Here is a 57,671-nt window from a genome sequence, read left to right as displayed (position 1 = left end):
CGCTAGCCGTTCGATGTGCTGGACGTGGAACGGGCTGTTGAATTTGAGTTCGATATCATAGCCGGCGATACCGTTCTGTTTGCTGGCAAACGGAATGTCGTGCCACGCCGACAGGTTCTCTAGCTGTATCCATGACTGCCATTGGCTGGTGAAGCCGCAGGTGGCGCCGGCCTTCATCAAGGTGCGGGCGGCCTGTTCCAATTCGGGCCATGTCTTGGGCGGGTTGTCGGGATCAAGGCCGACACGGGCGAAAGCCGCGCGGTCATAGAACAGAACCGGGGTCGAACTGTTCAGCGGCATGGACAGCAGGTGGCCGTCCTGGCTCGAGTAGTAAAGGGTCACCGCCGGCATGTAGGCATGTTCGTCGAACGGATGTTCCAGCGTCTCCATCACCTGGTGCACCGGGCGGATCACCCCCTTTGCCGCCATCATGGTGGCGGTCCCGACCTCGAACACCTGAAGCATGTGCGGCGGCTTGCCGGCACGGGCGGCGGCAAGTCCAGCTTCCATGGTGTCGGGATAGCTGCCCTTATAAACCGGCACGACCACATAATCGGTTTGACGGGCATTGAAGCCTTGGGCCAGATCCTCGATCCATCGTCCCAGCTTGCCGGGCATGGCGTGCCACAGGATCAATTCCGTCGCGGCGTGGGCCGGCACGGTCGCAACGATCCACGTCAGCATGGCGACAATCGCTGCGACGACCCGGCGCGACATTCGGTTTTCCTCCCCCGAGAAAACGCGGAAATCCGGCGGAACCGGTCCCCCTTTTCAATAGGATGGTACGGGGTCCCTCATCAATAGTTGAAAAGTATTATCCCTGTTCTGTCATATTTTGGAAACAGGGCGGCCGATCAGCCGGCGCAAGCGCTGCATGGCGTCGTCGGAACAGGTGACCGCCTGGGCGCAGCCCAATTGTCCCGCGCAACGCAGCATGGCCACCACCTGATCGTGGGCGCTTTCGGTGTCGCTTTCGCTTTCTTCCACTTGCGAGGTAAGACAGCGAGATTCCATCACCGTCATCGTGCCCCCCATCCTCGATTCTCGTTTTGATGAATGATACTAAACCTCAGCGCGAAATAATGTCAATGAAGCGCATTTATTGGTAATGCATACAAAAAAGTGACCGCTCGCCAAGGGGGGGAGGCGAGCGGTCGGGAGGTGTATCGATCTTAGAGAGGGAGGCTGACCTTAGGGGTAAGGTCAACATCTGGAGCCGATCATAGCGGCCAGCGCTGTCTTTGTCAAAACATTCTAAGATTGGTTCGCAGTTTTTTCAGAGGCCCTTTTCGTCGGCGATTCCCAAGACGCCGTCCAGCATTTCGCCGATCACCGCGCGGTCGAGGTCGCGGGTGATGAAGACGATGCGGGTGCTGTGATCGTCGTCGGGCCAGCCGGGCAACGGTGCCGGCGGATGGAAGACGTGCTGCACGCCGTGGATGGCCAAAGGCTGGGCGCTTTCCCGGGCGTTGACGATGCCCTTGATGCGCAACAGGTTCTCGCCGCGTTGGGAGATCAACAACTCCAGGGCGAAGGCCAGGGCCGGCCAACTGACGGCTTCGTCGCGGGTGAAGACAAAGGCCTGAACGCGGGAATCGTGGCGGTTGATGTCGTGGTGGTGGTGGCTATGGTCGTCGGGATCAAGCCCCATCTTGCGGTCGCGTTCGCGTCGCAGGTCGGCATAGGCTTCGGCATTCAGCCATTTGTGCACGTCGGGAATCTTGTCGGTGTCGTTGAACAGGCCGGCGTCCAGGATGTCCTTGGGTTCGACCGCGCCGTTCACCACCCGGATCAGCGGGGCGGCGGGATTCAAGCCGCGCAACCGGGCGTGCAGCACCTCGACCGCGGTATAGTCGGCGATGTCGGTCTTGGTCAGCAGCAAACGGTCGGCCATCGCGGCTTGCTTGACCGCCTCGTCGTGGTTGTCCAGGGTGGCCGCACCGTTGGCCGCGTCGATGGTGGTGACGATGCCGTCCAGGCGATAGCGGCTGGACAACAGCGGGTCGGTCATCAACGTGTGGATGATCGGCGCAGGATCGGCCAGACCGGTGGTTTCGATGACCACGCGGGTGAATTCCGGCACCTCGCCCTTGACCCGCTTCAGGAACAGGTCGCGCAGGGCGTTGACCATGTCGCCGCGCACGGTGCAGCACAGGCACCCCGATTGCAGCAGCACGATGTCTTCGGCCACATGCTGGACCAACAGATGGTCCAGGCCGACGGCGCCGAACTCGTTGATCAGCACCGCCGTCTCGCCCATGTCGGGATGGGAGAGCAGATGGTTCAAAAGCGTGGTCTTGCCCGAGCCAAGAAAGCCGGTCAACACGGTGACGGGAAGGGAATCGCTCATTTTCCGTACAAATCCTTGGGATCGACCTGGACCGTCGCGACCTCGACCAGCCCTTCGGGGCGGGCGGCGGTGTAGAAACAGGTGCGGCGGCCGGTGTGACAGGCGACCCCGTCCTGGTCCACTTTGACCAAGATGGTGTCGCCGTCACAATCGATCAGGAACTCTTTCAGGTGTTGTTGCTGGCCCGAGGTCTCGCCCTTGCGCCACAATCCCTTGCGTGAGCGGGAGTAATAGCACACCCGCCCGGTCGCCAGCGTCTCGGCTACCGCCTCGCGGTTCATCCACGCCATCATCAGCACCTCGCCGGTGTCGAATTGCTGGGCGATGGCGGGAACAAGCCCGTCGGCATTGAAGGAAATGGCGGCAAGCGCCGCCTGGGCGTCGGTCATGACCTGGGCTCCGCTTTGAAACGTCCTTACTCTATAGAACATTCATCCGGGCGTGCCCAGGCACGACACCAGATTGTCGGCCATGCGGCCCATCAGGGTGAAATACTGGTCAGGACCGGCGGCGATGTCGGCCCCCAGGGGATCGAGCACGCCTTGGCGGGCACCGGCGGAATCGGCCAGGGTCTTGACCACCGGGGCGGGGAATTGCGGTTCGCGGAACACACAGGCGGCCCCGGCGGCGCGCAGGCGGTCGCGCAGTTCGGCCAGACGGCGCGCCGATGGCGGACGGTCGGGATCGACGGTGACCGAACCGGCGGCACTCAGGCCGTAACGCTTCTCGAAATACTGGTAGGCGTCGTGAAAGACCACGAACGGCTTGTGCGTCACCGGCGCCAGCTTGGCCTTGATCTCGGCATCCAGCGCGTCAAGACGGGCGATGGTCGCCTTGGCGTTGCCTTGGTAGACATCGGCATGGGCGGCATCCACCTCGCTCAGCCGGTCGGCGACGGCAACCACCAGCAGGCGGGCGTTGGTCGGATCCAACCAGACATGGCCGTCGATCGGGCCATGGCTGTGGCCATGATGTTCATGCTCGTGCTCATGGTCGTGATCATCGTCACCGTGGTCGTCGTCCGTGTCTTCCTCCCACGCTCCGCCCTTGCGGGTGGCAAGGCTGACCGCGCCCGGCAGGTCGGCCATGGCGATGACGTCCAGACTGTCCTTGCGGCTCTTCAGCGGTTTGGCCAGGAAGGTTTCGAAGTTGTCGTCCACCAGTACGACCAGTTGCGCCGCCTTGAGGGCGCGGGCGTCCGACGGCTTCAGGGTATAGGTGTGCCCGGATTGGGGGCCAGAGACGATCAATCCCGGTTCGCCGACTCCTTTCATCACCGACGCCACCAGTGAATGCAATGGCTGGATCGAGGCGACCACCTTGGGTGTCTCGGCCCATGCCGGGGACACGGTGGCGCAAAGGGCGGCGACCGCGAACGCGGTGCGGGACAGCAACGGGGCGAGGGGCTTCCCCATGTCAGGGCTCCATGTCATGATGCGGGTCAAGAAGCAACGTTATAATATAACATTTCGGACCTGCCAAGCATGCCGACCGCGTTTCCATCCGCCGACCATGACCACCATGCCTGCGTAAGCCACGCCCTGGACGCGGCCGAGGCGGAATGTCGCCGTCGCGGGGCGCGTCTGACCGATGTGCGTCGCCGCGTGCTCGAATTGGTGTGGCAACAGGGGCATGCTCCGGTGGGGGCCTATGCCCTGTTGGACATGCTGGGGCGCGAAGGCTTCTGCGCCGCGCCGCCCACCGTTTACCGCGCGCTGGATTTCCTGTTGGCCCATGGTCTGATCCATCGGATCGAACGGTTGAACGCCTATACCGGTTGCAGCCGTCCGGGGGTGCCCCATGCCGGCCAGTTCCTGTTGTGCGAACGATGCGGCACGGCGGTCGAACTGGACGATCCGGCCATCGACAGCGTCATCGCCGCCGCCGCCGCCAGGCTGGGCTTCGCCGTCAGCCGCCAGACGGTCGAGGTGGACGGAATTTGTCCGGCCTGTCGGGCCCAGGGGGGCTTGGCATGACCGCCCCGGCGCTGGTGTCCATTGAGGGTGCGTCGCTGGTGCGTGGCGGTCAAACCGTGTTGTCCGGCGTGTCGCTGGCGGTGCGGCCGGGCCGCATCGTCACCATTGTCGGCCCCAACGGCGCCGGCAAGTCCACCTTGGTCAAGGTGGCGTTGGGATTGCTTGCCCCCGATTCCGGCAAGGTGACGCGGGCCGAGGGGATGGTGGTCGGCTATGTGCCGCAAAGTCTGAACGTCGAGCCGACCCTGCCGCTTTCGGTCCGCCGTTTCCTGTCCATGGCCGCGCCCCGTGCCTCGCGCCCGGAACAGGAAGCCGCGCTGGAACGGGTCGGCGCCGGCCATGTGTTGGGCCGTCAGGTGGTGCAATTGTCGGGGGGCGAGTTGCAGCGGGTGATGTTGGCTCGTGCCGTGCTGCGCCGGCCGCGTCTGCTGGTGCTGGACGAGCCGGTGGGCGGCGTCGACATGGCCGGACAGGCGGAAATCTACGATTTGATCGCCGATTTCGCCCGCACCCAGGGAACCGGCGTGTTGATGGTCAGCCATGATCTGCATGTGGTGATGGCCGCCACCGACGAGGTGGTGTGCCTGAACCGCCATGTCTGTTGCGCCGGCCATCCCGAAGCTGTCAGCCGTCACCCGGAATATCTGGCGCTGTTCGGTGCCCGTGTCGCCAACAGTCTGGCGGTCTATACCCACGTCCACGATCACCAGCATCTGGCCGACGGTTCGGTGGGCGGGACGGAACACGGACACGGACCAGGATGTTCCCATCATGGATGAGTTTCTTGCCCGTGCCCTGGCTGGCGGTCTGGCCTTGGCCGTGGTGGCCGGGCCGTTCGGCTGTTTCGTGGTGTGGCGGCGCATGGCCTATTTCGGCGACACCTTGGCCCATGCCGCGCTTTTGGGGGTGGTGCTGGGGGCGTTGCTGGATCTGGATTTCGGCATCGGCATCGCCGCCCTGTCGCTGACCTTGGCGCTTGCCGTCGGGTTGATGCAGCGTCGCCGCGACCTGGCGTCCGACACCGTTCTCGGCATCCTGTCCCACGGTGCGTTGGCTCTTGGATTGGTGGTGCTGTCGCTGATGCAGGATGCCCGGATCAACGTCATGGGCTGGCTGTTGGGCGACATCTTGTCGCTCGACTGGTTCGACGTGGCGGTGATGTGGGGCGGTGGCGCGGTGTTGCTGGCGGCATTGGCGGTGTTGTGGCGGTCGCTGGTGGCCATCACCATCGACGAGGATCTGGCCGCCGTCGAGGGGCACGCGGTGGAGCGCGCCCGGCTGGGCCTGATGGTGCTGGTGGCGTTGGTGGTTGCCGCCGCCATGAAGGTTGTGGGCATCTTGCTGGTCACCGCCTTGCTGGTGGTTCCCGCCGCCACCGCCCGCCGTTTCGCCCGCACCCCGGAACAGATGGCGGCGTTGGCCGTGCTGGTGGGGGCGGCGGCGGTGGTGTTGGGGCTGGGGGCGTCGTGGCGGTTCGACACGCCGTCGGGTCCGTCGGTGGTGGTGGCTGCGTTGGGGGTATTCCTGGCGTCGCGTGCCGTACCGGGGCGGGGCTGACCATGTGGCACCAGGCGGTGATCGACACCGAGTACACCCATGCCTTTTATCCCGAGATGGCGCCGGCCCACATGGCCTTCGCCTTGCTGGCACGGGGCCATGCTTCCCCCTTTGTCGCCGGAGACGGTTTTTCCTATGCCGAGTTGGGCTGCGGCCAGGGGTTGACCAGCATGGTGCTGGCGGCGCTGCATCCCCAGGCACGGTTCACCGCCATCGACCTGTTGCCGCGCCATATCGACGGGGCCAAGGCTTTGGCGGCGGCGGCGGGTGCCGACAACCTCGACCTTCGTTGTGAAAGCTTCGCCGACTTCGCCCGCCGCCAGGGCGGGGCCGATTTGGATGCCATCGTCCTGCACGGGGTATGGACCTGGGTGGACGCCGGGGTTCGCGCCACCTTGCAAGACATCGCCGCCCGCCGGCTGCGGCCCGGTGGGGTCTTGTACGTCAGTTACAATTGCCTGCCCGGCTGGGGGCCGGACATGCCGGTGCGGGCATTGTTGATGGATGCGGTGGAAAACGCCCAGGGGACGTTGTCCCAGCGCATCGACCATGCCCTGACGCGGTTGCGCCGCTTGGCCGACCAGGGCGGCTATTTCGCCGACAATCCCTCGGCCGCTGCCTTGGTCGAGGCGTTGCAAGCCAAATCCGACGGTTACATCGCCCACGAATACCTGAACCGCGCCTGGACGCCGTTCACCTCGGCCCAGGTGGCCCGTGACATGGCCAGGGCGGGTTTGTCGTTTTGCGCGTCGAGCACGCTGCTCGACCATCTGGACCATTGGCAGGTGGCGCCCGCGCATCTGCCCCTGCCCGATGGCGATGAAACCCTGCGCGACGTGTTGACCGCCCGCCGTTTCCGTCGCGACCTGTTCGTCAAGGCGCCGCGTCGTCTGGGGGCCGGCGAACGGCGCGCCGGGTTGGAAATGCTGCGTTTCGTGCTGACCGTGCCGGTGTCCGACATTCCCGATACCGTTACCGCGCCGGGTGGCGTCCAGGATTTTCCGCGCGCGATCTATCGTCCGTTGGCCGAGGCGCTGGCGGCGGGGCCATGTTCGCTGTCCGACCTGCCCGGCGATTTCGAAACGGTGGTCGAGGCGGTGCTGGCGCTGGTGGGGCTTGGTTTGGCGGCGCCGTCGCTGGAAGCGGGCGACAGCACGCGGTGCGCACGGCTGAACGCCGCCATTCTGGCCGCCAACCGGGGGGCGCCGGCGATCCGGCAATTGGCTGCGCCGGAATGGGGGACGGCGGTGGTGGTGGACTTCCTCGACCGTCTGTTCCTGGCGGTCGAGGCCGCCGGCGCCGCCGACGTGCCGATGGCGGTGTGGACGATCCTGAGCGGGCGGGGCAAACGGTTGCGCCGGGGGGGCCGCTGGCTCGAGGGCCAGGCCGAGAACCTGGCGGAGACGCGCCGCCTTTACGACGGGTTCATCGTGGAACGACGGCCGGGCCTGGTGGCCGCCGGGGCCGTTCAGTCCCGCCCGATCACCGCGTCGCCCACATAACGGAATTCGTCCACCACCAGATTGGCCCCCAATTCGCTGGCCGGGGTGCGTGAATAGCCGAAGCTGACGACGATGCAAGGCAGGCCGGCGCCCTTGGCGGCCAACACGTCGTTGACGGAATCGCCGACGAACACCGCCGCCTCGCGTGCGACGCCCAAGCGGTCGAGCACGGTGTCCACATGGACCGGGTTGGGTTTCAGCGCCGGGGTGTCGTCGCCCCCCACCACCACCGCGAAATATTGTTCGAGGTCCAGCGCCCGCAGAATCTCGCGGGTGGCGGCGGTGGGCTTGTTGGTGCATACCGCCAAGGCGACGCCGTGCTGCTTCAGACGGATCAGGGTGTCCACCACCTGGGGAAAGGGCCGGGTCAGCACGGTGGCGTTGGCTTCGTAGAAATCGAGGAAGCGCTTCAGCAGCGGTTCCACCGGGCCGGGCAGGCCACCCCGCGCGGCGAAGGCGCGCTCGACCAGGGTATGGGCGCCGTCGCCGACCATGGGGCCGACATCGGCTTCGGTGACGGCCGCGCGCCCCTCTTCGGCGAGGATGCGGTTGAGCGCCGCCGTCAGGTCGGGCAACGAGTGAATCAATGTGCCGTCAAGGTCGAACAAAACGGCGCGCCTGGCCTGATGCATTGAAACCTTCCGCAACAAAGATTGACTGGCTCACAAGCCGCCTTTGTGGCACCTTCCCGCCGCTACCGCAACCGCTTGGGTATGACCTTTCGGCATGGCCTCTTCTCAGCTCGCGATCATCGTTCTCGCCGCCGGCATGGGCACCCGCATGAAATCCGACCTGCCCAAGGTCATGCATCCCTTGGCCGGCCGTCCCATGGTCAGCCATTTGATGGATACCATTTCGGGCCTCAATCCCGACCGCGTGGTGGTGGTGGTCGGGCCCGGCATGGATCAGGTGGCCGAGGCGGTGGCCCCCGCCAAGACGGTGGTGCAGGGCGAACGCCAGGGAACCGGGCACGCGGTAAGGCAGGCGCGAGAGGCGCTGGCCGATTTCACCGGCGACGTTCTGGTGCTTTACGGCGACACCCCGCTGATCACCCGCGAGACGCTGGAGCGCATGCTGGCCGAACGGCGCGGCCCCAAGGACCCGGCGGTGGTGGTGCTGGGTTTCAAGCCTCGGGATGCGGGTCATTACGGCCGTCTGGTGGTCGGCGCCGAAGGGCTCAAGGCCATTGTCGAATGGAAGGACGCCAACCACGACCAGCGCGAGATTCCGCTGTGCAACTCCGGCGTCATGGCCATCGACGGCAACCGCCTATGGGGGCTGGTCGAGCGGATCGGCAACGACAACGCCAAGGGCGAGTATTACCTGACCGATCTGGTGTCTCTGGCCCGTGCCGACGGCGCCACCTGTTCCTTCGTGCTGGGCGAGGAAGAGGAGTTGCTGGGCGTCAATTCCCGTGTCGAACTGGCGGATGCCGAAGCCGTTGCCCAGGCCCGTCTGCGTGACCGCGCCATGGAAGACGGCGCCACCCTGATCGATCCGGCCAGCGTGTGGTTTGCCTGGGACACCAAGCTGGGCCGCGACGTGGTGGTGTGGCCGCATGTGGTGTTCGGTCCCGGCGTCACGGTCGGCGATGGCGTGGTCATCAAGGGTTTCTGTCATTTCGAGCAATGCTCGATCGCCGACGGCGCCGATGTCGGTCCCTATGCCCGTCTGCGTCCCGGCGCCGAGGTGGGGGCTAGGTGCCATGTGGGCAATTTCGTCGAGATCAAGAAGGCGGTGCTGGAAGACGGCGCCAAGGTCAACCACCTGACCTATGTGGGCGACGCCCGTGTCGGGGCCGGCGCCAATGTGGGCGCGGGGACTATCACCTGCAATTACGACGGCTTCAATAAGTCGTTCACCGATATCGGTGCCGGCGCCTTCATCGGTTCCAATTCGTCGCTGGTGGCGCCGATCAAGATCGGCGCCGGAGCCATCGTCGGCGCCGGGTCGGTGGTGACCCGCGACGTCAGTCCCGGCGCGCTGGCGGTGACCCGCGCCAACCAGATGGAACTTTCGGGCTGGGCCGACCGCTTCCGCGACAAGAAGCGCGCCGACAAACCCAACGGCAAGTAACGGGAGCAAACGCACATGTGCGGCATCGTCGGCATCATCGGCAAGGGCGACGTCGCGTCCTCGCTGGTCGAGGGACTGCGTCGGCTGGAATATCGCGGTTACGATTCGGCCGGCATCGCCACCTTGGTCGGCGGCCACATTGACCGCCGCCGGGCCGAAGGCAAGCTGGTCAACCTGGAAAACCTGCTGAAAACCAAGCCGCTGGCGGGCCATCTGGGCATCGGCCACACCCGCTGGGCGACCCACGGCGTGCCGAACGAGTGCAACGCCCATCCGCATGCCACCGCTCGTGTCGCGGTGGTGCACAACGGCATCATCGAGAACTATTCCGAGCTCAAGGCCGAACTGGTCGCCGCCGGCCAAGTCTTCGAAAGCGACACCGACACCGAGGTTGTGGCCCAGCTCATCGACTTCCATCTGGCTCAAGGCAAGCTACCTGAGGAGGCGACCGCCGCCGCGCTCAAGCGTCTGCACGGCGCCTTCGCCCTGGGCATCATCTTCGCCGGCCATGACGATCTGCTGATCGCCGCGCGCGAGGGCAGCCCGCTGGCGCTGGGTTACGGCGATGGCGAGATGTTCCTGGGCTCCGACGCCCTGGCCCTGGCGCCGCTCACCCAAAAGATCAGCTATCTCGCCGATGGCGATTGGGCGGTGATCCGCCCGGATTCGGTGCAGGTGTTCGACCGCGACGGCAAGGCGGTCGAGCGCGAGGTGCGGCTGACCCAATTGTCGGGGGCGCTGATCGGCAAGGGTCAGCACCGCCATTTCATGGTCAAGGAAATCTTCGAACAGCCTCAGGTGATCGGCGACACGCTGAACACCATGTTGAATCCGGCGACCCGCACGCTGACCCTGCCGGCGGTGCCGTTCGACCTGGGCGCGGTCTCCAAGGTAACCATCGTCGCCTGCGGCACCTCGTTCTACGCCGGTTCGGTGGCGCGCTATTGGATCGAAAAGCTGGCCCGCGTCGCGGTCGAGGTCGAGATCGCCTCGGAATTCCGCTATCGCGAACCGGTGCTCAGCCCCGGCGGTCTGGCCATCTTCATCTCGCAATCGGGTGAAACCGCCGACACCCTGGCGGCGCTGCGCTATTGCAAGGCGCACGGCCAGCACACTCTGGCCCTGGTCAACGTCGCCGAAAGCACCATCGCCCGCGAATCCGAGGTGGCGCTGCTGACCCAGGCGGGACCCGAGATCGGCGTCGCCTCGACCAAGGCGTTCACCACCCAACTGGTGGTGCTGGCCGGCATCGCCGTGTCCATGGCGCGGGCCAAGGGAAAGATGGATGCCGCCGAAGAAGCCCGGCTGTGCCAGGCTTTGGCCGAAGTTCCGGCCAACGTCTCGGCTGTCCTGCGTCAGGAACACCGTCTGCGCGAGATCGCCGAGACCATCGCCCCGGCTCGCGACGTCATCTATCTGGGCCGCGGCACCGGCTATCCCATCGCTCTTGAGGGGGCGCTCAAGCTCAAGGAAGTCAGCTACATCCACGCCGAGGGTTATGCCTCGGGCGAGTTGAAGCACGGCCCCATCGCGCTGATCGACGACCATGTGCCGATCATCGTCGTCTGCCCCACCGACGAGCTTTACGAGAAGACCGCCTCGAACGTCCAGGAAGTGGTGGCGCGGGGCGGCAAGGTGGTGTTCCTGTCGGACAAGCAAGGCATCGACCGTCTGGCGACCAAGGCGCTGGCGACGGTTGAGCTGCCGCAGGTCGATCCCTTCGTCGCGCCGATCCTTTACGCCATCCCGGTACAGCTACTGGCCTACCACGTCGCCATCGCCAAGGGCACCGACGTCGACCAGCCGCGCAATCTGGCCAAGTCGGTGACCGTGGAATAAGGCGCCAAGGATCACCGCACAGGTTGTGCGGTGACGAAATAGTTTCATACTCGACGAAATAGTCTCATACCGGACGAAATAGTTTCATACTGAATCACCTTGTCCTGAGGCTCTCCACGGGCGTAGGCTTTCCCGTGGATGGGCCGACAGGCCAGAGGTGCGCCCATGGCGCGACGGAAATATTCCGTGGATGAGGCGTTGATCGCCCGCTACCTGAAGGAAGGTCGCGGGGCAGGCTTCGGCGCCGATTACAAACCCTGGCTCAAAATCTACGATGTCCCTTCCTTGGGCCGCTCGCACCGCCTGCGAGGCATCAAGACCGGCCGGGTTCATCATTTCCTCTCCGACATCGAGGTCAGTCTTTTCTACCTGCTCGACTGGCACGACGCGGTCACCGATATCCGCGAGCAATTCCCGCTGGATCGCGAAGAAGCCCAAGCCATCGCCGACCGGGCGGGAATCCGCTATCCGGTCGATAGCCACACACGGGTGCCGTTGGTCCAGACCACGGACTTTCTCGTGGACTTCGTCGTGGACGGTGAGCATCGGCGTATGGCCTATGCCGTCAAACCCGTCGAGGCATTGTCCGAAAAGCGCAAGGCCGAGTTGCTGGAACTTGAGCGGCTGTATTGGCTGGCGCGGGGCGTTCCCTGGGGCATCGTGACCCGCGAAGAAATTCCCAAGGCTCTGGCCGGGAACATCGCCTGGGTTCACAACTACGTCTATGTGGACGATCTCAGACAACCACGCCCTGGTTTCTACGCTGAAAAAGCCGCCCTGGTCCTGAACGAGATCGCGTCATGGCGTGGTGTCTCGCTGAAACAAGCCTGTCAGGCGCTGGATGATCGTCTGGCCATGCCGCTGGGGACGGCGCTGTTGTTGGTGCGCCACCTGATCGCCTGCAAGCGGCTGCTCTGCGACATGTCCGAGCCGCAGGGCGAAGCCTCTCCGGTGGAAAACTTCCGTGCCGCGTCGCCGGCATCCCAACTGGGGAGGCTGGGATGACCGAACTGCTGACCAACCAACTGGTCGAGATCAAGTCGGAAGGCGTTATCTTTCGCGTCCTGTGGGTCGATCCGTTGGGGCGGGGATATTACGTCATCGACGTGCGCTCTCAGGCCGCCTTCCCCGAGTTTCGCGGGGCGCTGGAACTCCAGGAATTGATGGCTCACGACGAGGCCGCCCTTTTCCCCGACGACCAGTGGTTGGCGCCGCTCATGGATGCGGGATTGCCCGATAGCCACAAGGAACGGCGGGATCGGGCCTGGGACCTGATCCAGCCGCTTGCCCTGAACATGCCGGATATCTTCAAGACCAGGGTGCGCGGAGAAGCCGTCGCCGCTCTGGTCGATGCCGGCAAGGCGACCAAACAGACCGTGTACCGGCTGTTGCGGCGCTATTGGCAGCGAGGAATGGTGCCCAATGCCTTGCTGCCCGATTACACCCGAAGCGGTGCCCGTGGCCGCGAGAAGAGCATTTCCCCGGACAGACGGCGGAGCGGCGCCGAAGGCAACACCTACAGCGCCGTCATCGATGCCGATACAAGGCAACTCTTCCTGTCCTCGATCATGGCCTACAAACGCAACAAGCAGCTCGATTTGCGTGAGTGCCATGAGAAAATCGTCAAGCATCATTATTCCGAGCGGGTGCTGAACGAGCGCACTGGCCGATTCGAATACGTGGCCCGGCCGCCGTTTCCCACCCTGCGGCAGTTCCGCTACTGGTACGAAAAAGACAACGACATCTTCCACAACGAACGCATCCGCCGGACACCCCGCGTCTACGACAAGGACATGCGGGCCATCCTCGGTTCGTCCACGGCGGAAACCGTCGGTCCCGGCTTTCGCTATCAGATCGACGCCACCATCGGCGACGTCTACCTGGTGTCCCGCTTCGATCCCAACAAGATCGTCGGCCGCCCGGTGGTCTACATCGTCATCGACGTGTTCAGCCGGATGATTGCCGGGCTGTATATCGGCCTGGAAGGGCCGTCCTGGGTGGGGGCGATGATGGCCTTGGCCAATGCCGCCGAGCCCAAGGTCGAGTACTGTCGTCGCTTCGGGATCGAGATCGAGGACGCCGACTGGCCGTGCGAGGCCATGCCCGACAGGTTGCTCGGCGACCGTGGCGAAATGGCCGGGGCCATGGTGGAAACGCTGATCAAGACCTTGCGGGTCAACGTGGAAAACGCCGCCCCGTATCGGGCCGACTGGAAGGGGATCGTCGAGCAGCGCTTCAACATGATCCCGGCGAAGTTCAAAGCCTATGTCCCTGGCTATGTCGCCCCCGACTTCGGTGAACGCGGCGCACGCGATTACCGGCTGGACGGCAAGCTGGATCTGGCCGATTTCACGGAAATCTTCATCCGTTGCGTCCTCTACTACAACAACCATCACGTCCTGAAGGAGTACCGGCGGACTCCGGAAATGATCGCCGACGAGGCCCCGCCAGTGCCCATCGAACTGTGGCACTGGGGCATCGTCAATCGCAGCGGTTTCCTGCGGTCCTTTCCATCCGAGATCGTCCGGCTGGCCCTGATGCCCAGTGACGAAGCCACGGTGACGGCCAAGGGCATTCGCTTCTGGGGCGGCTTCTACAGCTGTGCCAAGGCGCTGGAGGAACATTGGTTCGAACGCGCCCGCCAGAAGGGCACTTGGAAAGTTCGCGTTTCCTATGATCCGCGTCTGATGGACGACATCTACGTACAGGAAGAGGGGGAGCGCGTCCGCTTCATTCCCTGCGCCTTGACGGATTCAAGCGCCGATTATCGCGGCAAATCCCTGTGGGAAATCGACCAGTTGCGCAAGGAAGACCGCCGCCAGGTGGCGGCCAGCCACCCCAATCAACTGAGCGGTCAGTTCAGCCTCAACGACGCCATTCAAGAGGTGATCGACAGGGCTGATAAGAAAACCCAGGCGGCACGGGCCTTCAATACCGAGAGCGACAGCCAGCGCACCAAGGGCGTTCGTAAGAACCGTGCGGCGGAAAAGGCGGCAAACCGGCCGGAAGAAGCCTTCCGCTTCGCCAAGCCGGAACAGCCATCGGCCACGGTGCTGCCGTTCCCAGGAAACCGGGCCGACGACACCAGCGAACCCGACATCACCGAGATCCTGCGCAGCTTGGGGGAGGACGGCGATGACGACAAATGAGCCCCAGGATCAGCAGTTACCCGAATACAGCGGCAACCCTTTCATCGCCAGTCTGCCGCCGATTCTGTCCATGGCCGAGGCGTTGAAGGCGCTCAACGCGCCACCGGCATTTCATGAACGGGAGCGCAGCTTCCCCGATGAATTGCGGGTGCACTGCATTCAACGCCTGAACAACTATTTCCTGCCGCTGGAGCAGCATCTGAAGCTGGAAATGGCGCTGTCCGTTCTGATCCGGCAGGGCTATGTCAGTCGGAACCCGCTTGATAAGACGTATTTTCAGCGCCTTCAGGACGGCCATGATCGGATAGTCCACAAGGATTTGCTCTTGGGGCGCCAACGATCGCCTTCAACCGCCTCCAGCATGGCCTTGGTTGGCTGTTCTGGCATGGGCAAGAGCAGGACGGTTGAGCGTCTCCTGAACCTTTACCCGAAGATTATTTACCACGAGGAACCGTACAGCTTTTACCAGATCGTCTGGCTGAAGCTGGATTGCCCCCTCCAGGGTTCGCCAAAGCAGTTGTGCATCAGCTTCTTCCAGGCCATCGATAACCTGTTGGGGACCGATTACATCCGGGAGTTTGCCGGTCCGCGCCGTGGTCTGGATGAAATGATCCGCCACATGTACCAGGTTGCCAATCTTCATGCCATCGGCGTGCTGGTCATCGATGAAATTCAGCATCTCAATCAGACACGTGGTGCTGGCCCGGACCTCCTGCTGAATTTTCTGGTCACTTTGGTCAACACCATCGGCATTCCCGTACTTACCGTGGGCACACATGGCGCAATGGCCGTCCTCCAGGGGAATTTCCGGCAGGCGCGTCGGGCCAGCGGCTTGGGGAGCCATGTTTGGAATAATCTGAAGCCTGATCGGACCTGGGACCATTTTGTCGATGCCATGTGGCGGTACCAATGGACCCAGGAATTCACGCCCCTAACCGACGACCTGCGGCAGGTTCTGTACGAAGAAAGCCAGGGCATCATCGATGTGGTGGTGAAGCTCTTCATGCTGGCCCAATTGCGTGCCATCCGCCTGCGGGCGGTGCGACGCCGCCCCGAACGCCTTGACCGCGAGCTATTGCTTCAGGTCGTGGCGCAGGATTTCAAGCTGATCGCTCCCATGCTCAATGCCTTGAAGCGCGGTGACGAGCGGGCGTTAGCAAAATACGACGACCTTAGGCCACTTCAGAAGCACGTTCAGCAGGTGTTCGCGGATTACGCTCCGCCCATGCCCGCTAGCGAGGAACCGCCGGCGGCAGAGGCGCCCCAAGTCTCGCCCCGCCAAGCGCTGGCCGCCATGGGCATTGCCGACGATCTCGTCGAAGTCCTGCTGGCCCGTGCACAACAGGACGGCGCCGACGAATTCGACCTCCTGGGGGCGGCTTTGGCGCAGCTCAAGGCCGGGAAGAAGTCGGCCATGCCGAAACGCAAGAAAGTCAACAAGCCGGAGGTCGATCCCCATTCCGTCCACGGCATCGTGCAAGCCAGTCTCGCCGCTGAACGTTCGCCCTATGAGGCGTTGAAGGAGGCTGGATACGTCCGCGATCCGCTCCAGGACTTGGCCGGATAGGTGCGGCCATGCTGCCCTATTTCCCGCCCGGCTATCCCGATGAACTGCTGTACAGCCTTCTGGCACGCTTTCATCGCCATGTGGGGGAAACCAGCCCCAAGCGGACACTGGATGTGCTGTTCGGTAACCGCTCAGTGCGGGCTGGCGTGCTGCTCCAGGGCCATCTCCAGGCGCTGAGCGAACGGCTGCCGCCACACCGGGAATTGACGCCGGGGCGTCTGCTGGCGGATTTCACCCTCTACCCATACCTGACGGCCTTCCAGCCTGCGGACGTGCGGCTGGCAGTCCGCGATGCCCTGTTCCTCGGCCATGCCGAATGGGTCACCGTGCGGCTTGGCTTGGCGGCCAGTCGGGTGCAGGGGGCGACGGGCTTGCGCTATTGTCCGGCATGCCGTTCCGACATGCTGAACCTGTACGGCGAACTCTATTGGCGCCGGGATCACCAGTTGCCCGGTGTAGCGGTTTGTCCAGACCATGGTGTGCGCCTGCAGGACAGCACCGTTTGTCCGGGCACCATCGGGCAGCACAGCTTTATCGCGGCTGACGAGGATAACTGCCCCAAGGTGTCGTCAGACGTTCAGGATGATGTCTCGATCCCATGGATGGTGGTGAAACGATGCGCCCGGCTGTTGCGGTCCCCGCCGGCGCCAATGTCGCTCCGTGAATGGGGCGCGCACTATCACAACGAACTGCGCCAGCGCGGGTTCGGCAAGGGCGATGACCGCATTGACCAGCGGCGGCTGAGCGCGGACTTCGCCTCGTGGTCTGGCGAACCGGAGATGGGTGGCACTGAAAACTGGCTGGCCGCCATGGCGCGCAAGCACCGCAAGGCCTTCCACCCGCTTGAGCATGTTCTGCTGGGCCTGTTCCTCGACGCCCATGCACCTGTGGCGGAAAACGCGCCCTTCGGCCTCGGCCCCTGGCCCTGTCGCAACCCCTTGTCCGAGCATTATGGGCAGCCGGTGGTCCAACTGGCCGGAACCCATCAGGAGGAAGGCAAGCTCATTGGCCAGTTTTCCTGTTCCTGCGGCTACGTGTTCAGTCTCGCCGCCGTTCCAGGCAGCAAGCCGCGCATCCTCGATCTGGGGCCGTTGTTCCGGCAACGCCTGCGGCAACTGGTTGCCGAAGGTGCCGGGCTGCGGGCGACGGCCAGGGCCTTGGGCGTGGATCCCGGAACTATTCGCCGTCATGCGGAACGCCTTGGCCTGGACGCGCCCTGGGCGCCGCTGAAATCTCGCCCGCACGTTCCACGATCACCCAGGGCTGCTTGCCCCCAGCCGCCCCCGCCAGACCCGGTGCCCAGGAGGGATTGGCCGGGGCTTGATGGTCAATTGTGCGGGGCGCTCCGGGCGGAGTCCGAGCGCATCAAAACGCTCTCGCCGCCCATCAGGGCCTCGGCGACGGTATTGCAGCGTCAGTTCGGTCGGCGGGATTGGCTGGCTTCGCGGTTATCCAAATTGCCGATGACCGCCTGTGCTTTGGCGGAGGAGGCCGAAAGCGTCGAGCAGTTTCGTCTGCGGCGAATCGTCTGGGCGGCGGAAGAGTTGAGACGTCGGAACCTGCCGCTGAAGCCTTGGCGATTGCGGCGTCTGGCCGGTCTGCCGGAACAGGCGTCGTCCCAGGTCGAAGCCGCACTGGAAGCGTACGAGGGGCTATGATCCGCTTCAAACCATGGGAGGAGGAGCCAGAGGATCTGGAACTACGCTGGCTGGGCGGCTTCCGCAACGCCGCCGATATGGGCTGGCAGGTGCGTGTGATCAGCCGCCGCCTGCGCTCCAAGACGCTGCGTGATGATTGGCTCCCTATCGGCCTGTTGCCGGTGCTGACGCCCGGCCATGTGGTCTCCGGCGGCGAGGTGCTGTCCACGGTGGCGACGGGTGTTCCCCTGCAATTCGATATCCCAGACCTCTCGAAGGGGATCGAGGAAGATGCTGCCAATGTGCCGCCCTCGTTGTACTTCTTTGATCGGCACTGGGGCTGGAAGCAGCGGGTGCTGCGCTACCTCGTCGGCGACGCGGTTTGCCTGATCCCCACAATAGAACTGGTCCGCCACCTGTTCCTTCTCAATAAGCGCCTTGCCTGGGCGATCATGGACACGGTCGGGCTGGGCCACCTGGCGGTGCCGGTCATGCCGGGTCTTTACACGGACCTGCATATCGATTTCACCGAGAACATGCCGCTGAAGTGCCTGGGAAAGCTGGAGGCGCAGGAATTCGCCTGGCTGGCCATTCATCCCGATGGTCGACGCTGCTGGGACAGTGTGCGCCGTCGCAGCCTGCATCGCCCCTATGTCTCGCTGGAGCCACCGCCCATCAGCACCCACATCGACTTTCGGGGCGTGAAGCTGGGGAAGCAATATCTGGTCCTGGAAATCGAAAAGCTTTTTGGCCGTTCATTGCCATGCGGCAGGCTGACCTATTCCCATCCCGCCGACCGGCATATCGTGCATGATGGCAGCGCTGATGATGCCGGGCGCACCCACAAGCGCACCACCAAGGCAGATGCGTCAGCGACCGGCGAGGGGACACCGGAGATTGATCCGCGGCTTGGCAGTCGCCGCAACCAGCATCAAAAGGCCTTGCCGCTGGTGGAGCGCTTCAGCACCTTCGACCGCGACATTCCGGTGGACCGCGTGAAAGTGCCCAAACTCGTTGCTGCCAGGGATACATCTGCCCAGGCTACCCATGATGGCGCTGCCAAATGCCGAACAGCGTCAACGGCTCCAGTCCGGTTTCCGGTAAGTCTCAATCCGGAGGCGTTGCAAGACGGACTGCCGCCCATTGACTTCAAGCATATGGAACGTGCAGACGATTACCTTGGGGAAACCGCCTGGCTGGCCGCCGTCGTGCGCCGGATCGCCGTTCTGCGCCCGCATATCCAAATTTCCATGTCTCATTTTTTCCTGAAGAAAGGTCGTGAGTTTTCCGAGACCGGCCGTGGTCGCCGGGCCTGCCTTGTCGCTCTGTTCCAGTTCCCCGACCGGCCGCCAGCGGTTCTAATAGACGTGGACCACACTGGCCTGAGGGGATTGGCTGCCATGATGTTGCGATACGCCGCCGAGTGCGCGTTCTCCGAGATGGAAGGCCACATCAAGACCCTGCTCGACGCCCTCGTGGACAACAGAGGGATATGGGACCGCAAGGGCGAGGGCAACCTCCCTTCGTTCGTAACCTGTAGGCGGCAGAAGAAGGTGTTGCGCCGACAGGGGGAGCGCACCCCAGACGAGATGCTGAGCGTGTGGACGGAGCGGTTGATCAATCGCTTGGTGGCTTAGGCTAGCGCTGGGGGCGCCTTCCGCCTACGAGCGGTGCAAGACACTCACTCGCGCATGTCAAATCAGCGATGGTGTTCAGAAACTTCGCTGTCGCACTGGCCGCCCTTCGGCCCATTCTCCTGCCATCCGTCAGCGGCCGCGGGCGCGTTCCCATTTACTGAGCTGGTGCAGATTCAGTCACCGCCCTCTTTCTCGGGCGTGGCTTAGGCCTGCGGCCGCGCCGGGCCTTTGAGGTCGGATCAACAGTTGGTGGGCCAGACAGTAGCGCGTCTAGCTGCTGAATGAAGCGAATTATCTCGCGGTGCCGCGCCGGGTGCCTCTCCAGTACCCGCCCCAGCGCAGCGCCAGCGACATGCCAACCGCGTTCCTTCTGGTTCTCCAGGAAATTCTTCAGTTTGAGCCCTTGGCGGGACTGTTCGGACACCTCGCCCTGCCGGAGCTTGGTGATATGCGGTTGGGACACACCGGATGCCCTGGCCAATCCCGTGAGGGTCCAGCCACTATCTATTGCATGGTCGATCAGCTCGGGGAGGGTGAGCTCGGATTGCGACAAAGAACTCAGCGTGGGTGTGGGCATGGCGCATTGACTTAAATGAATTATTAGGTGATCATGCCCTGATGTGCCGCGCCTTTCAATAGGCTATCGGGCGGGAGCGCCGAATGATCGTCAGTCAGATATCACCGGAAGGGCTTTCAAGGCGGGAGCGCCGGGCGGATGAGCGCCTCGATCCTCGCGGCGTTTGCAATATGATTCTGGACCATGTTCCGGACCGCGCCGTCACGAACGTCGCCCTGCAGAGGTTGCTCTACTTGGCGCACGGCCTTTCTCTGGCTCGCACAGGGCAGCCGCTGGTCTATGGGTACTTCGAGGCTTGGCGCCACGGGCCGGTCCATCCTGCGGCTCACGCCGCCTTCAAACTCGCGGCGCATCGCCCCATAACATTCCGAGCGCTCAAGCGACATCCGCTGACACATGTCCCATCAGCGATTTCGTGCTCCATCTCGGATGATCTGGCACAGATCATCCGGCAGGTAGCTCTCACCTATAGTTCGATGCCTGTCGAACACCTGGTTGAATTGTGCGTGGTTCCTCGCTCGCCCTGGGAGGCGGTGGTGGACGAAGCGAGAACAGGTGTGGTATTAGGGATGATCATTCCTGACGATCTGATTCTGGATCGGTACAAGTATCACAAGGTGCAGGTGGGGTTGGCATCTAGGGGGAAATGCCCGCGTGAGGACAGACCGTATTCATGAGATAGACTTGGCGTGTATCTGCCCCCTGCCCACGGAAATGAAGTGGGAGGCGCTGAGGCGGCTGAAGGTATTCGTTCCTCCACACACGTTTAGGCCTGTCCGAAGGACGCTGTTCGATATCTTTGGCGTGCAGCCGAACAGACACATTTCGCTTGCCCGCACCCCCTGGCCGTGCATCGACGCCAAAATAAGAAATTTATCGGCCAACGCCTCAGAGGAAGGCGCGAACCTTTGCGCGGCCGAGGGTCTTCACGCGTATGCGTCGGCACACTCAATCCACGGTGTCGCCAATCAGTTCACCCGAATGTCGCTTGGTCGGGGCGGCCTTTCGTACTGGTCCAACATGGTCTTGGACATCGGTGGGGTCACCGTTGTGCCGTTCCTTGATCCGAGGGTTTCGGGCGGTCTGACTGAAATCGGGATGCAGTTCGTATTTTCGGTTATGGATTTGCGGGTGCGCCAGTTGGACGTAGACTTCTACGACGCCTACATGGCCATACTCCGACTCTCTCCCCCGATCGACGGCCGGCGCCATGTCCAGCCGTATTTCGACACGGGGACCGAGCTGTTCTCGCAGGATCAGCTGAAGGCCATGGTTCGGGAAACCTACGACATCTGGAGGCTTGTCCTGCAGGAGCGCGCCGACGAGCGCCGAGAGAAGCCTCGGAAGGCAACCTCTCAAATAGAACTCCCCTTCGACGTTCGCAGCCCGGCACGGAAAGCGTCATAGCGACGTTAGGTTTGGCATCTGAGTGTCAGGATGGAGTTGTCCCACATGACATTTACGGCCTTCCCACCATGGACAGGAGGACACTCCATTCCTGCGTGCTCTTTACCGCCATGCGGCACGGAGCGGCTAATGCGAGGAAGCGGCCAGACTGAAGGTTTAGCTGGGTCGGGACGGATCATCCGTTGCTGCAGGCGGCGTTCCGATGCCCGGCTGACCTGTCACATCCCGCGCAGGTCCCGCACGAAATCGTCCAGCCGTGACGCCCCCGGCAGGTCGCGGGTTTCGAAGACCATGAAGTAGTGGAACATTTCCCCGGCCTTGGCTGCCCAGTCGCGGCCCAGGGCCAGTTTGGTGGCGGAATCGCTGTTGTCGCGGTCGTCGCCCTTGGTTTCCAGCACCACCACCCGGCCCGAGCGTAGTTGCAGGATGAAGTCGGGGTAGTGGTTGACGGCGCCGTTGATGCGAAAGCCGCTGCGCACCGGGTTGCGGTGCCAGAACAGCAGGTTGTCCAGGCCGCAGATGGTGCGGATGGCAAGATCCTCGAAGCCGTTGACGCTCCATTCCTCTTCGTAAAGGCGGCGTTCATAGGGCGTCGCCGTGGCGGTCGGGGTGATGGTGGTGGACAGGCGATAGCTGGGTTTGGCAATCACCTTGCCGGTGCGCAGCAGAACTTGAAACTGCTCGCCGGCATGGGTCTGCTCCAGTGCGCGGATCTTCTCCTGGATGCGTTTGGCATAGGCGCGGGGCCGCGCGATGCTGTCGTGCAGGGTCGCGTCGGGCATGGCCTCCAGGATGCGCAGGATGTATTTGCGGATGTCCTGGTCGGCGATGGGTGGCATGCGGCCGATCAATTGATACAGTCGGACGGCCATCTGCTGAATTTGCGACTCGCGTGACAGGCCGTGGATCAACGCGGCCACCTGCTGCTCGCGCCGGGTGTCCAGGGTGCGCACGCTGGGGCGGCCGGATTCCTCCACATCCACTTCGATGATGGGGTCTTCCAGCGATTCGAAGCTGATGGCGGAACTGCAGGTCAGCAGCCGGAAATCCTTGAGCAGGTTCTCGCGCTCCAGCAGCACCTCGGTACTGTCGGGCAGGAAGCCGATGGGCGGGATGGTCAGGAAGAATTGCGGCAGGTGCAGTGCCGTCGCCGCCTCCCGCAGCGAGGCGCGCATGGGCTTGCGGTTCATGGCGGCTTCCACCTCGGGGGCTTGCAGGTTTTGTTCGCGGCTGGCCGCCGCCAGATGCTCGAATTCTTCCGACTGGCGGGCGGCGGCATCCGCCCAATCGTCGCCGGCTTCAGCCGATTGGGCGGGCGGCGGCGGTGCGGGCTTGAACAAGGTCTCGCCGGCCTGCGGCGAGGGCGCGGCTTCTTCCTCTATCACGCGGTAGTCGCGCTCGCTGAAGCCGGCGTGCTTCAGGCCATCGACGATGTTGCCCAGGGTGCGGTGGAACTGGGCCGAGGCGGTCAGCACATAGGAGCAATTGAGCAGCCGGCTGGCGAATGGCCGGGCCTGGGGCTGCCGCAGGACGCGGCCCAGGATCTGCTCCACCTCGACCGGTGATTGGCGGTCGGCCAGGGATGCCAGCACATAGGCGAAGGGACAGTCCCAGCCTTCCTTCAGGGCGTTGACGGTGATGATGAAACGGATGGGGCAGTCGCGGGCCAACAGGTCGTGGCCCTTGATCTCGTCCAACTCGGCGGTCTTGATGGCGATGTGGTCGGCGGCGATGCCCATCTGCTCCAGCGTCTTGCGCACCCGCTGATGGGTATCGATCCCGATTTTGCTTTCCGCCTGGAACAGCACGATGGGGCGCAGATAGCGGCCGCAGCGGGTTTCCTCCGCGTTGGCCTCGGCCTCCAGCCGGCGTTGCAGGTCGACTGCATCCTGATAGACGGTCTCCTTGTCCGGTCGGTTGCGCACGATCACCGGCAGCTTGACCATGCCGGCATCGCGCAGTGCCAGGGCGTTCACGAACGAGATAATGTTGGCGTCCTTGCGCGGCGTGGCGGTCAGGTCCAGCACGAAGCTGGGGCCAAGGTCGGCGAGCATCTCGCGGCTGAGCTTCGATGTGGCGTTTTGGCTCTCATCCACTACCACCACCGGGGCGCAGGCGCGCAGCAGGTCGATGACGGAGGGAGCGCCCTTGTCGCCCATATCCAATTCGGGAAACCCGGTGAAGGCGAATAGACGGCCATTTTCGGTATGAAGGCGTCGGTTGTCCTTGTTGGCAGTGCGCAGAGAATCGTAGGACAGCACCACCACGGTCAATTGCTCACGCAGGGAATCCGGCGCCAACCCCGCGCCCTGCAACAGGCTTTCCTTGTCGTGGACGGCAATGCGGCCGGAAAAATCCTGGGCCAGACGGCGGCGATAGGGATGGGCGGGGTCCTTCAGCGCACGCAGGGTTTGCTCGACGATGGTCAGGGACGGCGCCAGCCATACGACCACGCGCGGCCGCAGTCGGATTTCCGGGCAGGCCCAGGCGAACAGAGGCTGCAGCGCCGCCGCCGCGATCAGGGTCTTGCCGCCGCCGGTCGGCACCTTGACGCAGACATGGGGCACGCCGGGCAGGGTGTTGCGATAGGCCGGCATGCCGCCGGCGCTCTTTGCCAGCCAATGGGCGCGAAAGGCCGAGGTGAGGCCGCCGCCGTTCAAATGGGACAGGAAGGCGCGCAGATCGGCCAGCACGCCATCCTGATGGGGCTTGAGGTCCATACCGGGGCTCCTTAGAGGCGGGTCAGATCGCGCGGGATCTTCTTGAAGACGATGCGGGCACGCGCCAGGAAGTCCTCGCCCAGCGTGCAGTAATCGGCATAGACCACCAGCCGCTCGGGCCGGGTCGCCGCGTCGAAATTCAGTCCCGCCAGGAAGTCGTAATCCAGGGTGGTGCCGGCATGGGGCTGGTAATGAAACAGCAGCGCCCGGCCGTCATGGCTGCCCACGTAGGCGGCGTTGATGGAATTGTCGCACCCGACCATGGCCTCGGCGGGCAGCCCCTCGGTATAGGCTAGGTAACGGCGCATGGTGTCCATGTCCACCGCCGGATTCAGGTGGCCGTCGTCGTCGAACAAAGCGTGCTGGCCGACGGCATAGAAGGCGAAGCCGCCGCCCAATCCCGGTACCCGCTTGTCGCCCTCGCCATAACCGTCCATCACCCGGCGCACCCGCTCGGCGGTGATGCTCTCGGCGTAATCCATCATCTCGACCAGGATGAAACGGCGGTTGCCGTTGTCGAGCCGGTTGGCCTCCAGGACTGCGTGGGCGGTGGTTCCCGATCCCGCATAGGAATCGAGAACTAAGCCATTTCTGGGGGCCGCGATTTGAACGATGCGCCGAATGAGGCGTTCAGGTTTCGGCGTGTCGAAGTGCCGTTCTTCGCCCAGGATGGCGAATATCTCCTTCTTGGACTCCTGATTGTGGCCGACTTCGTCGTTGGCCCACCACGTCCAAGCGCGCTTGCCTTCTGTTTCCGACAAATAAGTCTTAATGCGCGGTCTGGCGTTGCCGTCGTTGCCGAACCACATGCGGCCTTCACTCAGGAGACGCTGATATTCAGGCTCTACGCGTCCCCAGCACCGTTTCGGAGGAGGCTCATAGCTGGCTCCCCCGGGCGTCACGATGGTGTACATCTGATTGGGGCGGTATCCCTGAGCGGTGAAATCGGTGGAAACCCATGGTCCCCGCGGGTCATTGTCAGGGTTCTTAAATGCCTCGGCATTGATCGACGACGTGTCCAGTCGGTTCAGCCGACACCGGTTGATGTCTTTCGCGTAGGCGAGGATATAGTCGTGGGCCGCCCCGAGATTGACGCGGGCATCTGGAGATGTGCGCCGCTGCCAAACCACTGTGGCAATGAAATTTTTTGCCCCGAATATCTCATCCAAGAGCAATCGAAGATGGTGGGCTTCTGAGTCGTCGATACTGACGAAAACCGAACCTTCGTCAGCCAATAACCGATGCAGCAGCTTCAGCCGCGGATACATCATGCACAGCCACTTGTCGTGGCGGCTGAAATCCTCGCCTTCCTTGCCGACCACCTTATTCAGCCAGCGCAGGATGCGTGGGTCGTTGACCGCGTCGTTGTAGACCCAGTTCTCGTTCCCGGTGTTGTAGGGCGGGTCGATGTAAATGCAGTCGATACGGCCTTCGAATTCAGGGAGAAGCGCCTTCAGCGCCTCCAAATTATCGCCATTGATGATGCGATTTTCTGTTGACTTGGTGTGAGAATTTTGCGGGGGGGGGGGGGGGTAGTTGCCGAGCAAAATTCATAGCGCTTTTCAAGCGCCTTGAACGGGACGTCGTGGTGGTGAGCGACCACGCGGTCCTTTCCGATCCAGTTCAAGCTCGGCATTGCTGTGTGCTCGCAAAAGAGGAAACTCTTCTGAGTATGCGTATCCTAAGAGATTCGTGTCGTCAATCTCGCCGTGTTCTATCCGACAGAGGAACATTTTCAGGAGATGGCCGTGTTGCCGAGCAGCGTAAAATTTGGCAGCTTTTACGAAAGATGCCTTCTGAGGGTGTAGCGTGGACACATGGTCGTCATACGTGTTGGTGCCTGTTTGTCTGACAGAAGACGATTACGAGCGTATGAAGGTGCTCGGTTGGCGTGCCTGGGTCAGCAGGCTTAGCCACGACCGGCGCAACCACCTGCCTGACGACAGCGAATTTTTCATCCCCAGCGCGCGAAACTGGTACATGCCGACCGCTTCGGACCATTGGGCCTCGAAGCGATGGACATTCCCGCTCGAGACGTCTGACGAAACGCCGCGGCTACCCGGAAAAGATGGAATCCCCGTGGCCGAGGTCGCATGGGTGGACATCTTCAAGTTTCCGGAAACGGCGATGCTGGTCATCCACCTTGCCGCGTGCCGGCCGCTTAACGATGCGGATGTGCGCTGGGTTTCCAAGACGGCTTCCGAATGGTTGCCGAAGGACGAAGGGCACTGGCTTGCCACATGGCGTGCAGGGGGAGGCGATGTGGGAACCTTGCGGGATTGGGTCATGGCCCATTTGCTGGGGGTCAGCCACCAGCAAGACGTCCGCCGTGTCAACGGGGCGCTGCATTGGTTTGGGAACGTGGCGCCCACGCTGACCCTGCTGCGGCGCCAGGATGTTCCCAACTGGTCTGCGCCGGAGCTTACTTCTCTCATTACGCATATATGCCTCGGTGTTGAGGACGAGATAGAGCAGTACGGGCCGAGTGAAAACATTCGGAGGGCAATCGCAGGGCAGTTTGTCCAGGAATGGGAGAACTGGCGCCTTCACGAGTGGCGGAACCGGATGGTCATGGTTTACGGCGGCGAGGCGCGCGGGGGGCAGCCGGAGAATACCCGCCGCTATTACGTGCCGATCATCGCCTCGGTGCTGTATCAGCGCATTAGCATCACGTCCTACCTGGATCGCTTCATGGGCGGGGCTGAAGACGACCGTGTATTGCGCCGGGCATTTACTCGTTTTCGCCGCGAATTTCTCGCTCACCGCATCTCCAGCTACCCCATGGGCAATCGGGTGTACGAGTTTTTGCGCGAGGTGAACCGAATCCCCGAAACCTTCAAGGATGTGGAAGACGAACTTCAGGCTGCCGACCAACTCACCCGGCTGGAGCTTGAGCGTCAGGAAACAGGCCTGGTCCGCAACCTCACCATCCTTGCGGCCATCTTCGTGCCGGTATCCGCCATCAGCAGCATCTATGGCGCGGATCAGGATCAAATTTATAATGCCAATACTTGGTTCTGGAAGTTCTCCGGCGCTGCCACCGTGGCGGTCGTCGGCGTGCTGCTATATGCAATCCGCCAACTGAAAAAGGCGGGCGGCTGATCATGACCTCCGGCGACGAAAAGAAGCTTATTCCCGCCTCGGATCTGACCCGAGATGACCTTCTGGCCATGCTGGCCTGTGGCGAGACCCTGGAACTGGCCGACGGCACGGCCTTTACCATCGAGGATGAAACGGCACGCAAGGCGTTGTCTTGGTTTCTTGGCGATCCGGTCGGGAAGCGCTATCTGGAGAACGCCCCCACGCGAGGAAGCGGGGACATGGCGGGCCTCGTGACTTGGATGGAAAAGGGCTCGCTTCCAGCCAAGCCGGCGGTGAGCACCATGGCGGGAGATAAAAGGCTGTGGTCGCTGGTGTCCCTTACCGTCCGGCAATTCGGCGGGCTTCAGCCGTTCTGCTTGGCCGATGGTTCCGATGCCCCCGATATCTCGCTGGATATCTCCCGCCCGCTCTTCCTGGCGCAGGGACCGAACGGCGCTGGCAAGAGCTCGCTGGCGCGCGTTCTGACTTTCCTGTTGACCGGCAAGGTGGCGAGCACGCCCGAATTCCAGCATTTCGCCGACGCTGGGCAAGTCAACACCTACGAGTTTGACGACGGTTCGAAGGCGCCTTTGCCCAGTGTGGTGCCCATGCCGACCCAGCCCCAATGGCAAGCCCGCCAGGCCAAGGGGCTGCCATCGGTAGTGACCTCGGTCACCGCCGTTTTCAAGGCGGATGACGGCACGAAACGCACGGTTTGTCGCCGGGTCAAACAGGTGAAGACCGGTTTTTCCACGGTCCTGGAAGCGGACGATCTGCCGGTGGTTGGAGAGTTCTCCGCCGCGCTGGGTGTGTCGGCTCTGGCGGTCGAATTGAGCGCCCTGCATATGGCCCGCCTAGCCCATCTGGAATTGGGGAAGCGGGAGCCTTTGGCTGATGGCATCCGCGCGCTGACTGGCTTGCGGGAAGTGGCGGCGTTGGCCGAGGTGACCGCGCCCAAGGTGAAGGATTACGTCGGCACCAACTACGCCAAGAGCCAGCGGGAATTGGCGAAGGCCGCGGAGAAAACGTTCCAGCAGCAGATTGACATTCTCGCCGAATCCTTCAAGGACGCCGTGTCGCCACCCATGCCATCGGTGCCCGTGGGGGACGGGAGTGCTTGCCGGGGCAAACTGACGGAGCTTGAAAAGGATCTGGACGGCCGCGCCTCCAAGGTCCGTGTCGCCGTCGCCACTGCTGCTGGGATCGAAGAGAACAAGGTCGAGCTGGATGGCTTGGACGATGACTTGATCAAGGCCACCAGCTTGCTGACCGACCAAACGCTGAATTCAGCGGGCCTGGCGGCACTGGCGGCTGCCGCAGCGGCTTTGTCCGAGGAAGATGTTCGGGTGGTCGGCGAGCTTCTTGATCGGGTGGTCAAGCGCGCGAACGATTTCGCCGCCCTTAACGCCGACGAACTCAAGACGCGGCGCCGGCGGCATCATGCCCGCATCGCCGCCGGCTTGAAGGAGGACGAGCAAGCAATCCCGCCCGCCGATTGCCCGACCTGTCTTCGGAGCCTTGACGACAGCGTATTGGACGACGTTCTTGGGATGCCGGTGGCGGTGGCCATCGCGGCGGGGGCGGAAGAGACCGATGATCTGAGGTTCACGCTGGATCAATTCATCGAGGCCGCGCGGACCGATCTGCGGGATGGTCTGCCGGAAGCAGTTACATCCTGCGTGAAGCTTTGGGGAAAGCTACCTGGCTCTCCGTCACCAGCCGCCTGGGCGGCATCGGTCGTGGCGAATGTGGGTGCGGCTTTGGTTGGGTTCCCTGCCCTGAAACACCTGTGGGCTCTGGCTGACAAGGACTTCGAAGCCGATGCTGCTGCGCTGCCCGCATGCCCTGTCTCGGTGCGCCCGCCGCTCGATCCGATTTTCGCAGGAACACGGGTGGAAACGGCGGGCGAGGTTCTTACCGGCTTGCTGGACCTTCGGGATTGGGCGCTATCGACCCGGGACGCTCGCGCCAAGCTGGTCAATCAGGCCTATGGTGTTGGACTGGAGACCATTCCGGTCTCCAGCTTGGCCGGAAAAATCAACGAGCTGCGCGCCCTTCTCAATGATTACCGCCCGGTCAGCGCGGCCAAGAAGATCCTGACAAGCCTTCGGAGCCAGTACGACGCCTGGACGACAGCAAACAAGGCCGCCGAGGACGCCGTTGCCGCCGCGCAAGCGGTGGGCAAACTGGTGGCGTTGAAGCAGGTCGTCGATGTGCAGATGACCGGCCTGTTCCACGGTTTGAATGCCGACATGGAGCGTTATTGGCGCACGTTCTATCAGGCGCCGGGGCATGCGGGGCCAGAGGCTGGGCTTGTCCTGCATGATGGTTTCGCGCTTCAAATCCCCGCAACGCTTGAAGGGGTAAGGGGCCGCGCCAACAACATCGCCAATTCCTCCCAGGTCAGGGCTTTGCTGTTCAGCTTCGTTCTCGCCTTGCTACGAAGCGTCTGGAAGCGGAGCGGTGGTCTGACCCTGGTGCTGCTGGATGATCCCCAGCTATTGTTCGACGAGCGCAACCAAGCGCTTCTGGCCAAGGGCCTGGTCACCTGCACGGCCGACGACTTCCGGCCGATGGTCATGACGTTCGATCGCGTCTTCACCGCAAGGGTTGCCCGTGCGGGCGATTGCCGTATGGGGGCTGCGCTGAGTGAAAAGGTGGAGGCCTATAAAATTGTGGCGCGTGGCGATATCCATGCCTGCGTAGGTCTCAAGCGCGATGAATTGGCGCTGAACGCCTATCGTGCGTCGTGGCAGGTCGATAAGGCTGACGCTGATAAAATCAAGGCTTTCTGCCGCGAAACACGTCAGTTCATGGAACGTGTGTTGGTGGATCTATTGACCGAAGCCGGGGAACCGGTTCACGACCATCCAACCCTTGATCCGCTCTGCGCTCGGGTCCGAAACCTGTCCAAGCGTTCGGACCTGGTCCTGAATGCCCAGCCTTTCCGGCAGTTGTTGCAATTATTGCCGGATGGAGACCCCACCAAAGATACTCTGTCTCAAGCGCTCAATTGGTCGAACCACTTTCAGGCCGACGAAAGCCTGACGCTGCTCCATGCCAAAGCGGTGGATGGCATGCTCGACCGCTTCATGGATCTCAGGGAACGGTGTCTGGATATGCTGGACAATCGTTCGATGCTAAAAGCGGCCAATGCCAATGATCCGGTCGTCGGCGCCCCGGCGCCAACGGCAATGGTGACCGTCATTGGCTTAGCGGCCGCAAGCGAAGGCGCTTCGGGGCCGGATGCTGACCTGTCGGCCGACGAAGACGAAACCCGTTCCATCGACCCGGAAACCCATCAGGCGTTCGGGGTGGGGCAGGCGGCGCGGTGGCTTCCGTTCCCGCTTCAGCCCTCCAGCATGGTGATCTGCGAACGGGAGCCGACAAAGCCTGCAAAGGGAGAGTTCGTCGTCGTCGCCAACCGGGGCACCGGTCAGGCCCTGATCGGCTGGTGCCAGATGGATGGTACCGAGCGTGTCCTTCTGGCTGGATTGGGCGGAGAATTCATTGCCTCGTCGGTGGCTGCCGACTGCGATATTTATCGCGTGGTGGCCGGCGTATTCGACGGTGGCGCCACCAACCCGCGCCCGTGTCACCCCTTGGAAAAACCGGATCTGCTTCGGAACTTCAAGCACGCAGCGCAAATTTCCGTTGGCGACAGCGCCGAGCCGCTTCTGAAGAAGGGTGATCTGGTTCTTCTGGGAGCCGAGGTACCCCCCGACACGGTGTTCAGTGCGGCGGAGGATTCTGTTTTTGCAGTGCAACTCAGCGATGGCCGCGTGGTGATCAAGCGCGTATCGGGTCTCGCCAATCGGCCGTACAGACTACTCTTGCCGTTGGGCATGCGAGGTGCCGGTGAGGTCGTGACGAACGTGGCAGGAGACGTGGGGGTGACGGTCGAACAGGCGTTTCCGGTTGCTGGCTTCCTGAAGTGACGACAAATGGAAGGAACGGGGCTATTGCCCGCAGCCGAACACCCCATAGCCACCCCACTCGTACAAGGGGCGGTCGCGCCAGCGTAACATGGCCCGGCGCAGGGCCGATGCCTTGGGCATTCCTTCCACCAGCCAGTGACGGTAGAAGTCGGTGGCGATGGCTGGAGTTAATGAACTGCGGGCCAGGATCGGCCAAAAGCTGAGAATGGCGGAGCGGGCGCCACGGCCAAGCAGGATCGGCATGAAGCCCAATGCTTCCTGTCCTCGCAGGGGGTGGACGCGTCCGGTGTCGCAGCCGCTGAGAAAGACCAGATCGGCATCCAACTGGGCGCGGGCCAGCACTTCCAACGTGACGGGCGCCCCCATGCTCAAGCTTCCGGCGCGAGGGTCCGAGGGATCGAAATGGCCGTGGGCAGCCAAGTGGACGATTGCCGATCCCTGCCAGTCGGCGATATCCGGCGAGGAAATCGCCTCGAAGCCACGCGCGGACAGCAGCGCGGCGACCTGGCGGGCTTCCTGATCGAACAACGTCTGGGACTGGGGCGAATCGGTCGCCGCGGCGACGGAGAGGCATACCGCCTTGCGTCCCTCAGCCCGGCGGCTTCGGCTCGCGGCGTGGACCGTGGCGCTGGGGGCCTGGGTGACGGCTATGTGGTCGATGATTCTGCGTCCATCGCCGGTGGGCAACAGATGGAAAGGAATGCCCGACATGGCGCCACTGGGGCAGACCACCATGGTGTGGCGGTTTTCCAGCCAGGGGCGCAAGGGCTCGGCCAAGGCCTTGCCCAGTGCGTCCAACCCGTCGAAGGGGTCGTGCCGAAGTATCCATCTGGCCCAGGGCAATGAAGCACGAAAGACGTTCGCCGCCGCTTCCAGGCGGGTCTGGTCAACCGGCAGGTCCACCCGCACGGGCTGGTCGAACTCGGTCGCCGCCACCAGGCAAAAGGCCAGCGGACCATGGACGTAATATTCCAGCAGAATGCTGCCCTGCTCCAAGGTCGCGCGGAATTCCTGCCACCCTTCCATGGCGGGCGCGGCATGCCCCAGGGCGAAGGCCTTGGCGCCCTGCACGACGTGGAATAGGCGCTCTGCGTCGTCTTCCTCGGCCACGGCCTTCACCACTTCGGCGTACATTTGCTCGCGGGTCGAGGACAGGGTGAATTGCGTCAGTTCGCCGGAGACCAAATGGCGCAGGCCACTGTCGGCGGCGAACATCCGGGCGAACAGCGCATGGGCGCCATCGCGGTCGCCGGTCGCGTGCAGCGACAGGCCCAGATGGCCCAGGCCAGCATGGGCCAGTTCCCGATGCCCGGTTTCCTCGGCCAGGCGCAATTGCCGCAGGAACAGATCGACGGATTGGTCGATGCGCCCGCTCATCCGGGCGGCGCGGCTGACGCTTCCGGTCAGTGCCAGATATTCCGGATCGACGCTGTCGGGCAGGCGGTCCAGGGCGTCGCGGCCCAAGCTCCAGGCCCGCTCGGCATCGCCTTCGACCAAAGCCAGTTCCACCTCCAGGCGGATTTGCATCACCCGCTGGCCGTGATCGCCCTGCCGTTCGCAGGATTGCCTGAACATCTCGATCCACCGGCGCGCTTGCTCGGGCTTGCCGTGGCGGAGATGGAACAATGCCAGATTGGCCTGAGAGGTGATGACCGCCTGCCAGTCCCGGGCCTTGCCGCCAACCGGATGGCTGGCCAGGTCCAGCGTCTGTTCGCGCAGATGGTGTTCCTCGTCGTGCAACCCAAGGCGGCCGACCAGATTGGCCTTGTTTCCCAGGACGCTCACAAGATGGTCGTGGTCGCCGTCCCGGCGGCAATCCCGCTCCAGGTCATCGAGCAGGGCCAGGGCGGTGCCGATTTCGCCTTTTTCCGCATGGGCAAGGGCCAGATTGGAGCGGGCGGCCGCCCGCAGCACCTGATCGTCCAGTGTCCCGATCAGGGCGGTGTGGGCGGCGATGGCCTCGTCATACCGGCCCTGACGCAGCAGTACCAGACCATGATTGATGTCCAGCGCCTGGCGCACCAGCGGCTGGTTGTCCAGCCGAGGATCGGCCAGGGCGGCCTTCACCATCGTCTCGGCAGTCTGATCATCGTCGGTCAGCAGGGCCAAGGACGACCAGCACAAGTGCAGATGAGGCATCATGTCGTCGAAGCCGAAGCGGCGGATCAGGCGCCGTGCCAATTTCAGCAAGATCAGGGCGGTATCGGTGGCGGCGTGGCGATGGGCGGCATCTTCGGCCGTTTGCAGCACCGTATCGACGAAATCGGCGGTGATATCGGCGGCATGTTCCTTCTCTGCCTCATCCAGACGCCCTTCCTGCCACGCCTGCAGCAGCGCTGCTACCAGATGAACGGCGGCTACGTCCTGGGGGCGGCCGACCTCCATGGCCTCGATGACCAAATCCTCGGCGCGATCGGGGGCGACGTCGCGCAGGGCATCCATGAAAGCGGCGTCGATCAGCTCGGGATGGGCCTGCAACAAGGCGCGTCGGGCCGCCGGTTCCGCTTCGGCGGCGACCTGCCGTGCAAATTGGGTGGCCGCGCCGTCACTTGGCATTGCCGCCCCGGATGGCCTTGATGATTTCGGCCAGTTGCGAAAAGACCGAGCCGCCGTCGTACTGGAAACCCCCAAGCTTGAGCGTGTTCGAGGCCAGCATGCGCAACAGCAGGGCCACCAGGATTGTCGGTCCCGGATTGTCCCGGATGGCAGCCCACAATTGCCCGGCTTGGGATAGCATTTCCGGATCGCCGCCGCGCACCTCCTGCCGCTCGGCCAGGGTGTCGAGGAGTTCCTGCACCCGGGGTTCGGCAGCCAGGCACACCCGGGCGGTTTCGCTCAGGAAGGCGGGAACCGCGTCGTCGGGCAAGTCCCGCAGCGCAGCCGCTACCGCCTCGCATTCCTCGGTCGTCGCCGTTTGCCCCAGCAGATCGACAATCGCGTCGGCATTGAGCAGCAATTGGGCGGACAGGACGGGGGACAAAGTGGTCATTGGACACCTCACGAGAAGAGTGAAGGGAGGGCGCGCCTTAGTTCGCCGGTGGCGGAATCTTGCCGTGCGGGGGGCAGGCGTTGCAGCCAGGGCCGCACCGAGGCTGCCACATGGTCGCTGCTGTCGGGATCGACGTCCACCAACACCGCGCCGGCGTCGCATAGGCCGTGAACGTCTTGGTCCTGACCTTCCGTTTCCAGCAAGGCGAGATGAAAGGCGAAGGTTTGCCGTGCCGCCGCGACGGCCGTGTCGGCCCCTTGGGCGGCCAGGGCCATAGCGCGGGCATTGAGCGCCGGACCGCGCCAGAAATCGAAGTCGCAGGCCTCCATGTCGGCCAGGGCGGCATCGCAGCGGGCGACCGCCTCGGCGGGGCGTCCGACCTGGACCAGCAATCGGGATTCCGCCACTTGCACGCCGATGGCCGCTTGTTGTCCCGGCAGCCAATCGGCAGGAAGGGCGGCGGCGCGCAGGCGGGCGCGGCGGATGGCCTCCAGCCCGTCTTGCAAGCGCTCGACCATCACAAGGTAGATGGTCAGATTGCTCAGCCCCTCGATTTCCAGCCGCATCAGATCCAGCGAGGTGGCGGCGATGGGGGCCAGCACGTCGCAGCCTTCCTGTTGCAGGCGGATGGCGCTTTCGACGTCGCCTGCCGCCAGGGCGATAGTGGCGGCGTTGTGCAGGCCGTTGGCGAGGTCTTCGTGATGCACGCCGTATTTCACCAACCGGCGATAGGCGTCCATAGCCTCTTCCATTTCGTCCGTGGCCTTGCGGGGATCGCCGGAGGCGTTGGACAGCAGGGCGGAAAATTCCAGAGCCGAAGCCAGTTCGTTCAGATTCGAGCGTTCGTCGATGGCGACGCCCTGGCGCGCCAACGCCACCATTTCGCCGGCCAAGGCGGCAGCCTGCGGAAATTCCCCGCGCAGCCAATGGGCGCGGCCAAGCGCCTGAAGGGCGTCCGGCATTTCGTGGGCCGCCCAGTCAGGCGAGTGCTTGGCCAGGGCGCGGGCCTGATCGACCGCGCTGTGCGCGGTATCCAGCGCACCGTCCAAGTCGCCCAGATCGGTCAGGATGCCCGATTGATGAACGAGGGAATGGATCAGCACATTGCTGACCAATCCGCGCGAGGCTGTCTGGTGGGCGATGTCCACCGCCTCGCGAATGATGGCGATGGCTTCTCTGACTTGAGCGTTCTCGGCCAAATGGCGGGCGTGAACGTCGCGGATACCGGTACGGGTAGAAAGCTCCACATCTCCTTGGGTTTCCGTGGCCGTCAGCAGCGCATAGGCCTGGGTGGATAGGCGCAGGGCCTCGACGTTCTCTCCTAGCGAAGCAAGGGCGTCGGCGAGATTGGGCAGGATCTCCAGCCGCTTCATGTCCGCCATGGCGGGGGCCAGATTGGTGGTCAGGGCCAGCGCGGCCTCTCCAGCCTCGCGTGCTTCGGATGGATATTCGCAGTGCAGGCCTGTGTGGCAGAGGGCGATGCAGGCATCGATTTCTGCCTCCAGGAAGCGGTCGCCGTGGCGGCGGCGCAGGGTGCGAGCCAGGGAAAGCGCGGCGCGGACCTGTTCCATGGCGAAACCTGCGTCGCCCCGGTTCTGCTGGTCGATGGCGTGGTTGATCAGGCTGCGGACCAGCGAATCGCCATGGGCGTTTGACGCCATTGGGCTCAGCTTCTCGCCGTGCGCAACGGCCCGGGCGGAACAGGCACGGGCTTCGTCCATGTCGCCAATGGCACCAAAAATGGCAGAGGCATTGATCAGCGCATCGATCAAATCCGGCCGGTATCGGTCGGGATCGCGATTGGCTTGTCGTTCCACCATCGTCAGGACGGAACGGATGGCTGCGGCGGCGGCACGCAGACGCCCGGTTTCCAGCAAGTAGATGGCGTGGTTGCCCAGGGCGCCGGACAGCAGATGGGATTTGTCGTCGTCGGTTCCCCGTTCCCGCAGCAGCAGATGCAGGGCGTGGCGGCTGGCTTCCAGGGCGCCGTGTTGGTCGCCCAGGCCATGGCGCACATTGGCCAGGTTGATCCATTCCTCGACCATGGTCAGCGGCTCTACGCCCTGAGCGTTCGCAACGGCAAGAATCTGCTGCAAACGCCGTTCGGCTTCCTCCAACTGGCCGATGGCCGCCAGCATGCCCGCCCATTGGCACATCAGTCCCAGGGGAAGGGGCAATCCCTTGCGCCGCAGCCGAGCCAGGGCGCGGCGGATGAGCGCGATGGCCGCGCTCTGGCGCCCGGCCCGGTTCAGCCACACCACCAGTTCCGCCACGTCATCGGCTGCTTCAGCGCCATCGTCGGCCAAGCTCGCGTTGACGATCACCGTCCAACAGGCAATGCCCAGGGGAAGCATTTCCGGCGCGGGCTCGCCCAAGCCCTCCGCCACCCGCCGGGCCAGGGCGCAATCGCTCAGGCGGCGGATCGTCCGCGCCAGGATGCCGGTCACCGGCTCGCCGGTTTCCCGGGTGACGGTCAGCACAGTCGCGGCAAGGCGGTCCGGATAGGCGTTGATAAGACGGCGCAGCCGTCGGGCGCTTTTTCCACGCGGAAAATCCCGCGCCGCCCGCGCCAGACGGGTCATCATCTCCGCCGCCAACTCGGGGCTGGCGTTCAGCAGGGCCTGGTCTCCGGCGGCGGTCATGGCCCGTATTTCTCCATCACCGCATGGCCGATCAGGTCCGGTTGGATGGGGTTCAGAAAATGGGGGCCGGGATAGATGTCGTGGAAGATGTCGACGAGTTTGTCGATCACTGCTGTGGGTTGGCCCTCCAGCGAGGGGCATTCTTTCAGCAGTTTGAGGGCATCGCGGCGGGCGGGGATCGCTGCATCACGGGCGTAATAGATCCAGGCCAGCACTTCCATCATGGTCCGCTGCGGAATGCCGTCGGGGGCAAGACTCTTCAGGTAGCGCTGCTCGCGGTCGAGCACCGCCTGAATCGGGGTGCGGCGGCTTCCCGGTTGGCCAAAGGCGATGGCCCAGGCTTCCAGCAGCAGCAACAGGATACGGTCGTATTTCGGGTCGGCGAAATCCGGTGGATGATCGGTAGGAATGATGTCGTTAAAGCCGAAGGCTTGCAGTGCTTTGAAGAAAACGTCCTCGCGCGCCGCCCTGGCATGCTCGGCCTTGAGTGGAACGGCCGGCTCCAACTGCAGGATTTGCAGCCCGTCCTCGTCATCCAGGGCGTTGGCCGCCGCGCCGCCGCCGGTGACGATGTCTTCCCGCCAACGACCGTCGTTACGGGCCAACATCACCAGCATCACCTTCGAGCGGGTCGTGCGCAGCGCCTCGCACAGCGTTTCAATGTCGGAGGCTCGGCGCTCGGCGTAATCCACCACGATCAAGAAAGGCTGAGAGCCGGTCAGTTGTCGTTGCAGGGCGGCGCTGTTCACGCCTTCCAGCAGGAAGCCGGTACACCATCCGTCAGCGCGCAAAGCTTCGCAGACCTCGATCAGCAAGCGGGTCTTGCCCATACCGCCATCGCCGGTCAGCAGGCGGCTGCGAGTTCGGTTGGCCCCCCGTGCCCATTCCAACCAGCCCTTCATCTCCTTGTCGCGATGCATCAGGGGAACCACCCGGTACCGGGCGTCCAGAGCATCGCGGGGAGTGTTCCGTCCCGGCACATAAGGCAGCACCGGGTTGTAGAGCGGGCGCCCCATGGGCATGGAGCGCAAGGTGGCAAGAACTTCCTCGCCTGCCCTCAGCACGTCGGCGCGGCCGGCTAAGCGGTCGAGGGCGGAGGAAAGTTCAGGGAGTTGCCGAGCCACCTCTGCCCGTCCCAGGGTCAGCAGACCGGCCAGAGGCGGTATTCCTGCCTGGGGCCAATCCAGGATGACCTCGCGGATTTGGCGTTCCTGGGCCGCCAGGGCCAGTTCGTCCACGGCCTGCAACGGCAGTTCCGCCGTACTGGCGACCACCCAGTGGCTGAGGTCCGGCACCTCCCGAGCCATGCTGTCCAGACCGCCGAGCAGGTCGCGGTTGGACGGGACTCCCGTGCGGTATCGCTTTGCCTCCACCCGCACCGTGCCGCCGCCCACGTCGCCGCTCAGTTGCCGCCCCGATGCCGCCTGACGAAATGGAGTGGCCAGAACACCGGACAGGCCGGCACCCACGACTCGTTCGAAAGCTTCTGGGCTGAGGGCGATGAGTTGGGAATGGAGGGTGTGTAGGTCGTCAGTTTTTCCCATCCGATGGGCGAGAAGCTCCATGGAAAAGGCCGCAGCGGATGAAGCTGCGCGCGGATGTGTTGCGTCCGAACTCCCGCAGATGCTTCGAATGAATAGGGTGTGCTGGTAGTTGGGGCCACCGGGAAAATCCGAAAGCTTCGTTCCGGGAATGGCGGAAATTCTAGACGTGCCGGTTCTTGTCGGAAAGCCATCGACGGCTTCGAGAAAGGCTCGCGCTTTTGCGTTGGCCTCTTTTCCGCGTCGCGGCCATGTACCTGCGCCACAAACCGCTTGGGCATCCAGTATGGCGGAAATGTCTTCGGAATTCGTGGAATAAAATGTGTTGGCAACGACGACATCGCCGACTTTCAGATTTTTGTCGTCGCTCGTGGAGAGGCCGATAAATAGCGATATTTCAGGAGAAAAAATATCGTCAGCTATCTTCAGTAATTGCTCTACTGAAACCGTTCCAAATTCGCTTATTATTTCTCCCGCGCGGAAGGTGTTTTGGATGGATTCTGCAAGACTGCTTTTTGTGAGATGTTTGAGATACGGGCTATAGAGCCCATTGTCTGGATCACACTCCTCCAGATTTAGCACGGCCACCCGCCAGCCCTCGAATAGCCCGATCCGAAAAGGGTCGAAGCGGAGGGAGACCTCGGACAGGTGACGGAGCACGGCCGTCTCTTCGGTCTTTCCCGAAACGAAAATCATGGCCGTGCGGGAAGGGGATGGCTGCTTGTCGGTCATCGCGCGCCAGGAGGTTTCAACCTAAACAAATGGTATTCCGGGCGAATGCGATCGACAAGGTGGTAGCTGCTTTGGAGGGGGCCTTTAGCTTGGAGGATCTGTGGACTGCTGGACTGGTTTGGCCTTGTGATTGGTATGATACTATCGCGTCACGGCGAACCGCCGGGCCAACAGGCCCGACGGTGCCAGTATGAAACATTGGCCGTATTGTGATTTATCTGCGTGACGAAAAATCAATACGTTGACGCTATTTCAGTATGGAACTATCGCGTCACCGGATACAGGTTTGTCCGGTGACGTTAATCTATCATACCGGGGCGCCAGACAGAGAGATCTGGGGGCGCCGTTGCACTTTCGGTTGAGGCTGGCTTATCCATTGTCCGAATGGGTCGAGTGATCTTGCCTGAAAGCATGTGCTGTCCCGTACCAGGATGATGAAGGGGGGGCACGCCATGGATAAAGCCGAACTCGATGAACGTTTCCACCAAGCCACGCAGCATCTTCGGGCCGGATCGCTGGACGTGGCGGAATCTATCTGCCGGGATATTCTCCACAGCCGGCCAGACGATTATGGTGCGAACCATCTGTTAGCCCTGTGCTTAGAACGAGATGGACGCTTTCCAGAAGCTGCTTCAGCTTATTTACGCACCATCTTGTTGTCCCCCGGTAACCCTGCTCCGTACCTTCACCTGGGGAATTTATGCGTCACTATGCATCAGCCCAAGGATGCCATGTCCGCATACGATCAGGCCTTGGCGATCAGGCCGCAATGGTCTGGCGCCTTGGTCGCCAAGGCGAGGTTGCTGTCCGCGCTTCATCGGGTGCCCGAAGCACTGGTTACATTCCGCCAAGCGGTAATCGCCGCTCCCACGGACGTCCAATTATTGACGGAGTTTGGCTTGGCGGCTCAAGCGACCGGCGAGTTAGACGAAGCTTTGGCCGCTCTTCAACAGGCCGCCGGACTCGCACCGGAAAATGGCCTTGTGCTGTCCAATCTCGGCAACCACCTCCAGCAGTATATGGGCAGGCCGCAAGAGGCGTTGCCTATCCATCAGCGGGCGGTGTCAATAGCTCCCGATAACGCTGTAATCCGCTACAACCACGCCCTGACCAGCCTCAGTCTCGGCCTTTTCGATGATGGTTGGCGTGACTACGAGTGGCGGTGGCGGGCGCGGCCGGGGGGCCTGCGCCAACGTGTCTTCGCCCAGCCACAATGGGACGGCGTTGATCTGAATGATCGCATTATTCTGCTGCATGCAGAACAGGGATATGGCGATACCATCCAGTTCCTGCGTTTCGTAGAGCGGGTCCGATGTCGAGGTGGTCGTGTGGTGCTACAGGTCCGGCCGGCTTTGTTGCCGCTGGTGAGGGATTTCCCGGGGGTGGAACGGGTCGTGACACCAGAGCAAGACACGGGGCATATCGACACCCATCTGCCGCTGCTGAGCCTGCCCCATGTGCTAGGACTGACTCGCGAAATCGATCTGACCATGGAAGAGCCTTACCTGAAGGCCAACCCCCGCAAGGTCAAGGAGTGGCGCGACCGCATGGCGGAGATGGCAGAAGGATTCCGTATCGGGATTGTCTGGGCGGGTGATCCCAAACATGGCGGCGACCACCTGCGGTCCATACCTCTGCCGTTGATGGCCGGGGAGCTATCCCGTGTGGCGGGCGGTATCAGCTTGTTCAGCTTGCAGAAATTCGAGAGCCATGAGAGTGGGCCTGTCAACTGCGACACCTCGGGCCTGGTCGATCTGTCGTCTAGATTGGTGGACTTTTCCGATACTGCCGCCGCCATCGCGGCTCTTGATCTAGTGATTACCGTCGACACCGCCGTCGCCCATCTGGCTGGTGCTCTCGGCAAGCCTGTGTGGGTCTTGCTTCCCTTCGCGTCCGATTGGCGCTGGCAGCAAGGCCGTGACGACAGCCCGTGGTATCCTTCTATGCGCTTGTTTCGTCAAAGCCGGCGTGGAGATTGGCGCGCCGTTCTGGAGGATGTTGTCACGGCGTTAGCGACCTGACCTGCCTTGGTGAAATTCCTTCAGTTTGATGGTTGTGTCCTCCTGTCGTGATGGCTGGGGTATCAGTTCGCCGCGAACCCGTTGCGTTCGAGATCCTTGATGCGGACGATCATGCTTCGCTTGGGATCACCGGGCAGATCCTCGAAGCCGAAGCGGCGATAGAACCCGCGCACCTCTTCATCAAGGGGATGGGTGAGAACCCCGAAGCAGCCGACTTGCCTGGACACCAGAACCGACGTCTTCAGAGCATAGAACAGCAACGACCGGGCCACGCCCGTCCGCTGGAACCGCCGGTCGACGGCAAGCTGGCCGAGCAGGAAGATCGGGACGGTGTCCGGCGTATTGCGCTGCGCCGCCTTGGGCAGGAATTCCCGCTCGATTTGTCCCGTGCTCAAGGTGACGTAGCCGACGATGGCGCCGGTTTCCGTGTCGCACAGTACCGTGGTGCGAGAGATGCCGAGTTGCTGATTGCGCCAGGCATTCCGCCGGAACCACTGGTTCATCGAGTCCCGGCCGCAGTCGAAGGCTTCCCGGTCGTCCGTTCCGTCTAGCGGACGAGGCGGGCTCAGTCGCGCCATGGTGGAGTGGCCTTGGCAAGCTCGCCGAGGGCCGGAACTTCCTTCGCCGGGCTGTCGGCCCAGGCTTCAAACCTCTCCCAGTCGGCTGCGGGGATGACCACGCGGTTCTGCTGGACGAGTTCGATCTCCGCGGCCTCCACCGCCTTGCGGCGGATGAAGTCGCTCAAATTGGTGCGGGACTGTTCGGCAGCGGCTTCGAGGAGCTCACGTTCCTGAGCCGAAATCCGGACACTGACCGGCGCGAGATTGGCCATCGAAGTGCTCCTTTCATGCCTGTAGGACAATAGCATACACCGGCCGGAGAGGGAACATTGTCGAGAGGATGAAGCCGGAAATACGGAAACCCGTATCTCCGGCTTTACGGATACCAGGCCGCGCGGTCGAGCAGCTTCTTCGCCCGGGCCTCCAGGTCGAGCCAGGCGTCCTGATGGGGCTTGTCGCGGGCGATGGCGGTGATCCCCTGCACGAAACCGAACACGCTTTCCGGTTTGCGGCCTTCCTCGGCCGAACGGGTCATTTCAATGGGTTGCCGGTATGAGCGGTTGCTTCGCGACATGACTTTGTCACAGGACGATTCAGCTCCGGTCCGCCGCTTTCAGATCGCGATGGCTGTTCAGAAGGTGGGGAAGTTGGGGCGCCGATCTCTTTACCAATCCCAGGGACGCGATCTGGCGTCACATTGCGATACAACTTAAAGAAGTCATTGCGCTTGACTCAGCGGACGGTGCTAGATTAGCGTTACATCATCATCTACCAAAAGTGGTTTGAATGATAACGCATAGTCCTAAGAATTTTGCATGCATTATAATGCTATGCTTGTTGGTTGGATTATGCGTCACAAATAACCCGTTTATCGGGTTCTTTTGGTGTTGTTAATCGCGTTGCGCGATAGTGGGCGGCGCGTCCATAAGGGAGATGGTTATGTCGGATATTCAGTACCAGAACGTCACGATTTCCGTCACCAACGCCAATCCGGGCCAGAAGATCAAGGTGCTGTTGGCGCCGCTGGCTCCGCAGAGTTCACAGGTGGCATGGAGCACCGGTGCGCCCATGGCCGCCTCGGCCGGCATGCAATTGACCGCCAGCGGCCAGCCGCTGCCCCTGCAACAGTTGAACATCACCGGCACTGCCCTGACCTTCCTGACCTCCTCGGCCGGTGGCAGCTCGGGTGCCTTGCAATTCAACTTCCAATTGTCGCTGGCGGGTGCCGGCGGCCCGCAGTTCTTTACGCTTTCGGCTCCCAACGACCCCAACGTGCTGGTCACCGCCGCCTTGGTCGGTCAGTTGCCGCAGGTCATCAACGAGGCGCCGACCACGCTGCAGTGGCCGTCGTAAGGCCTGTCGTCGGCAGGTTGCCGGGGTCGTCCGCCCAATGGTAGGCGACCCCCGTGGCCGTTCGGAATACCCGTCTGAGGGATGCCATGCCATGAACTGCTATCAGATCGCCTTCATCTTCACTGCGGACGACAGTTCGCTGCCGCTGTCGGCCTTTCTGGCCTTGACCGATTCGAACACCTTCCTGTCGGGCGCGAACTACATCCAGCAGGTGTTGCCCTACACCACGTCGAGCACGCCGCCGCTGGTCAACCTCAGCTTCGCGGCGAAGCAGATTCAGTTCGTCTGCGGCCTGTCCTCGATCAGCACCGCCCGGCAGGGGCTGGAAGTGGTGACCTATGTGAGCGGGGAGGGGACGTCCCTGCAACTGAACCTCGGCAACAGCTCGCCCACCTTCAACATGTCGTACCGCTTTCTGGGCGGCGTCGGGTCTGGACAACTGGTGGTGGGCAACAACTCCATTTTGTTCCCGACGGCGTAAGGGAGAGCAGCCATGGACGCCAACAAGCCCGGCGACGACAAGGCGAAGGGGGGTAAGGGCTCGCAGCCCAACTCTCCGGGCGGCAAGGCGCCCGAGGCGGAAGCCCCGTTCGTCACCTCGATTTATTCCGGTCCTGTCTTCGCCCCAGGTTCCGGTCCCGCTTCTGACCTCGCCGAAACCGTTTCGGCCGGGCCGGGCGTACCGCCGTTTCCTTCGGTCTTCACCGATGCGCCGCCGCAATCCGGTGCCGCCCAGCCGGCAGCCGCCGGCCCGCAGCAGGTGGTGGCCGGTGGGCCGTCCGATTCGTTCCTGGAGCGCTATAGCCACCCGACAGCAGCGGAAGCCGACGGTATCGTGCCATGCCACTTCCTGTCCATCACGGTCTCTGGGCTGCGCGCCAACAGCAAGATGTTCCTGAATATCCGCGAAGACCAATGGGCCATCTGGAGCGAGGGCTACGGGCGCGGCATGCGCGGCGTGGTGGTTGAGGCGACCAAGGACCCGGTACTGGCGCTGTCCAGCTTTCTGGTCAATGCCCGCGAGCTTTACTTGCAGACCTTCAAGGACAGCCAGGAAATGCGGGTCAACCTGTACGTCCGTACCCGTCAACCCAGCCTGCGCGGACGTATCGACCTGCCGCCCGGAGCCAGTGTGACGCTGGAATCCCGGTCGGACCGCACCAGCCTTATCGGCCTCAGTTCGTTCGCCATCGACTTTTGACCCGACGGGAGCCAGCACATGCGCGCGCAAACCATACCCGTGGTGTTGCTGTTCAGCAACGTGGCGGCCAATTCCAATCTCAGCATCAACCTGACTTCGCCGGGGGTGAAATGGAGCCTGGGCGGTGCGTCGCCCGATAGCTTGGGCTTTTCCTATAACGTCATTCCCGACAACCCCGACAATTCCAACTCGTGCATTCAAAGCATCTCGTTCGACGACGACGTGCTGGTGGTGGTGACCTCGCCCACCGCGCCCGAGTTCAGCAGCTTCACCCTGACGCTGGCGTTGACGGTGGAAGACGTCGAGTACCTCCAGGGCTATTGCACCCTCAACAACGAAGCGGTGGTGCTGGTCTATTTCGGTGTCGGCGGGCCGGTGCAGTGGCGCAACGGCCGCATCAGCGCCGTCCTGCATCCCACTGGCACTCATTGTGTGCCTGTGCTGCTGTCCATCAAGGGGGCGCCGGCCAACGCGCGGGTGGAAATCTCCGTCGGCACCCCGCCGGGCGGCCAGCCGGTGGAATGGACGCTGGGGCCGGAAGGCGGCTCGGTCATGGGCTTGACCCTTTATGGCGGCAACGGGCCCATCGGCTTGTCCAAGATGCTTTATTCCGGTCGGCGGATCACCTTGCAGACGGCGCCCTCCGGCGGAGGGCAGCAGGCGTCGGCCATCGGGCTGGTGGCGTTTCTGTCGTGGCAGGCGCCGTTGCTTCCGTCGGCTCCCGGAAAGCCTCCGGTGCCGGCCCCCGGTGGGCCGTCCTTTGTCTATCTGCGGCTGGGCGCCGATCCTGGCATCACCGCCACCTGCCAAGTGGGCAACCATCAGCCACAAGCCGTCAGCGCCACCGACACGTTGTTCATGCTGTAAGCCATGGCCCTGGACCCGGCAGCCATCCCGCCAACGCCATCGACAGACGGCCAGATCGTCGCCCGGATCAGCCGCGCGCTGGCGCGATTGGTCCGGGCGGGGATTCCCGAATTGAGGGCCGAGAACGCGGTGGTCTTCGATTCGCCAGCCGAGATCGACAGCCATGACGAGAACAAGCTGTCGCTGTTCCTGTATCAGATCGATCCCAATCCGTGGCTGGCCAACCTACCTCGGACATTGGAGCGTGGACCGTCGGGGTTCGCGCTGCGGCCGGCGCCCATGGTGGTGGACCTGATCTACATGATGGTACCCTATGCCAAGTCGGCCGAGATCGAACTGGTCCTGGCCGACAAGTTGGTGCGCCTGCTGCATCTGGTCCCCGCCTTGGCTGGGCCTATGCTGGACCCTGTGCTGGAGCGGGCCGGCAACCATGTGATGGACATCGTGCCTCAGCCGGAAAACCCGCAATTGATGCGCGACCTGTGGGGCGGTTTTCCCGGCAAGTCGTACAAGTTGACCAAGCTCTACCGGGTTACCCCGGTTCGCATCCCCGGTGCCGGACCCGAAGACGTTGACATGGTCGAGACGGCGCTGCTGGCTCAGGCGCCGCCGCCTTCCGCCGCCGAGGAGTTGGACCATGGTTGAGCTGGATTCCCTGTCGGCGGTGGTGCAGGTGATCGACGGTTTCAGCGGCGCGCCGGTCGAAGGGGTGCCGGTGCGCTTCACCGTGGACGGCTGTGTGGTCGCGCCGCTGATCAAACCCCAGGGCTATTTCGCGTTCACCCGTCTGGCCGGTGGCGCCCATGCGGTGGAGGTGGAGGCCCAGGGCTTCTTTCCCGCCCGCCTGCGGGTTCAGGTGCCGCCATCGGTACCGCTGGCCGAAGCGGTGGTGGACTGCCCGCTGAACCCCACCCCGCTTTACCCGTTTCCGTCTTGGGCGACGCTGATCCGCGGCCGTGTCGGCGGTACCGCAGGACAGGTGCGCATCCTGGCCCAGTATCGTGACAGCGGCGGCCACGCCCGGGAATTGGCGACCGCGACCGTGGCGGCCGGACCGTGGGCCGGCGCCTATGTCCTGGCTCTGGCCGGACGGCTGGCGGCCGAGACCGACGTGACATTGAGCGTGACTGGCCGTGAACGCACCGTGCGTGCGGCGCGGGGCCGCATCACCGTCTTGAACCTCGATCTCACCTAGAGGAGAAGCAGCGTGGTCAATTACCTTCATCCCGGCGTCTATCCGGTCGAGGTGCCCGGAGCGCGCAGCATCCAAAGCGCCTCCACGTCGGTCGCCGCCTTCGTTGGCGTGGCCGAGGCCGGACCGGTCAACGAGCCCACGCTGATTACCAGTTGGAACGCCTTCACACGGCAGTTCGGCGCTTTCATCTGGGGCGCCTTCATGCCCTGGGCGGTGTACGAATTCTTCCTGGAAGGCGGTTCGGCCTGCTGGATCGTGCGTACCGATTCCAGTGGTGCCAAGGCCGCCACCGCGTCCCTGGGCGGCACTACCCTGGCCGCCGCCAGCGGCGGCATCTGGGGTAACAATCTTCAAGCCATGGTGCGCAACGCGGTGGCCACCAATCCGACCACCGCCACGGCGCCGGTGTTCACCCTGGACGTGGTGGTGGACGCCACCGTCATCGACGGCACCAACGGCCAGGCCCCTGACCCCACCAAGACGCCCCAGGGCACCCAGATGCTGATCGCCTATGTGCGGCAGAACGGTCTGACGGCCACCGCCATCGGCAGCAAGTCCTTTTACACGCTGGAAAGCTTCTCTGGCTTCACCGATACCGGCGCCGGCTTCGTCGGGCGCATCAACGCCAATTCCATGTTCATCCGTGTCGCCAAGGCCGATGGCGCTCGCCCGGCCAACACCAACGCGCCGGTTCCCTTCACCGCAGGGGCGTCGGCCACGTTGGACCTGGACAAATCCTACGGGACCCTGGCGGCGGTGCAGGGTGTCAGCCTGCTGGCCATTCCCGACAGCGTCGCCATCACTACCACCGACGGCATGGTGGATTCCGCCGACCAGGCGGCTCTGATCAACCGCGGCCTCAATTTCTGCCAGGCGCAGACCAGCCTGTTCTATGTGATCGACCCGCCATGGAACCAGAGCGTCCAGAGCGTCGCCGCCTTCAAGGCTGGCTCGGCCACCAGTCCGGCGCTGAATTCCAGCTACGGCGCGCTCTATTATCCCTGGGTGTGGATCTATAATCCCATCGCCCGCGGCAAGGTGCCGATTCCGGCCTCGGGGCCGGTGCTGGGCCGTTACGCCTATACCGATGCCAATGTGGGCGTCTTCAAATCGCCCGCCGGGGTCAATGACGGCGCCCTGCGCACGGTGGTCTCGGTGGCGACGCAACTGACCGACGCCGATCAGGACATCATCAATCCCAATGGCATCGACGCCATTCGCAGCCTGATCAATTACGGCAACGTGATCTGGGGTGCCCGCACCGTCTCGCAGGACACGCAATGGACCTATGTCAGCGTCCGGCGGCTGTTCATCTATGTGGAACAAAGCCTTAAGAACAGCCTGCAATGGGTGGTGTTCGAACCCAACGACCAACAATTGTGGTCGTCGGTGACCCGCGACATCGCCGCCTTCCTGACGTTGCTGTGGCAGCAGGGGGGACTGTTCGGTGCCAGTGCGGACGAGGCGTTCTTCGTCACCTGCGACGAATCCAACAACCCGCCCGACGCTCGTGCCCAGGGCATCCTGACCATCGATATCGGCCTTGCCCCGGTCTATCCGGCCGAGTTCGTCATCCTGCGCATCACCCAGAAGACCGCCGGCCCCGATTCGGGATCGTGACCAACGGAGAGGCTGTAGACCATGGCACAATCGCTCTCAGATCCGTATCGCGGCTTTCGCTTCCGCGTCGAAATCGCCGGTATCCAGATCGCCGCGTTTTCCGAGGCCAGCATCCCCGACATCACCATCGAAAGCGTGGATTACCGCGAAGGCACGGACCCCATCTACAAGCGTCCGCTCTCTGGGCTGTCCACCTATGGGCGGGTCACCCTGCGGCGCGGCCTGACCGATTCCACCGACCTGTACGAGTGGCAGCAGCAAGTGCTGAACAAGGGCTCGACCACTACCCGCAAGAACATCTCGCTGATCCTTATCGCCGCCGACGGCCAGGACAAGTGCCGGTGGAACATCATCAACGCCTGGCCGACCAAGTACGAGACCGGCGGCCTCAACGCCTCCAGCAGCGACGTGGTGGTCGAGACCCTGGAAATCGCCCTGGATTACATGACCCGCGTGAAATAACGGAGCATCGACGTGACCGTCATTCAGACCGAAATAGAATTCAAGCTTCCCATCGGCTATCGCGATGCCGAGGGTACCTTGCACCGTGAAGGCGTGATGCGTCTGGCCACCGCCGCCGACGAGATTCTGCCGTTGCGCGACCCTCGGGTGGCGTCCAACCCCAGCTATCTCAGCATCATCATCCTGTCGCGGGTCATCGTGCGGCTGGGTACGCTGGACATGATCAACACCAAGGTGATCGAGGATATGTTCTCGGTCGATTTCAACTATCTGCAAGCCCTCTACAACCGCATCAACGCGCTTGAAGAGGAAAACTTCGAATCGGGGGAAGTCCTGCCGGGCAGGCCCGGCTGACCGACTCTTCCGAGGCCCTCTACGCGGAAATCGCCTTCATCGCCTATCACTTCCATTGGCCGCTTGCGGACCTTCTGGCGATGGAGCATGGGGACCGGCGCGGGTGGTGCGAGCGGATCAGCCAGATCAACCGGGCGATGAACGCGGACGAGCATCGCGGCGAAATTCCCTTGGAGGGGTGACATGGCCAACAAGGTCGATCCGTTCAGCGCCTATAATTTCGTGGTCGAGGTGGAAGGCATCCAGGTCGGCGGCTTCACCTCGGTGAGCGGATTGCAAGCACGCGCCGAGGTGCGCAGCGTGCGTGAGGGCGGGGTCAACACCACCGAATACAAGCTGGCCGGTCCGATCTCTTATTCCGACCTGACGCTCGAAGCCGGCATTACCGCCCAGGACCCCATGTGGACCTGGTACAAGGCGACGCTGGACGGCCACGTCCTGCGCAAGAACGGCACCATCTACCTGATGGACCGCAACGGTCAGCGGGCGGTGTGGTGGAACTTCTTCAACGCTTGGCCGACGGAGTGGCAGGGGCCGTCGCTGGACGCGGCACAGACCCTGGTCGCCACCCAGCGCTTCGTTCTGGCCCATGAAGGCATCGTGAAATGCGGGGGCGGTTGATGCTGCGTCCCCGGTCGCTGGAAGCCGCCGGGCGGATGGTGGGGGGCGGCCCGGACTTGACGCCGTGGACGGGCCATGACGGGCCAGGTCTGGTGTTGTTGCGTCGGGCGCGTCCCATCGCCGCCCAGGCGGCCCGGCCGCCCCAGACCATCAATGTCCGTCATCAGGTCAACATCTCCCTGCGGGCTGAAATCCGCCAACCCCGCGAACTGCGCAAACCCCAGCCGGTGATCGTCATGAACATCCTGGCCCTGACGCCGCGCCGCGCCGAAGCTGCGTTGCCGCTGATCTTCTACCGCGCCGCGCCCGGTGCGCCTTTGGCTTTCCGCCGGGGGGGCACCCGTACCGCCGTGTCCGAGGCCCAGTATCAGGTTCAGCGAATCACCAGCGTGGTGCAAAGCCGGGTGGTGCACGAGATTTCCCAGGCATCGCCCTGGCGTCACGAATTGCGCGAGGCTCTGCGCTCGCCCGAGGTTCTGCACCAACTCACCGACCGCATCGGCCGCGCCATCGACCGCCGCGCCGATGTGGATCGCTATCGGCGGGGGGTGTAAATGCTGGAAAAGGCCAAAATCGTGGTGGAGGCGACGCGGGAGGAAATCCCGGTCATGTACAATCCCACCGAATTGTCCCTGAACCGCACGGTGCAAGTGGATGGCGAAGGCTCGAACATCCAGTTCCAGCGCAGCAGCGCCGACGATCTGGTGGTGTCGCTGTTCTTCGACAGCTACGATGCCAAGACCGACATTCGCCAGCAGACCGACCGCATCGCCGCCCTGACCATGCCGACCACCGGCACCGGCGTGCGGAAGGAACCGCCGGTGGTGGTGTTCACCTGGGCGGGGCCGCTGTTCACCGGCATCGTCACCCGGCTGCAACAGAAGTTCACCATGTTCCTGCCCTCGGGAATCCCGGTGCGGGCCGAGCTGACGGTGACCTTCAAGCCGGTGCTGACCACCCAGGAGGATCTGGCCTCGCGCGGCTATTTCAATTGCCGTCAGCTCTGGACCGTGACCGAGAACGACCGCCTGTATCTGATCGCCAAGACGACCCTGGGCGACGCCGGCCAGTGGCGGTTGATCGCCGACGAAAACGACATCTACGACCCGCTGAACTTTCCCCGCGCGACCGATGTCGGCCGCACCCTGGTAATCGTCGATACCCATGACACGGGGGGAGGCAATGCGTAGCGTCCAGACCGGCGCCTTCGCCATCCTACGTGAAGGCAACGCGGTGACACCGTCCATGGTTGCCAGCATCAGTGACGTCGAGGTGGTGGACGAAATCAACGTTCCCGCCATGTTCAGCTTCACCTTGGACCTGTCGGGTCCGCAGGGTGGCGACCGGCTGGACGTCTTCCGGCCGGGGGACCAGATCATCATCCGGTTGGGCCTGGACAAGCTGCAAACCCTGATCGAGGGTGAAATCACCGCGATCGAGCCCGATTTCGGTTCCCGCGCCACGGCTTCGATCCGTGGCTTCGACCGCATGTACCGGCTGCGCTTCGGTACGGACAACAGGGTGTTCAAGAACCTGTCCGATAACGACATCGTCACCCAGGTGGCGCGGGCCGCTGGCCTGACGGTGAAGGCCCAGGGCATCCGCACCGAGATCCACGATTACGTGGCCCAGCGCGCGGTCAGCAATTACGACTTCCTGCTGGAACGCTGCAAACTGCTTAATCACGAGCTGCTGATGGATGGCACCACCCTGGTGTTCCGTCCATCGGGTGAGGGTGCCAATCCGGTGCGTACCTTGACCTATCCCCGCGATGTGGAACAGGTGCGGTTGAATCTGCGCGTGCCCACCGAGGGTGGCAAGGTCACGGTGCGCAGCTTCGATCCGGCCACCAACAAGGTGATCAGCGCCACCAGTCAGGACCAGAACGTGCGCGACCGCATGGGCGGCAGCCAGACCGGTTATCAGATGGCCAGCGATTTCCCCCAATCCTCGGTGACCATTGAGCAGTTGAGCATCACCAGTGTCGAGGCGTTGCAGGCGGTGGCCAACGCGCGCCATCAGGCGGGGCTGGAACGCTTCATCGCCGGCAGCGCCAATCTGGTGGGCGATCCCGACCTGACCGCCGGCGTCAACGTGCGCCTGTCGGGTCTCAGCAAACGCTTCGACGGGGTCTATTACATCACCTCGAGCACCCATCGCTACGGCGATCGGCACGGTTATTCCACCGACGTACAATTGCGCAGGAGCGGCGCATGAGTCCGCCCGCCAATCTCGCCCCCGGCGTCACCCTGGCCCAGGTCTGCGACACCAAGGATCCCAAGGGCATGGGGCGCATCAAGGTCAGCTTCAACGTGGCCGGCCAAAGCCTGGAATCCGATTGGGTGCCGGTGATGAGCCTGTTCGCCGGCCTCGACACCGGCGCCTTCTTTCTGCCGGCGGTCGGCGATTCGGCGCTGGTGGCGTTTGGCGACGGCGATCCCAACCAGCCTTATGTGCTGGGCTTCCTGTGGAACGGCAAGCTGAATCCGCCGGTGGAACAGGCCAAACAGCAGGACGTGCGCGTCATCCGCACCAAGAAAGGCAAGGTGCTGACCTTCAACGATTCCGACAGCGGTCAACTGACCCTGTCGGACGAAAAGGGCAACACCATCCGCATCGACACCGCCGGCAATTCCATCGCCGTCGATAGCCAGGGCGACGTCACCATCACCGCCAAGGGCAAGGTGACCATCAAGGGCGCCTCTGTGCATCTGACCAACACGGGCGGCAGCGTCACCGCCGATTTGAACGCGGCGCAGATGCAGATGAACGGCGCGCAAAGCATCCGCCTCAAGGCGGCCATGATCGACCTGAACTGACGGAGCGCCAGCATGGGACTTCCCGCCGCCAAGATGGGCGACAGCATCGTCAACGCCGCCGACATCCACATCGTTCTGGTGCCGTCGCCGGGCGGGCCGGTGCCCACGCCCCAGCCGTTCCCGTTCAACGGCCGCATCACCATGGCAACCTGTCCCAACGTGCGCGTCAACGGCCGGCCGGCGGCGGTGGTGGGCTCCATGGGCCAGAACATCCCGCCGCATATTCCCGCCACCGGCATGTTCCAGACGCCGCCCACCAATCTGGGCCGGGTGGTGCGCGGCAGCATGAGTGTCCGTTTCGGCGGGCGGCAGGCGGCGCGGGCGACCGACATGTGCGAGACCTGCCACGACATCCCGCCGGCCGGTCCCCAAGCGCCGCCGCCCATGGTGGTGGTCGCCGGCATGTCCACCGTCATGGTGGGAGGCTGAGATGCCGGTGACCGGCGTTCCCGAAAACGGCGACTTCCTGGGGCGCGGCTGGGCCTTTCCGGTGCGGCCCCAGGCCGGGCGGCTGCTCTATGCCTCGGACGCCGAGGACGTCCGCCAGGCCATCCAGATCATCCTGGAGACGGCGCCGGGCGAACGCGTGGTGCTGCCCGATTTCGGCTGCCGCATCAACGAATTGCTGTTCGCCGCCGGCAATGCCGCCACCCGTAGCCTGGCGGAGCTGTACGTGCGCCAAGCGCTGGACCGGTGGGAACCGCGTATCCAAGTGGTCGCGGTCAATTCCACCATCGAGGCGGGCAGCCGCCAATGTCTGCGCATCTCGGTGGACTACCTGATTCTCGACCGCAACCGGCCGGACAATCTCGTCTATCCGTTTTTCCTCAAGTAGCAGGAGAAGACCCATGCCCAATTCCGATCTGATTGGAATGATGGAACGCCGCATCGCCGATCTGCGCACCGAGTACGCCAGCGGGCAGGAGCAGATGCAGCAATTGGAACGGCGCCAAGCCGATCTGCGTGACACCCTGTTGCGCATCGCCGGAGCTATCCAGGTGATGGAGGAATTGCTGGCCGCGGAAAAGAAACAGATAGAGACCTGAGCTCGTCGCCATGGCTTCGCCCACGCTGGATTTCCGCGACTTTTCCCAGTTTTGGCAGCAATCGCTCACGCTGGCGCGGGCGTATTGCCCGGATTGGGCGGCCTATTGGCCGGCCGATCCAGACAACGGGGTCGAGGACGATCCGGGGCTGGTGTTGCTGAAGCTGTTCTCGCTGCTGGCCGGGTATACCGCCGAAATGGAAAACGCCCTGCCCGAGCAGCGGCGGTTGGCCTTTTACCAATTCCTCAACCTACAGACCCTGCCTCCGGCCCAGGCCCGCGCCGCCTTGGCCTTTACCTTGCGCGAGGGACAGCCGCCCAAGCTGGTGCCGGCGCAGACCGGAATCGTGGCCGAACCGGGCGAGCACATCCATTTCCAGACCGATGCCGACCTGATGGTGGTGCCGGCGGCGCTGAATGCCGCCCTGACCATCCTGCCCGCCCAGGACCGCTATATCGACCAATTGACGCGGTTGGCCGCAGGCGTGCGGGCGCCGCTGTTTCCGGGGCCGGGTGACGGCGAGCTGGAAAAGTCGTTGCCGCATTTGTTCATCATGGGCGATTCGCTGCTGTTCAAGCCTGACCCTGCCCTGCAACGGGTTGCCATCACCCTGACCGGCAGCCACCTTCATCCCGAATTCTTCGCCCAATGGTACGATGGTGCCGGCACGCCGTTACAGGCGCGGGTCCAGGGACGGCCGGGGCGGCTGGCGCTGGACGTGGTGCTGGACACCTTCCCCCACGCGCCGCCGGTGGCGCTGGCCGGCAATGCCGAGGCGCTGTACTGGGTGGGTGTCCAGCCCGGCCCGGCGGTGCAGGTGGTGGCGGCCCTGGCCCGCCAATTGCCCGAAATCACCGGGGTGGTCTGCACCTTCACCGGCGACGGCATTGCCCCCCAACAGGCGGCCACCGGCCAGACCCTTCAGAATGTTGCCAACGGTTGCTATCCCTTCGGTGAAACGCCGGCGGACCAGGACGCGTTTTATCTGCGTTCGGACAGCGTGTTCGCCCGCACCGGCGCCATGGTGACCATGCGTTTCGACCTGCGCCCGGTGACCGCCGACCAGCCGGTGGCGCTGGATTGGCAATATCACGGCGGCGGCGGCTGGCAATCCTTCAATGCCACCTCTGCCGACCTTGTCCGTACCCGGTTCCAGGACACCACCGATTGCCTGCGCCGCAACGCCCCTGTCGGTCCCACCTGGATACGCTTTCAGTGTCCGGCCATGAGCCCGGTCACCGTGGCGGGAGAAGAGGGGATGTGGGTGCGTGCGGTCATCGCCCAGGGCGGCTACGGCTCGCCGCCCCGAATCCAGACCCAGGGCGTCACCGCCACCATCGACGCCATTCCCGTTTCCATCCTGCCCGCCGCCGAGAAGGCCGCCGTCTCGACCTATCTGAACGATGTCGCCGGAGTGAATTTTTCGTATCAGGTCGATCCCGGAAGCTACGACCCGCCTTATGTGAAGTCGGTCAGTCTGGGTTACTCCTATTCGGCCCAGCCCGCGCAATTCCTCAGCGACAATTCCTTCACCCTGTCGCGCTTTTTGTACGCGCCCTATGAACCGGTGGGGTTGCGCTATGCCTGCTTCGCCTTCGGCTTCGCCCCCCAGGGTTTCGCCGAGCACAGCCGAGGCCGGCCGTTGACGCTTTACTTCCATCTGGCGGCCGAATCCGCCCTGCCGGCCCAGCCGCTGCCGTGGCTGTATCATGACGGCCACGACTGGCAGAGCCTGGCGGTGGACGACGGCACCCAGGGGCTGACCCGCTCGGGTGTGGTGCGCTTTGTCGTGCCGCCGGCCATGAACGCCGCCGCGTTGTTCGGCGTTACCGCCTTCTGGTTCCGCATCGACAACCCGCACTGCCGTCAGGTGACGGTGTGGTCCATCACTCCCAACAGCGTCATGGCCGGCAATCGCACCGGCATCGACGACGAGGTGCTGGGCTCCAGCAACGAGCGCCCCAACCAAGTATTCCAACTGGCCAACACTCCGGTCTTGCCGGGACTGCAACTGGATGTGGTGGAGCCGCGTTCGCTGGAGCCGGCGGGGGGCAAGGCCGCCGCCGAGGCGCCGTTATCCAGCATTGTCGCCGATGCCGCCGCCGGGGCTGCCGGGACGGCCGAGGACCCTGCGCCGGTGGTGCGGCGCTGGACCAAGGTGGACACCTTCGCCTTTTCCGGCCCTGCCGCCCGCGTCTATACGCTGGATTGCCAGAACGGCCTGGTCACCTTCGGCGACGGCCGCAACGGCATGGTGCCCCCGGCCGGCCACAACAACATCGTCGCCGCCCATTACGAGCATTCCCAAGGGCTGGACGGCAACGTGGCGGCCGGCACGCTGACCGTGCTCAAGCCTGGCATTCCAGACATCGACTCGGTTACCAATCCCGCGGCCGCCCTGGGCGGGGTCGATGGCTATACCGCGCAGTGGGTCGGCCGTGCCGGCCCTGGCCTGGCCAAAGCCAACGACCGTGCGGTGCAACTGGCGGATTTCGCGGCCCTTGCCGCCGCCGCCTCGCCCGAGGTGTGGCGCGCCGCCGCCACCCAAGCGGATGGCGGCGGTATCGCCATCTGGGTGCTGGCCCATTCGCGGGCGCCGCGTCCCTATGCAGAGCCCGCGCTGCTGGATCTGGTCACGACGGCGGTCAGGGAACGCTGTCTGGCCGTGCTGGCTGACCGCATTTCGACAGCCGGGGCCGGCTATGTGCCGGTGGATGTGGCGGTTGACGTCACAGCGCGGGTGGCGGCCGACAAGGTCAACGCCACCCAGGCCGACATGGTCCAGGGAATCGCCGCTTTCCTGCAACCAGTCACCGGCGGGTCGGACGGGCTGGGCTGGCGTTTCGGCCAAATGGTCACTGCGGCCGACGTGGCTCGCTACCTGCGTGCCGATCCGCGCGTGCTGAGTATCAATTCGTTGGCGCTCAACGGCCATTTCGACGGGGGCGTGCCGGTAGGCGGTGGCCAAGTGGCGGTGGCGGGAGTGGTGTCGGTGGTGCTGCGGAGGGCGCCATGAGCTTCGAACTGCCCGATCTGGATAGCCGCAGCGGTGCCCAATTGCTGGCGGAACTGACCCGTCGCATTCCCATGTTCACGTCCAAATGGACCGATTTCAACGATTCCGACCCCGGCATCACCTTGTTGCAATTATTGTGCTGGGTGGGGGAGTCGCTGCTGTATCAGGCCAACGCCTTGCCCATCGAGACTCAGCGCAATTTCCTGCGTCTGGTCCTGGGCCTGGCCTTCAGCACCAACAGCACCGCCTATTCCCTGGCGGCGGAAAAGAACAACGATTTCGCCTTTCTGGCCCTGCGTCGGGTGCTGGCGGCCATCGAGGCGGGACAGCCGCTGAGCCGCGACGACATCCAGGCCGCCGTGCTGGAATATCGCCGCGTTCCCTATGCCGCCCTGACCCTGGCCGACACGCAGCGTATCGCCCTGGAAACCAACGAGGTCATCGCCGCCATGAGCCCGGCGACGCCGCCGCGGCTGAATGTGGTGCGGGCCGACGCGGAGGCGGGGGGGGATGCCATCACCGTCCACATCCTCAGCGACGCAGCCCAGGTGTACGTCAAGCCGATTGCCGGCAACGTCACCCGCCCCGACGGCTCGGCCCGGCGGGTGTTGTTGTACCAGGGGGCCGCCGCCGCCGATCCGGTCACGCCCCTGAACACCCTGTTGGGGCAAGTGCGTACCCATTTGGCGCCACGCGTGCTGGCGGGCAGCCGGGTCAATGTGGCCGCCGCCCGCATGACCTTCATCAATCTGAGCTTGTCGGCGGAATGTCCGCCCGCCATCAAGCCCGACAACGTGCTGGACGGACTGGCCTCGGCCCTGTTCGCCTATTTCCAGCCCGGCTCCGCATGGACCTATGGCCAACCGCCCGATCTGGCCGAGGTGCTGCACGTGGCCGCCTCGGTTCCGGGTGTGGGCCGGATCACCGCCTGCGACCTCAACTACGTTCCGACGCCGCGCCTGGGCGCCATGGCCGAACTGGGGGTCAACGCACGGCTGGCAGATTTGCCGGCGGCGCCGCCGGCGCTGATCTATCAGGGGCTGCCGCGCCTGCGTTGCCTTGATCTGTCGGTCAGGAGCGCCCAGTCGTGACCGCGCCCTCGGACTGGCTGCGCTATCTGCCCGCGATCTATGGGCGCGAGCCCTTCGTCGGCCTGTTCCTCAAGGTGTTCCAGAAGCTGTTTACCGGCATCGACGATGCTCAGTTGGACGGCCGCCGGGGTATCCAGGAATTGCTGGCGGCCGAGGTGGTGGGCAACCTGTTCTATCCCCGCTTCAGCTTCTTGTTTCCCGGCGACAAGAGCTTCATGCCGCCCATCCAGGGCAAGAACCAGCAGGCGCTGCTGACCTTGTTCAACAGCTTCATCGGCGTCCAGGCGCCGGTCGATCCGTTGGCGGGGCAGGTGGTCGGGACAACGGCGCCCGATACCCAGGCGGCGTTCACCGCTTGGCTGAACGATTTCCTGGCCTGGCTGGCCGGCTGGATCGACTTGGTGCCCGACAGCGGTTGGGGCATCGACAAGAAGCGCATGGTGATTGCCCAGATGCCCGCTCTTTACCGGCTGCGCGGCACGCCTGCGGGCATCGAGATGTTGTGCGACCTTCTGTTCGACTTGCCGT

The 57,671-nt window shown here is 63.6% G+C and carries 52 protein-coding genes (2 of these 52 only partly in view); 37 read left to right on the top strand and 15 right to left on the bottom strand.

Annotated elements, in window-relative coordinates:
* From ugpB to G4223_RS09725, 5 genes are all read right to left on the bottom strand, one after another.
* Positions 1-717, bottom strand: partial view of a sn-glycerol-3-phosphate ABC transporter substrate-binding protein UgpB gene (gene ugpB / locus G4223_RS09745; protein ID WP_163678545.1) — the 5' portion only. It extends 600 nt beyond the left edge of the window; only the first 717 of its 1,317 coding nucleotides appear in the window; its start codon is at positions 715-717; its stop codon lies off the left edge, out of view.
* Between the two features lie 111 nt (positions 718-828).
* Positions 829-1,023: a hypothetical protein gene (locus tag G4223_RS09740; RefSeq protein ID WP_163678542.1), complete on the bottom strand. Its 195-nt coding sequence runs from the start codon at positions 1,021-1,023 to the stop codon at positions 829-831.
* Between the two features lie 253 nt (positions 1,024-1,276).
* Positions 1,277-2,350, bottom strand: coding sequence for a CobW family GTP-binding protein (locus tag G4223_RS09735; protein ID WP_163678539.1), 1,074 nt, complete (start codon positions 2,348-2,350; stop codon positions 1,277-1,279).
* The gene (gene hisI, locus G4223_RS09730) at positions 2,347-2,739 is read right to left on the bottom strand and encodes a phosphoribosyl-AMP cyclohydrolase (RefSeq protein WP_163678536.1); all 393 of its coding nucleotides are present in this window, start codon (positions 2,737-2,739) and stop codon (positions 2,347-2,349) included. The genes G4223_RS09735 and hisI overlap by 4 nt, the downstream gene beginning before the upstream one ends.
* A gap of 42 nt (positions 2,740-2,781) precedes the next feature.
* Positions 2,782-3,765, bottom strand: coding sequence for a zinc ABC transporter substrate-binding protein (locus tag G4223_RS09725; protein ID WP_163678533.1), 984 nt, complete (start codon positions 3,763-3,765; stop codon positions 2,782-2,784).
* A gap of 69 nt (positions 3,766-3,834) precedes the next feature.
* On the opposite strand from G4223_RS09725, the gene G4223_RS09720 reads away from it, so the two are divergent.
* The 4 genes from G4223_RS09720 to G4223_RS20220 are packed head-to-tail and all read left to right on the top strand — an operon-like array spanning position 3,835 to position 7,385.
* On the top strand, positions 3,835-4,326 hold the full coding sequence (locus G4223_RS09720) for a Fur family transcriptional regulator (protein WP_163678530.1): 492 nt from the start codon (positions 3,835-3,837) through the stop codon (positions 4,324-4,326).
* Positions 4,323-5,105: a zinc ABC transporter ATP-binding protein ZnuC gene (znuC, locus tag G4223_RS09715; protein WP_163678527.1), complete on the top strand. Its 783-nt coding sequence runs from the start codon at positions 4,323-4,325 to the stop codon at positions 5,103-5,105. Before G4223_RS09720 ends, znuC begins: the two co-directional genes overlap by 4 nt.
* Positions 5,098-5,883, top strand: a complete 786-nt coding sequence (locus G4223_RS09710) for an iron chelate uptake ABC transporter family permease subunit (RefSeq protein ID WP_163678524.1) — start codon at positions 5,098-5,100, stop codon at positions 5,881-5,883. Before znuC ends, G4223_RS09710 begins: the two co-directional genes overlap by 8 nt.
* A gap of 2 nt (positions 5,884-5,885) precedes the next feature.
* Positions 5,886-7,385: a methyltransferase regulatory domain-containing protein gene (locus tag G4223_RS20220; RefSeq protein WP_163678521.1), complete on the top strand. Its 1,500-nt coding sequence runs from the start codon at positions 5,886-5,888 to the stop codon at positions 7,383-7,385.
* Here the strand turns inward: G4223_RS20220 and gph are convergent.
* Entirely contained in the window at positions 7,352-8,017 is a 666-nt protein-coding gene (gene gph, locus G4223_RS09700; protein ID WP_163678519.1) for a phosphoglycolate phosphatase, read from the bottom strand. The genes G4223_RS20220 and gph overlap by 34 nt on opposite strands.
* A 94-nt stretch (positions 8,018-8,111) precedes the next feature.
* Between gph and glmU the strand changes: the two genes are divergently transcribed.
* The 9 genes from glmU to socB all read left to right on the top strand — a co-directional run bounded on the left by glmU (position 8,112) and on the right by socB (position 21,274).
* Positions 8,112-9,461: a bifunctional UDP-N-acetylglucosamine diphosphorylase/glucosamine-1-phosphate N-acetyltransferase GlmU gene (glmU, locus tag G4223_RS09695; protein ID WP_163678516.1), complete on the top strand. Its 1,350-nt coding sequence runs from the start codon at positions 8,112-8,114 to the stop codon at positions 9,459-9,461.
* 15 nt (positions 9,462-9,476) lie between these two features.
* Entirely contained in the window at positions 9,477-11,300 is a 1,824-nt protein-coding gene (gene glmS / locus G4223_RS09690) for a glutamine--fructose-6-phosphate transaminase (isomerizing) (RefSeq protein ID WP_163678512.1), read from the top strand.
* 165 nt (positions 11,301-11,465) lie between these two features.
* On the top strand, positions 11,466-12,305 hold the full coding sequence (locus tag G4223_RS09685; protein ID WP_163678509.1) for a TnsA endonuclease C-terminal domain-containing protein: 840 nt from the start codon (positions 11,466-11,468) through the stop codon (positions 12,303-12,305).
* A complete protein-coding gene (locus G4223_RS09680; RefSeq protein ID WP_163678506.1) occupies positions 12,302-14,449 on the top strand; it encodes a Mu transposase C-terminal domain-containing protein in 2,148 nt (715 codons plus the stop codon). Before G4223_RS09685 ends, G4223_RS09680 begins: the two co-directional genes overlap by 4 nt.
* Complete coding sequence (locus tag G4223_RS09675) at positions 14,436-16,016, top strand: ATP-binding protein (RefSeq protein WP_163678503.1); 1,581 nt, start codon at positions 14,436-14,438, stop codon at positions 16,014-16,016. The genes G4223_RS09680 and G4223_RS09675 overlap by 14 nt, the downstream gene beginning before the upstream one ends.
* A gap of 8 nt (positions 16,017-16,024) precedes the next feature.
* Positions 16,025-17,674, top strand: a complete 1,650-nt coding sequence (locus G4223_RS09670) for a TnsD family Tn7-like transposition protein (RefSeq protein WP_163678500.1) — start codon at positions 16,025-16,027, stop codon at positions 17,672-17,674.
* A complete protein-coding gene (locus G4223_RS09665; RefSeq protein ID WP_163678497.1) occupies positions 17,671-19,290 on the top strand; it encodes a hypothetical protein in 1,620 nt (539 codons plus the stop codon). Before G4223_RS09670 ends, G4223_RS09665 begins: the two co-directional genes overlap by 4 nt.
* A 660-nt stretch (positions 19,291-19,950) precedes the next feature.
* Positions 19,951-20,544, top strand: a complete 594-nt coding sequence (socA, locus tag G4223_RS09660) for a type VI toxin-antitoxin system SocA family antitoxin (RefSeq protein WP_163678494.1) — start codon at positions 19,951-19,953, stop codon at positions 20,542-20,544.
* The gene (gene socB / locus G4223_RS09655; RefSeq protein ID WP_163678491.1) at positions 20,522-21,274 is read left to right on the top strand and encodes a type VI toxin-antitoxin system SocB family DNA replication inhibitor toxin; all 753 of its coding nucleotides are present in this window, start codon (positions 20,522-20,524) and stop codon (positions 21,272-21,274) included. The genes socA and socB overlap by 23 nt, the downstream gene beginning before the upstream one ends.
* 218 nt (positions 21,275-21,492) lie before the next feature.
* Here the strand turns inward: socB and G4223_RS09650 are convergent, their stop codons facing one another.
* Complete coding sequence (locus G4223_RS09650; protein WP_163678488.1) at positions 21,493-23,994, bottom strand: DEAD/DEAH box helicase; 2,502 nt, start codon at positions 23,992-23,994, stop codon at positions 21,493-21,495.
* Positions 23,995-24,005: 11 nt separating this feature from the next.
* The gene (locus G4223_RS09645; RefSeq protein WP_205762455.1) at positions 24,006-25,460 is read right to left on the bottom strand and encodes a site-specific DNA-methyltransferase; all 1,455 of its coding nucleotides are present in this window, start codon (positions 25,458-25,460) and stop codon (positions 24,006-24,008) included.
* 406 nt (positions 25,461-25,866) lie between these two features.
* On the opposite strand from G4223_RS09645, the gene G4223_RS09640 reads away from it, so the two are divergent.
* Positions 25,867-27,096: a magnesium transporter CorA family protein gene (locus G4223_RS09640; protein WP_163678485.1), complete on the top strand. Its 1,230-nt coding sequence runs from the start codon at positions 25,867-25,869 to the stop codon at positions 27,094-27,096.
* A 2-nt stretch (positions 27,097-27,098) separates the two neighbouring features.
* Positions 27,099-31,013, top strand: coding sequence for an AAA family ATPase (locus G4223_RS09635; protein WP_163678481.1), 3,915 nt, complete (start codon positions 27,099-27,101; stop codon positions 31,011-31,013).
* Between the two features lie 21 nt (positions 31,014-31,034).
* Here the strand turns inward: G4223_RS09635 and G4223_RS09630 are convergent, their stop codons facing one another.
* From G4223_RS09630 to G4223_RS09615, 4 genes are read right to left on the bottom strand one after another with little or no spacing between them, the layout of a single operon-like run.
* Positions 31,035-33,569: a CHAT domain-containing protein gene (locus tag G4223_RS09630; protein WP_163678478.1), complete on the bottom strand. Its 2,535-nt coding sequence runs from the start codon at positions 33,567-33,569 to the stop codon at positions 31,035-31,037.
* Entirely contained in the window at positions 33,559-34,002 is a 444-nt protein-coding gene (locus tag G4223_RS09625) for a hypothetical protein (RefSeq protein ID WP_163678474.1), read from the bottom strand. Before G4223_RS09625 ends, G4223_RS09630 begins: the two co-directional genes overlap by 11 nt.
* 8 nt (positions 34,003-34,010) lie before the next feature.
* On the bottom strand, positions 34,011-36,644 hold the full coding sequence (locus G4223_RS09620) for a tetratricopeptide repeat protein (protein WP_163678472.1): 2,634 nt from the start codon (positions 36,642-36,644) through the stop codon (positions 34,011-34,013).
* Positions 36,641-38,917 carry a P-loop NTPase gene (locus G4223_RS09615; protein ID WP_163678470.1) on the bottom strand — a complete coding sequence of 759 codons (2,277 nt, stop codon included), beginning with the start codon at positions 38,915-38,917 and terminating at the stop codon, positions 36,641-36,643. The genes G4223_RS09620 and G4223_RS09615 overlap by 4 nt, the downstream gene beginning before the upstream one ends.
* Before the next feature lie 452 nt (positions 38,918-39,369).
* Between G4223_RS09615 and G4223_RS09610 the strand changes: the two genes are divergently transcribed.
* Positions 39,370-40,938: a tetratricopeptide repeat protein gene (locus tag G4223_RS09610; protein WP_163678468.1), complete on the top strand. Its 1,569-nt coding sequence runs from the start codon at positions 39,370-39,372 to the stop codon at positions 40,936-40,938.
* A 62-nt stretch (positions 40,939-41,000) separates the two neighbouring features.
* Here the strand turns inward: G4223_RS09610 and G4223_RS09605 are convergent, their stop codons facing one another.
* The 3 genes from G4223_RS09605 to G4223_RS09595 form a co-directional block, all read right to left on the bottom strand.
* On the bottom strand, positions 41,001-41,516 hold the full coding sequence (locus G4223_RS09605) for a GNAT family N-acetyltransferase (protein ID WP_163678465.1): 516 nt from the start codon (positions 41,514-41,516) through the stop codon (positions 41,001-41,003).
* Positions 41,504-41,770, bottom strand: a complete 267-nt coding sequence (locus tag G4223_RS09600; protein ID WP_163678462.1) for a type II toxin-antitoxin system TacA family antitoxin — start codon at positions 41,768-41,770, stop codon at positions 41,504-41,506. Before G4223_RS09600 ends, G4223_RS09605 begins: the two co-directional genes overlap by 13 nt.
* Positions 41,771-41,874: 104 nt before the next feature.
* A complete protein-coding gene (locus tag G4223_RS09595) occupies positions 41,875-42,033 on the bottom strand; it encodes a hypothetical protein (RefSeq protein ID WP_420844441.1) in 159 nt (52 codons plus the stop codon).
* Between the two features lie 404 nt (positions 42,034-42,437).
* Here G4223_RS09595 and G4223_RS09590 point away from each other — a divergent pair, with 404 nt between their 5' ends.
* The 21 genes from G4223_RS09590 to G4223_RS09490 form a co-directional block, all read left to right on the top strand.
* The gene (locus G4223_RS09590; RefSeq protein WP_163678459.1) at positions 42,438-42,851 is read left to right on the top strand and encodes a hypothetical protein; all 414 of its coding nucleotides are present in this window, start codon (positions 42,438-42,440) and stop codon (positions 42,849-42,851) included.
* 91 nt (positions 42,852-42,942) lie between these two features.
* Entirely contained in the window at positions 42,943-43,332 is a 390-nt protein-coding gene (locus G4223_RS09585) for a hypothetical protein (protein WP_163678457.1), read from the top strand.
* A gap of 12 nt (positions 43,333-43,344) precedes the next feature.
* Positions 43,345-44,052 (top strand): hypothetical protein, encoded by a 708-nt coding sequence (locus G4223_RS09580; RefSeq protein ID WP_163678454.1) that lies wholly within the window; start codon positions 43,345-43,347, stop codon positions 44,050-44,052.
* A gap of 18 nt (positions 44,053-44,070) precedes the next feature.
* Positions 44,071-44,919, top strand: coding sequence for a hypothetical protein (locus G4223_RS09575; RefSeq protein ID WP_163678451.1), 849 nt, complete (start codon positions 44,071-44,073; stop codon positions 44,917-44,919).
* Positions 44,920-44,922: 3 nt separating this feature from the next.
* Complete coding sequence (locus G4223_RS09570) at positions 44,923-45,564, top strand: Pvc16 family protein (protein ID WP_163678449.1); 642 nt, start codon at positions 44,923-44,925, stop codon at positions 45,562-45,564.
* Positions 45,557-46,114: a carboxypeptidase regulatory-like domain-containing protein gene (locus tag G4223_RS09565; protein ID WP_163678446.1), complete on the top strand. Its 558-nt coding sequence runs from the start codon at positions 45,557-45,559 to the stop codon at positions 46,112-46,114. The genes G4223_RS09570 and G4223_RS09565 overlap by 8 nt, the downstream gene beginning before the upstream one ends.
* Before the next feature lie 12 nt (positions 46,115-46,126).
* Positions 46,127-47,734, top strand: coding sequence for a phage tail sheath C-terminal domain-containing protein (locus G4223_RS20375; RefSeq protein WP_163678443.1), 1,608 nt, complete (start codon positions 46,127-46,129; stop codon positions 47,732-47,734).
* Positions 47,735-47,755: 21 nt separating this feature from the next.
* The gene (locus G4223_RS09555; RefSeq protein ID WP_163678441.1) at positions 47,756-48,196 is read left to right on the top strand and encodes a phage tail protein; all 441 of its coding nucleotides are present in this window, start codon (positions 47,756-47,758) and stop codon (positions 48,194-48,196) included.
* Between the two features lie 12 nt (positions 48,197-48,208).
* Positions 48,209-48,550: a hypothetical protein gene (locus G4223_RS09550; protein WP_163678438.1), complete on the top strand. Its 342-nt coding sequence runs from the start codon at positions 48,209-48,211 to the stop codon at positions 48,548-48,550.
* Positions 48,517-48,732, top strand: coding sequence for a DUF6760 family protein (locus tag G4223_RS20440; RefSeq protein WP_420844442.1), 216 nt, complete (start codon positions 48,517-48,519; stop codon positions 48,730-48,732). Before G4223_RS09550 ends, G4223_RS20440 begins: the two co-directional genes overlap by 34 nt.
* 1 nt (position 48,733) lies before the next feature.
* Positions 48,734-49,171, top strand: a complete 438-nt coding sequence (locus G4223_RS09540) for a phage tail protein (protein WP_163678433.1) — start codon at positions 48,734-48,736, stop codon at positions 49,169-49,171.
* Complete coding sequence (locus G4223_RS09535) at positions 49,171-49,725, top strand: hypothetical protein (RefSeq protein WP_163678431.1); 555 nt, start codon at positions 49,171-49,173, stop codon at positions 49,723-49,725. Before G4223_RS09540 ends, G4223_RS09535 begins: the two co-directional genes overlap by 1 nt.
* Positions 49,726-50,361 (top strand): CIS tube protein, encoded by a 636-nt coding sequence (locus G4223_RS09530; protein ID WP_163678429.1) that lies wholly within the window; start codon positions 49,726-49,728, stop codon positions 50,359-50,361.
* Positions 50,354-51,388, top strand: coding sequence for a phage late control D family protein (locus G4223_RS09525; protein WP_163678426.1), 1,035 nt, complete (start codon positions 50,354-50,356; stop codon positions 51,386-51,388). The genes G4223_RS09530 and G4223_RS09525 overlap by 8 nt, the downstream gene beginning before the upstream one ends.
* Positions 51,385-51,990 carry a phage baseplate assembly protein V gene (locus G4223_RS09520; RefSeq protein ID WP_163678423.1) on the top strand — a complete coding sequence of 202 codons (606 nt, stop codon included), beginning with the start codon at positions 51,385-51,387 and terminating at the stop codon, positions 51,988-51,990. The genes G4223_RS09525 and G4223_RS09520 overlap by 4 nt, the downstream gene beginning before the upstream one ends.
* 12 nt (positions 51,991-52,002) lie before the next feature.
* Positions 52,003-52,419 (top strand): PAAR domain-containing protein, encoded by a 417-nt coding sequence (locus tag G4223_RS09515; RefSeq protein WP_163678422.1) that lies wholly within the window; start codon positions 52,003-52,005, stop codon positions 52,417-52,419.
* A gap of 1 nt (position 52,420) precedes the next feature.
* Positions 52,421-52,825 carry a GPW/gp25 family protein gene (locus G4223_RS09510; RefSeq protein WP_163678419.1) on the top strand — a complete coding sequence of 135 codons (405 nt, stop codon included), beginning with the start codon at positions 52,421-52,423 and terminating at the stop codon, positions 52,823-52,825.
* A gap of 13 nt (positions 52,826-52,838) precedes the next feature.
* Positions 52,839-53,036: a hypothetical protein gene (locus tag G4223_RS09505; RefSeq protein WP_205762454.1), complete on the top strand. Its 198-nt coding sequence runs from the start codon at positions 52,839-52,841 to the stop codon at positions 53,034-53,036.
* 10 nt (positions 53,037-53,046) lie between these two features.
* Positions 53,047-56,052: a baseplate J/gp47 family protein gene (locus tag G4223_RS09500; protein WP_163678416.1), complete on the top strand. Its 3,006-nt coding sequence runs from the start codon at positions 53,047-53,049 to the stop codon at positions 56,050-56,052.
* Complete coding sequence (locus tag G4223_RS09495; protein ID WP_163678413.1) at positions 56,049-57,143, top strand: hypothetical protein; 1,095 nt, start codon at positions 56,049-56,051, stop codon at positions 57,141-57,143. Before G4223_RS09500 ends, G4223_RS09495 begins: the two co-directional genes overlap by 4 nt.
* On the top strand, positions 57,140-57,671 hold the 5' portion of the coding sequence (locus tag G4223_RS09490; RefSeq protein ID WP_163678410.1) for a phage tail protein. The gene runs 422 nt beyond the window's last position; only the first 532 of its 954 coding nucleotides appear in the window; the start codon lies at positions 57,140-57,142; the stop codon falls past the right edge of the window. Before G4223_RS09495 ends, G4223_RS09490 begins: the two co-directional genes overlap by 4 nt.

The sequence above is a fragment of the Magnetospirillum aberrantis SpK genome, from assembly GCF_011022235.1.
GTDB classification, from domain to species: Bacteria; Pseudomonadota; Alphaproteobacteria; order Rhodospirillales; family Magnetospirillaceae; genus Magnetospirillum; species Magnetospirillum aberrantis.
The sequence above is the reverse complement of the archived record's forward strand: the minus strand, read 5'-3'. Positions and strand labels throughout refer to the sequence as shown.

Coding starts and splice junctions, on each gene's coding strand:
- G4223_RS09740 (WP_163678542.1), bottom strand. CDS start 1,023: ATGACGGTGATGGAATCTCGCTGTCTTACCTCGCAAGTGGAAGAAAGC.
- G4223_RS09735 (WP_163678539.1), bottom strand. CDS start 2,350: ATGAGCGATTCCCTTCCCGTCACCGTGTTGACCGGCTTTCTTGGCTCG.
- hisI (WP_163678536.1), bottom strand. CDS start 2,739: ATGACCGACGCCCAGGCGGCGCTTGCCGCCATTTCCTTCAATGCCGAC.
- G4223_RS09725 (WP_163678533.1), bottom strand. CDS start 3,765: ATGGGGAAGCCCCTCGCCCCGTTGCTGTCCCGCACCGCGTTCGCGGTC.
- G4223_RS09720 (WP_163678530.1), top strand. CDS start 3,835: ATGCCGACCGCGTTTCCATCCGCCGACCATGACCACCATGCCTGCGTA.
- znuC (WP_163678527.1), top strand. CDS start 4,323: ATGACCGCCCCGGCGCTGGTGTCCATTGAGGGTGCGTCGCTGGTGCGT.
- G4223_RS09710 (WP_163678524.1), top strand. CDS start 5,098: ATGGATGAGTTTCTTGCCCGTGCCCTGGCTGGCGGTCTGGCCTTGGCC.
- G4223_RS20220 (WP_163678521.1), top strand. CDS start 5,886: ATGTGGCACCAGGCGGTGATCGACACCGAGTACACCCATGCCTTTTAT.
- gph (WP_163678519.1), bottom strand. CDS start 8,017: ATGCATCAGGCCAGGCGCGCCGTTTTGTTCGACCTTGACGGCACATTG.
- glmU (WP_163678516.1), top strand. CDS start 8,112: ATGGCCTCTTCTCAGCTCGCGATCATCGTTCTCGCCGCCGGCATGGGC.
- glmS (WP_163678512.1), top strand. CDS start 9,477: ATGTGCGGCATCGTCGGCATCATCGGCAAGGGCGACGTCGCGTCCTCG.
- G4223_RS09685 (WP_163678509.1), top strand. CDS start 11,466: ATGGCGCGACGGAAATATTCCGTGGATGAGGCGTTGATCGCCCGCTAC.
- G4223_RS09680 (WP_163678506.1), top strand. CDS start 12,302: ATGACCGAACTGCTGACCAACCAACTGGTCGAGATCAAGTCGGAAGGC.
- G4223_RS09675 (WP_163678503.1), top strand. CDS start 14,436: ATGACGACAAATGAGCCCCAGGATCAGCAGTTACCCGAATACAGCGGC.
- G4223_RS09670 (WP_163678500.1), top strand. CDS start 16,025: ATGCTGCCCTATTTCCCGCCCGGCTATCCCGATGAACTGCTGTACAGC.
- G4223_RS09665 (WP_163678497.1), top strand. CDS start 17,671: ATGATCCGCTTCAAACCATGGGAGGAGGAGCCAGAGGATCTGGAACTA.
- socA (WP_163678494.1), top strand. CDS start 19,951: ATGATCGTCAGTCAGATATCACCGGAAGGGCTTTCAAGGCGGGAGCGC.
- G4223_RS09650 (WP_163678488.1), bottom strand. CDS start 23,994: ATGGACCTCAAGCCCCATCAGGATGGCGTGCTGGCCGATCTGCGCGCC.
- G4223_RS09640 (WP_163678485.1), top strand. CDS start 25,867: ATGAAGGTGCTCGGTTGGCGTGCCTGGGTCAGCAGGCTTAGCCACGAC.
- G4223_RS09635 (WP_163678481.1), top strand. CDS start 27,099: ATGACCTCCGGCGACGAAAAGAAGCTTATTCCCGCCTCGGATCTGACC.
- G4223_RS09630 (WP_163678478.1), bottom strand. CDS start 33,569: ATGCCAAGTGACGGCGCGGCCACCCAATTTGCACGGCAGGTCGCCGCC.
- G4223_RS09625 (WP_163678474.1), bottom strand. CDS start 34,002: ATGACCACTTTGTCCCCCGTCCTGTCCGCCCAATTGCTGCTCAATGCC.
- G4223_RS09620 (WP_163678472.1), bottom strand. CDS start 36,644: ATGACCGCCGCCGGAGACCAGGCCCTGCTGAACGCCAGCCCCGAGTTG.
- G4223_RS09615 (WP_163678470.1), bottom strand. CDS start 38,917: ATGACCGACAAGCAGCCATCCCCTTCCCGCACGGCCATGATTTTCGTT.
- G4223_RS09610 (WP_163678468.1), top strand. CDS start 39,370: ATGGATAAAGCCGAACTCGATGAACGTTTCCACCAAGCCACGCAGCAT.
- G4223_RS09605 (WP_163678465.1), bottom strand. CDS start 41,516: ATGGCGCGACTGAGCCCGCCTCGTCCGCTAGACGGAACGGACGACCGG.
- G4223_RS09600 (WP_163678462.1), bottom strand. CDS start 41,770: ATGGCCAATCTCGCGCCGGTCAGTGTCCGGATTTCGGCTCAGGAACGT.
- G4223_RS09595 (WP_420844441.1), bottom strand. CDS start 42,033: ATGACCCGTTCGGCCGAGGAAGGCCGCAAACCGGAAAGCGTGTTCGGT.
- G4223_RS09590 (WP_163678459.1), top strand. CDS start 42,438: ATGTCGGATATTCAGTACCAGAACGTCACGATTTCCGTCACCAACGCC.
- G4223_RS09585 (WP_163678457.1), top strand. CDS start 42,943: ATGAACTGCTATCAGATCGCCTTCATCTTCACTGCGGACGACAGTTCG.
- G4223_RS09580 (WP_163678454.1), top strand. CDS start 43,345: ATGGACGCCAACAAGCCCGGCGACGACAAGGCGAAGGGGGGTAAGGGC.
- G4223_RS09575 (WP_163678451.1), top strand. CDS start 44,071: ATGCGCGCGCAAACCATACCCGTGGTGTTGCTGTTCAGCAACGTGGCG.
- G4223_RS09570 (WP_163678449.1), top strand. CDS start 44,923: ATGGCCCTGGACCCGGCAGCCATCCCGCCAACGCCATCGACAGACGGC.
- G4223_RS09565 (WP_163678446.1), top strand. CDS start 45,557: ATGGTTGAGCTGGATTCCCTGTCGGCGGTGGTGCAGGTGATCGACGGT.
- G4223_RS09555 (WP_163678441.1), top strand. CDS start 47,756: ATGGCACAATCGCTCTCAGATCCGTATCGCGGCTTTCGCTTCCGCGTC.
- G4223_RS09540 (WP_163678433.1), top strand. CDS start 48,734: ATGGCCAACAAGGTCGATCCGTTCAGCGCCTATAATTTCGTGGTCGAG.
- G4223_RS09535 (WP_163678431.1), top strand. CDS start 49,171: ATGCTGCGTCCCCGGTCGCTGGAAGCCGCCGGGCGGATGGTGGGGGGC.
- G4223_RS09530 (WP_163678429.1), top strand. CDS start 49,726: ATGCTGGAAAAGGCCAAAATCGTGGTGGAGGCGACGCGGGAGGAAATC.
- G4223_RS09525 (WP_163678426.1), top strand. CDS start 50,354: ATGCGTAGCGTCCAGACCGGCGCCTTCGCCATCCTACGTGAAGGCAAC.
- G4223_RS09520 (WP_163678423.1), top strand. CDS start 51,385: ATGAGTCCGCCCGCCAATCTCGCCCCCGGCGTCACCCTGGCCCAGGTC.
- G4223_RS09515 (WP_163678422.1), top strand. CDS start 52,003: ATGGGACTTCCCGCCGCCAAGATGGGCGACAGCATCGTCAACGCCGCC.
- G4223_RS09510 (WP_163678419.1), top strand. CDS start 52,421: ATGCCGGTGACCGGCGTTCCCGAAAACGGCGACTTCCTGGGGCGCGGC.
- G4223_RS09505 (WP_205762454.1), top strand. CDS start 52,839: ATGCCCAATTCCGATCTGATTGGAATGATGGAACGCCGCATCGCCGAT.
- G4223_RS09500 (WP_163678416.1), top strand. CDS start 53,047: ATGGCTTCGCCCACGCTGGATTTCCGCGACTTTTCCCAGTTTTGGCAG.
- G4223_RS09495 (WP_163678413.1), top strand. CDS start 56,049: ATGAGCTTCGAACTGCCCGATCTGGATAGCCGCAGCGGTGCCCAATTG.